This window comes from Alteromonas nitratireducens (genome assembly GCF_040812025.1).
GTDB lineage: Bacteria > Pseudomonadota > Gammaproteobacteria > Enterobacterales > Alteromonadaceae > Alteromonas > Alteromonas nitratireducens.
Map to the genome: position 1 here is coordinate 1 of NZ_JBFNPK010000012.1, position 57,671 is coordinate 57,671.

Annotated in this window: 51 protein-coding genes and 5 tRNA genes (1 of these 56 running past the window's edge); 39 read left to right on the forward strand and 17 right to left on the reverse strand. The window is 52.6% G+C overall.

The genetic code is table 11. From position 1 onward, the window contains the following. Window positions 1-154 precede the first annotated feature (154 nt). Window positions 155-493, reverse strand: a complete 339-nt coding sequence (locus tag AB1N33_RS11225; protein WP_411271644.1) for a zinc ribbon domain-containing protein YjdM — start codon at window positions 491-493, stop codon at window positions 155-157. Window positions 494-812: 319 nt separating this feature from the next. Between AB1N33_RS11225 and AB1N33_RS11230 the strand changes: the two genes are divergently transcribed. From AB1N33_RS11230 to AB1N33_RS11245, 4 genes are all read left to right on the forward strand, one after another. Next, window positions 813-1,817: a PEP-CTERM sorting domain-containing protein gene (locus AB1N33_RS11230; RefSeq protein ID WP_411271645.1), complete on the forward strand. Its 1,005-nt coding sequence runs from the start codon at window positions 813-815 to the stop codon at window positions 1,815-1,817. Between the two features lie 118 nt (window positions 1,818-1,935). Continuing rightward, on the forward strand, window positions 1,936-2,403 hold the full coding sequence (locus tag AB1N33_RS11235) for an invasion associated locus B family protein (protein ID WP_411271646.1): 468 nt from the start codon (window positions 1,936-1,938) through the stop codon (window positions 2,401-2,403). Window positions 2,404-2,553: 150 nt separating this feature from the next. Then, window positions 2,554-4,170, forward strand: a complete 1,617-nt coding sequence (locus AB1N33_RS11240) for a methyl-accepting chemotaxis protein (RefSeq protein WP_411271647.1) — start codon at window positions 2,554-2,556, stop codon at window positions 4,168-4,170. A 58-nt stretch (window positions 4,171-4,228) separates the two neighbouring features. After that, a complete protein-coding gene (locus tag AB1N33_RS11245; RefSeq protein WP_411271648.1) occupies window positions 4,229-5,158 on the forward strand; it encodes a histone deacetylase family protein in 930 nt (309 codons plus the stop codon). Here AB1N33_RS11245 and AB1N33_RS11250 read toward each other — a convergent pair. The 4 genes from AB1N33_RS11250 to tsaA all read right to left on the reverse strand — a co-directional run bounded on the left by AB1N33_RS11250 (window position 5,139) and on the right by tsaA (window position 9,513). Further along, window positions 5,139-6,077: a phospholipase A gene (locus AB1N33_RS11250; RefSeq protein WP_411271649.1), complete on the reverse strand. Its 939-nt coding sequence runs from the start codon at window positions 6,075-6,077 to the stop codon at window positions 5,139-5,141. The two genes, AB1N33_RS11245 and AB1N33_RS11250, sit on opposite strands and share 20 nt — an antisense overlap. Before the next feature lie 28 nt (window positions 6,078-6,105). Next, a complete protein-coding gene (locus AB1N33_RS11255) occupies window positions 6,106-6,945 on the reverse strand; it encodes an MBL fold metallo-hydrolase (protein WP_411271650.1) in 840 nt (279 codons plus the stop codon). 30 nt (window positions 6,946-6,975) lie between these two features. Further along, window positions 6,976-8,670 carry a proline--tRNA ligase gene (locus AB1N33_RS11260; protein WP_411271651.1) on the reverse strand — a complete coding sequence of 565 codons (1,695 nt, stop codon included), beginning with the start codon at window positions 8,668-8,670 and terminating at the stop codon, window positions 6,976-6,978. 105 nt (window positions 8,671-8,775) lie between these two features. After that, window positions 8,776-9,513 carry a tRNA (N6-threonylcarbamoyladenosine(37)-N6)-methyltransferase TrmO gene (gene tsaA / locus AB1N33_RS11265; RefSeq protein WP_411271652.1) on the reverse strand — a complete coding sequence of 246 codons (738 nt, stop codon included), beginning with the start codon at window positions 9,511-9,513 and terminating at the stop codon, window positions 8,776-8,778. 256 nt (window positions 9,514-9,769) lie between these two features. Between tsaA and AB1N33_RS11270 the strand changes: the two genes are divergently transcribed. The 4 genes from AB1N33_RS11270 to AB1N33_RS11285 are packed head-to-tail and all read left to right on the forward strand — an operon-like array spanning window position 9,770 to window position 14,233. After that, the gene (locus tag AB1N33_RS11270) at window positions 9,770-10,696 is read left to right on the forward strand and encodes an ABC transporter ATP-binding protein (protein WP_411271653.1); all 927 of its coding nucleotides are present in this window, start codon (window positions 9,770-9,772) and stop codon (window positions 10,694-10,696) included. Beyond that, window positions 10,693-11,427, forward strand: coding sequence for an ABC transporter permease subunit (locus AB1N33_RS11275; RefSeq protein ID WP_411271654.1), 735 nt, complete (start codon window positions 10,693-10,695; stop codon window positions 11,425-11,427). The genes AB1N33_RS11270 and AB1N33_RS11275 overlap by 4 nt, the downstream gene beginning before the upstream one ends. A gap of 2 nt (window positions 11,428-11,429) precedes the next feature. Further along, window positions 11,430-13,259 (forward strand): GldG family protein, encoded by a 1,830-nt coding sequence (locus AB1N33_RS11280; RefSeq protein WP_411271655.1) that lies wholly within the window; start codon window positions 11,430-11,432, stop codon window positions 13,257-13,259. Next, window positions 13,256-14,233 (forward strand): DUF4340 domain-containing protein, encoded by a 978-nt coding sequence (locus tag AB1N33_RS11285; protein WP_411271656.1) that lies wholly within the window; start codon window positions 13,256-13,258, stop codon window positions 14,231-14,233. Before AB1N33_RS11280 ends, AB1N33_RS11285 begins: the two co-directional genes overlap by 4 nt. Before the next feature lie 7 nt (window positions 14,234-14,240). Here the strand turns inward: AB1N33_RS11285 and AB1N33_RS11290 are convergent, their stop codons facing one another. Next, a complete protein-coding gene (locus tag AB1N33_RS11290) occupies window positions 14,241-14,816 on the reverse strand; it encodes a DUF1415 domain-containing protein (RefSeq protein WP_411271657.1) in 576 nt (191 codons plus the stop codon). Continuing rightward, window positions 14,813-15,667, reverse strand: coding sequence for a bifunctional methylenetetrahydrofolate dehydrogenase/methenyltetrahydrofolate cyclohydrolase FolD (gene folD, locus AB1N33_RS11295; RefSeq protein ID WP_411271658.1), 855 nt, complete (start codon window positions 15,665-15,667; stop codon window positions 14,813-14,815). The genes AB1N33_RS11290 and folD overlap by 4 nt, the downstream gene beginning before the upstream one ends. Before the next feature lie 320 nt (window positions 15,668-15,987). Between folD and AB1N33_RS11300 the strand changes: the two genes are divergently transcribed. The 11 genes from AB1N33_RS11300 (at window position 15,988) to AB1N33_RS11350 (ending at window position 25,535) form a co-directional block, all read left to right on the forward strand. Continuing rightward, window positions 15,988-16,064 (forward strand) — tRNA-Pro (locus AB1N33_RS11300). A 24-nt stretch (window positions 16,065-16,088) separates the two neighbouring features. Continuing rightward, window positions 16,089-16,165: transfer RNA gene (locus tag AB1N33_RS11305), tRNA-Arg, on the forward strand. Window positions 16,166-16,258: 93 nt separating this feature from the next. After that, window positions 16,259-16,334: transfer RNA gene (locus AB1N33_RS11310), tRNA-His, on the forward strand. Between the two features lie 7 nt (window positions 16,335-16,341). Continuing rightward, window positions 16,342-16,426, forward strand: a tRNA-Leu gene (locus AB1N33_RS11315). A 19-nt stretch (window positions 16,427-16,445) separates the two neighbouring features. After that, window positions 16,446-16,522: transfer RNA gene (locus AB1N33_RS11320), tRNA-Pro, on the forward strand. A gap of 298 nt (window positions 16,523-16,820) precedes the next feature. Further along, window positions 16,821-18,125, forward strand: a complete 1,305-nt coding sequence (gene tig / locus AB1N33_RS11325) for a trigger factor (RefSeq protein WP_411271659.1) — start codon at window positions 16,821-16,823, stop codon at window positions 18,123-18,125. A 97-nt stretch (window positions 18,126-18,222) separates the two neighbouring features. Further along, window positions 18,223-18,852 (forward strand): ATP-dependent Clp endopeptidase proteolytic subunit ClpP, encoded by a 630-nt coding sequence (gene clpP / locus AB1N33_RS11330; RefSeq protein WP_411271660.1) that lies wholly within the window; start codon window positions 18,223-18,225, stop codon window positions 18,850-18,852. A gap of 68 nt (window positions 18,853-18,920) precedes the next feature. Continuing rightward, window positions 18,921-20,195, forward strand: a complete 1,275-nt coding sequence (gene clpX / locus AB1N33_RS11335) for an ATP-dependent protease ATP-binding subunit ClpX (RefSeq protein WP_411271661.1) — start codon at window positions 18,921-18,923, stop codon at window positions 20,193-20,195. Between the two features lie 262 nt (window positions 20,196-20,457). Beyond that, the gene (lon, locus tag AB1N33_RS11340; RefSeq protein WP_411271662.1) at window positions 20,458-22,839 is read left to right on the forward strand and encodes an endopeptidase La; all 2,382 of its coding nucleotides are present in this window, start codon (window positions 20,458-20,460) and stop codon (window positions 22,837-22,839) included. A gap of 310 nt (window positions 22,840-23,149) precedes the next feature. Further along, on the forward strand, window positions 23,150-23,422 hold the full coding sequence (gene hupB / locus AB1N33_RS11345; protein ID WP_411271663.1) for a nucleoid-associated protein HU-beta: 273 nt from the start codon (window positions 23,150-23,152) through the stop codon (window positions 23,420-23,422). Between the two features lie 223 nt (window positions 23,423-23,645). Beyond that, window positions 23,646-25,535 (forward strand): SurA N-terminal domain-containing protein, encoded by a 1,890-nt coding sequence (locus tag AB1N33_RS11350; protein ID WP_411271664.1) that lies wholly within the window; start codon window positions 23,646-23,648, stop codon window positions 25,533-25,535. Window positions 25,536-25,587: 52 nt separating this feature from the next. Here the strand turns inward: AB1N33_RS11350 and AB1N33_RS11355 are convergent, their stop codons facing one another. Then, window positions 25,588-25,758, reverse strand: a complete 171-nt coding sequence (locus AB1N33_RS11355) for a hypothetical protein (protein WP_411271665.1) — start codon at window positions 25,756-25,758, stop codon at window positions 25,588-25,590. Between the two features lie 155 nt (window positions 25,759-25,913). Between AB1N33_RS11355 and dapE the strand changes: the two genes are divergently transcribed. From dapE to AB1N33_RS11375, 4 genes are all read left to right on the forward strand, one after another. Next, complete coding sequence (dapE, locus tag AB1N33_RS11360; RefSeq protein WP_411271666.1) at window positions 25,914-27,119, forward strand: succinyl-diaminopimelate desuccinylase; 1,206 nt, start codon at window positions 25,914-25,916, stop codon at window positions 27,117-27,119. Between the two features lie 101 nt (window positions 27,120-27,220). Then, window positions 27,221-27,928, forward strand: a complete 708-nt coding sequence (locus AB1N33_RS11365) for an ABC transporter ATP-binding protein (protein ID WP_411271667.1) — start codon at window positions 27,221-27,223, stop codon at window positions 27,926-27,928. After that, window positions 27,925-30,297 carry an ABC transporter permease gene (locus AB1N33_RS11370; protein ID WP_411271668.1) on the forward strand — a complete coding sequence of 791 codons (2,373 nt, stop codon included), beginning with the start codon at window positions 27,925-27,927 and terminating at the stop codon, window positions 30,295-30,297. Before AB1N33_RS11365 ends, AB1N33_RS11370 begins: the two co-directional genes overlap by 4 nt. Window positions 30,298-30,308: 11 nt before the next feature. Continuing rightward, window positions 30,309-31,523 (forward strand): efflux RND transporter periplasmic adaptor subunit, encoded by a 1,215-nt coding sequence (locus AB1N33_RS11375; RefSeq protein ID WP_411271669.1) that lies wholly within the window; start codon window positions 30,309-30,311, stop codon window positions 31,521-31,523. A gap of 12 nt (window positions 31,524-31,535) precedes the next feature. Here AB1N33_RS11375 and olsF read toward each other — a convergent pair whose 3' ends face one another. The 3 genes from olsF to rpsT form a co-directional block, all read right to left on the reverse strand. Beyond that, complete coding sequence (gene olsF, locus AB1N33_RS11380) at window positions 31,536-33,260, reverse strand: bifunctional ornithine lipid synthase OlsF (RefSeq protein WP_411271670.1); 1,725 nt, start codon at window positions 33,258-33,260, stop codon at window positions 31,536-31,538. A 98-nt stretch (window positions 33,261-33,358) separates the two neighbouring features. Beyond that, a complete protein-coding gene (locus AB1N33_RS11385) occupies window positions 33,359-34,156 on the reverse strand; it encodes a UDP-2,3-diacylglucosamine diphosphatase (protein ID WP_411271671.1) in 798 nt (265 codons plus the stop codon). Between the two features lie 159 nt (window positions 34,157-34,315). Then, window positions 34,316-34,576 carry a 30S ribosomal protein S20 gene (gene rpsT / locus AB1N33_RS11390; RefSeq protein WP_411271672.1) on the reverse strand — a complete coding sequence of 87 codons (261 nt, stop codon included), beginning with the start codon at window positions 34,574-34,576 and terminating at the stop codon, window positions 34,316-34,318. 214 nt (window positions 34,577-34,790) lie between these two features. Between rpsT and murJ the strand changes: the two genes are divergently transcribed. The 6 genes from murJ (at window position 34,791) to ispH (ending at window position 42,200) form a co-directional block, all read left to right on the forward strand. Next, window positions 34,791-36,350, forward strand: a complete 1,560-nt coding sequence (gene murJ, locus AB1N33_RS11395; RefSeq protein WP_411271673.1) for a murein biosynthesis integral membrane protein MurJ — start codon at window positions 34,791-34,793, stop codon at window positions 36,348-36,350. Window positions 36,351-36,445: 95 nt separating this feature from the next. After that, a complete protein-coding gene (gene ribF / locus AB1N33_RS11400; RefSeq protein ID WP_411271674.1) occupies window positions 36,446-37,369 on the forward strand; it encodes a bifunctional riboflavin kinase/FAD synthetase in 924 nt (307 codons plus the stop codon). A gap of 70 nt (window positions 37,370-37,439) precedes the next feature. Next, window positions 37,440-40,259: an isoleucine--tRNA ligase gene (gene ileS, locus AB1N33_RS11405; RefSeq protein ID WP_411271675.1), complete on the forward strand. Its 2,820-nt coding sequence runs from the start codon at window positions 37,440-37,442 to the stop codon at window positions 40,257-40,259. Then, entirely contained in the window at window positions 40,252-40,785 is a 534-nt protein-coding gene (gene lspA, locus AB1N33_RS11410) for a signal peptidase II (protein ID WP_411271676.1), read from the forward strand. Before ileS ends, lspA begins: the two co-directional genes overlap by 8 nt. A gap of 3 nt (window positions 40,786-40,788) precedes the next feature. After that, a complete protein-coding gene (gene fkpB, locus AB1N33_RS11415) occupies window positions 40,789-41,256 on the forward strand; it encodes an FKBP-type peptidyl-prolyl cis-trans isomerase (RefSeq protein ID WP_411271677.1) in 468 nt (155 codons plus the stop codon). Beyond that, window positions 41,256-42,200 (forward strand): 4-hydroxy-3-methylbut-2-enyl diphosphate reductase, encoded by a 945-nt coding sequence (gene ispH / locus AB1N33_RS11420; protein ID WP_411271741.1) that lies wholly within the window; start codon window positions 41,256-41,258, stop codon window positions 42,198-42,200. The genes fkpB and ispH overlap by 1 nt, the downstream gene beginning before the upstream one ends. Before the next feature lie 14 nt (window positions 42,201-42,214). Here ispH and AB1N33_RS11425 read toward each other — a convergent pair whose 3' ends face one another. Then, on the reverse strand, window positions 42,215-42,601 hold the full coding sequence (locus tag AB1N33_RS11425) for a type IV pilin protein (RefSeq protein WP_411271678.1): 387 nt from the start codon (window positions 42,599-42,601) through the stop codon (window positions 42,215-42,217). Window positions 42,602-42,752: 151 nt separating this feature from the next. On the opposite strand from AB1N33_RS11425, the gene AB1N33_RS11430 reads away from it, so the two are divergent. From AB1N33_RS11430 to AB1N33_RS11470, 9 genes are all read left to right on the forward strand, one after another. Beyond that, a complete protein-coding gene (locus AB1N33_RS11430) occupies window positions 42,753-43,277 on the forward strand; it encodes a GspH/FimT family pseudopilin (RefSeq protein WP_411271679.1) in 525 nt (174 codons plus the stop codon). Continuing rightward, window positions 43,265-43,888, forward strand: coding sequence for a prepilin cleavage protein (locus AB1N33_RS11435; protein WP_411271680.1), 624 nt, complete (start codon window positions 43,265-43,267; stop codon window positions 43,886-43,888). The genes AB1N33_RS11430 and AB1N33_RS11435 overlap by 13 nt, the downstream gene beginning before the upstream one ends. Then, window positions 43,878-45,005, forward strand: a complete 1,128-nt coding sequence (locus tag AB1N33_RS11440) for a pilus assembly PilX family protein (protein WP_411271681.1) — start codon at window positions 43,878-43,880, stop codon at window positions 45,003-45,005. The genes AB1N33_RS11435 and AB1N33_RS11440 overlap by 11 nt, the downstream gene beginning before the upstream one ends. A gap of 9 nt (window positions 45,006-45,014) precedes the next feature. Next, on the forward strand, window positions 45,015-47,069 hold the full coding sequence (locus AB1N33_RS11445) for a prepilin-type cleavage/methylation domain-containing protein (protein ID WP_411271682.1): 2,055 nt from the start codon (window positions 45,015-45,017) through the stop codon (window positions 47,067-47,069). Window positions 47,070-47,172: 103 nt separating this feature from the next. Further along, window positions 47,173-47,781 (forward strand): type IV pilus modification protein PilV, encoded by a 609-nt coding sequence (pilV, locus tag AB1N33_RS11450; RefSeq protein ID WP_411271742.1) that lies wholly within the window; start codon window positions 47,173-47,175, stop codon window positions 47,779-47,781. Continuing rightward, window positions 47,778-48,638: a PilW family protein gene (locus tag AB1N33_RS11455; RefSeq protein WP_411271683.1), complete on the forward strand. Its 861-nt coding sequence runs from the start codon at window positions 47,778-47,780 to the stop codon at window positions 48,636-48,638. The genes pilV and AB1N33_RS11455 overlap by 4 nt, the downstream gene beginning before the upstream one ends. Then, entirely contained in the window at window positions 48,635-49,198 is a 564-nt protein-coding gene (locus tag AB1N33_RS11460) for a PilX N-terminal domain-containing pilus assembly protein (RefSeq protein ID WP_411271684.1), read from the forward strand. Before AB1N33_RS11455 ends, AB1N33_RS11460 begins: the two co-directional genes overlap by 4 nt. Before the next feature lie 11 nt (window positions 49,199-49,209). Next, window positions 49,210-53,286 carry a PilC/PilY family type IV pilus protein gene (locus AB1N33_RS11465; protein ID WP_411271685.1) on the forward strand — a complete coding sequence of 1,359 codons (4,077 nt, stop codon included), beginning with the start codon at window positions 49,210-49,212 and terminating at the stop codon, window positions 53,284-53,286. A gap of 3 nt (window positions 53,287-53,289) precedes the next feature. Next, window positions 53,290-53,757, forward strand: coding sequence for a type IV pilin protein (locus tag AB1N33_RS11470; RefSeq protein ID WP_411271686.1), 468 nt, complete (start codon window positions 53,290-53,292; stop codon window positions 53,755-53,757). 25 nt (window positions 53,758-53,782) lie between these two features. On the opposite strand, the gene AB1N33_RS11475 is transcribed toward AB1N33_RS11470, so the two are convergent. The 5 genes from AB1N33_RS11475 to AB1N33_RS11495 all read right to left on the reverse strand — a co-directional run bounded on the left by AB1N33_RS11475 (window position 53,783) and on the right by AB1N33_RS11495 (window position 56,874). After that, complete coding sequence (locus tag AB1N33_RS11475) at window positions 53,783-54,085, reverse strand: hypothetical protein (RefSeq protein WP_411271687.1); 303 nt, start codon at window positions 54,083-54,085, stop codon at window positions 53,783-53,785. Further along, entirely contained in the window at window positions 54,072-55,091 is a 1,020-nt protein-coding gene (locus tag AB1N33_RS11480) for a hypothetical protein (RefSeq protein WP_411271688.1), read from the reverse strand. Before AB1N33_RS11480 ends, AB1N33_RS11475 begins: the two co-directional genes overlap by 14 nt. After that, window positions 55,072-55,656, reverse strand: coding sequence for a prepilin-type N-terminal cleavage/methylation domain-containing protein (locus AB1N33_RS11485; RefSeq protein WP_411271689.1), 585 nt, complete (start codon window positions 55,654-55,656; stop codon window positions 55,072-55,074). Before AB1N33_RS11485 ends, AB1N33_RS11480 begins: the two co-directional genes overlap by 20 nt. Next, window positions 55,650-56,180, reverse strand: a complete 531-nt coding sequence (locus AB1N33_RS11490) for a GspH/FimT family pseudopilin (protein ID WP_411271690.1) — start codon at window positions 56,178-56,180, stop codon at window positions 55,650-55,652. Before AB1N33_RS11490 ends, AB1N33_RS11485 begins: the two co-directional genes overlap by 7 nt. A 148-nt stretch (window positions 56,181-56,328) precedes the next feature. After that, window positions 56,329-56,874: a GspH/FimT family pseudopilin gene (locus AB1N33_RS11495; RefSeq protein ID WP_411271691.1), complete on the reverse strand. Its 546-nt coding sequence runs from the start codon at window positions 56,872-56,874 to the stop codon at window positions 56,329-56,331. A gap of 246 nt (window positions 56,875-57,120) precedes the next feature. On the opposite strand from AB1N33_RS11495, the gene nadE reads away from it, so the two are divergent. Then, window positions 57,121-57,671, forward strand: the 5' portion of a protein-coding gene (nadE, locus tag AB1N33_RS11500) for an NAD(+) synthase (protein WP_411271692.1). 283 nt of this gene lie beyond the right edge of the window; 551 of the gene's 834 nt are visible here — the first part of the coding sequence; it begins with the start codon at window positions 57,121-57,123; the stop codon falls past the right edge of the window.

The window sequence follows — 57,671 nt, forward strand, 5'->3', positions numbered from 1 at the left end:
CTCCCCGGAAGATAGAGTTTGAGCGAGTTTGGCGAGCTTTAACTTAAACGCTCTATTGTATTTGGACATAAAAAGACCCCCAGTAATTGGAATGTCCAACTATTGGGGGTCACTTCATAATTCCTGCCTTTTTTACGAAAATAAACCACGCTTCTTAGTTTGCCTTCTTAACCTTCTCTGACTTCAGTAACATATCGCCTGCACCATCCACCTTGCAGTCAATATCATGGTCGCCGTCGATAAAGCGCTTGATGACCGCTTTGGTACCGACTTTAAGGATCATGGAAGAGCCTTTTACTTTAAGATCTTTGGCCAGCGTGACTTTATCCCCTTCCGCCAGCGGATTACCGTTCGCATCTTGAATTACGGGTTTGTCATCATCGGCGGCATTTGGATCCCATTCGTGCGCACACTCAGGGCAAACCAGCAGGTTCCTGTCGGGATAAGCGAATTCTGAGCCACACACGGGGCAGGCAGGAAATTGTTCAGACATAATAATTACTTCACTGAAAAGCGCGCGTCACTGAAAAGTGCGCAGTATAACCTATTTTTATGCGCCATAGGGGGTGATAAAAATTATGCTTTAGGATAACGCCCGCGTGATCCTTCTCATCATGCGCCTGCGTGTCATCGGAAAAATGCACAGTCACCCCTGTCAGAGTTTTTTACACAAGCATTACATCACTGTAATGTTAAATTTCTAACTCATTGTTAATTAATGAAAAATAAAAAAAGGCGCGATTTGTGCATTGTGTGAAAACTAACCAGTTTTGTTTTTGCAGTAGTGAATTCCGATGGGACAGGAGATAACAATGAAATCTAAATTTGCGAAATTTATTGGCGCCGTAGGCCTTATGGTGTGCGCCGGTTCGGCAAGCGCTGGAGCAATTATCACGGACGGCAATATTGCCTTGGGTGTGGATGACCTTGGTCAGCTAAATGTATCGGGTGGTGTCGCTGATATCTATGGCACGGTTGGCACAGGTTTGCGGTATATTGACGATACTGGTACGCAGTACGAGTCAACGTATCACGGTTGTGTGTGTGAAGGCTGGGGGGTTGCTATTGGCGGCACGTCAGAAACCGGCTTTGCCAATAACTATAGCGGGACTGCGGGCCTGTCGTTGATCAGTTTTGTATCGTCAGCAACGACAGCAACTTCAGTCGTATCGACTGCAAGCATGCAGATTACCCACGCATTTGCCCTCGCTGCAGAAACCGACAACCTGTTCCGGGTGCTGGTTACTATCGAAAACACGTCAAATACGGATATTGCCAACCTGCTGTACCGCAGAACATTTGACTGGGATACGTCACCAACACCATTCGATGAGTATGTCACCATTGGCGGAACGGCGGCGGCCACTGCCATTACTGCAGCGACAGATGATGGATTCTGTAGTTCTAATCCGTTCTCCTCGTGCGGGACGATTGTTTCGGGCTCAAGCGGCGACTTCGAAGCCTCAGGTCCGGCGGATCACGGTGCTAACTTTGACTTTGACTTTGGTGCGCTGGCTGCCGGTGACTCGTTCCAGTTTGAAATTTTCTACGGTGGTGCAATTGGTAAGACAGCCGCGCTGGCAGCTCTGGGCGAAGTAGGTGCTGAGGCATACTCCTTTGGCTGGTCAGGAAGTGATGTCGATCAGGATGGTTATATTGATAGCACAGGAGCGCTTGCGCCGACCTACATTTTTGGTTTCGCCGGTGTTGGTGGTGTAGCACTGCCTGATCCAACCACGGATGTTGATGAGCCTGCCACGTTTGCCATGTTTGGCCTGGCTATGCTGGCACTGATGAGACTACGTCGCAGAGGCTAATCTGCTCACGCTTTTCCAAAAAATAAAATAAGCCGGCATTTGTTCGGCTTATTTTGTTTTTGGTGTTATAAAAAGTGTGTGGTCACCCAATGTGATGTTTAAAAAAGGAAAAAGAATAATGTGGCGAACGCAAATTGGAAAAGTGTGCCTGGTGGTTTTCTCTATGATGGTCGGCGTTGCTGACGTTTCAGCACAAAGTCGCGTGCAAAAGCAGGACTGGACAGTGGTCTGTGAAAATGGCTGTGTGGCCACGCAGCAACTGGAAAGCGAGACGAATCAGGTGAGATACACTGCGGTATTGAGCTCGCCTGAGAATACCGATCAGGTTATGTTGAGGGTCATTTTTCCATTGGGCGTGTATCTGCCTGCAGGGATAGCGTTTAAAGTGGGTGATTATGAACAAACCCATCCAATGACAGTATGTCTGAGAACGGGCTGCTCGGTACTCGTCCCGGTTACCGATGCGCTGGCGACGCAGATGAAAGCGAACAACACGTTGCTTATTCGCTATTTCTCTACGCAGGACAAAGCAAACGAAATTGCACTGTCAATGAAAGGAATTACCAGCACGCTGGATATGCTTTAAGCACAAAGTACACATCGTAATCACCAAAAAAGCAAAGCGTTCCGCTTTGCTTTTTTATTTTTGGGCCGCACAGTCACGCTGTCATTTCCCTGTCATATAAATGACATCTAATGGCGCCATGTTCGTCCCGTTTACCAAGAGTTATCTATTGTGAACTACACCAGCACCAGCCGAATGATCATGACCCCCGTTCTGGCCGCCTTTCTGCTTCTGGTTGTCCTGAACGCGTCCTCCATCATGAAATCGTTTTCGCTGATCAATCAGTTTGAGTCACTGGAGGCATCGCTGATCCAGGCCGAACGCGATGTAAAGGATGTGCTTAGTACCTTCAAAACACAGGTGCAGGAATGGAAAAATGTGCTGCTCAGAGGCAGTAATGCCAAGGACCGGGAAAAATACTGGCAACGTTTTAAAGACCGGGAAGCAGAGATTGATACGCAGTTTTCTGCCATGCTGAACAACCCGCTTATTGACGATGCTGTCAAAGCGAAAATTCGTCGTTTTCAGGCAGCCCATGCAATCATGGCAGACAAATACCGGGAAGGGTATCAGGCCTTTGTTGACGCCGGGTTTGACCCTGCTGTCGGGGACATGAAAGTGCGCGGCATCGATCGAGAGCCTGCCACGCTGTTATCGGAGATTGCCAGCAATATTGACCGTCAGTCAGAGCAGGCAATTGAAGAACTTAAATCAGGCACGCGCGGGCTCTTATGGCTTATTCTGACCGCCGCCGTGGCACTGTCACTGCTGGCTATCATCTACGTGGTATCGCGGTTACGCACCCAGGTGGTCAAACCGCTGAAGCAAATTGCCCGCAGCCTCCACGACCTGGCGAACAGCCGTTATGATACCCGTCTTGATTACCATAGTGACCATGAGCTGGGTGTGCTTGCTGATGCGGCTCGTCATCTCCAGAACAAACTGACAGAGGTGGTCAGTGAACTGAATGCAGCAGAGGGCGAAATGAGCAGAGCTGTAGAGAGTCTGGGGGATGTCAGCACCAGTATCAAAACGGGAGCCCAGGAGCAACGCAGTGCTTCCCAGTCTCTGGAAGCGATGACAGTGCGTTTGCGCGATATTGTGCACAGCCTGGTGGCGATTACTGATCAGGTTGCCGTCGCGACCAACCGCTCGGAGGAAAATGTTGCGTCATGCTTTACGACATTCAAGAAGGCGAACGAAGGCTTCCGTCAGCTCGCCACAACGGTAAATCATTCCAGTGAAATCGTGGTGGCACTGCAAAGCCGCAGTGCCACAATCCTGAACGTCGTCAATGTGATCAATGAAATTGCTGACCAAACCAACCTGCTGGCACTGAATGCCGCGATTGAAGCAGCCAGAGCCGGGGAACATGGTCGTGGCTTTGCCGTTGTTGCCGATGAAGTCAGGGCGCTGGCAGCTAAAACACAGCAATCAACACGCGAGATAAACGACATTCTTTCCAGCTTCGAATCGGAAGCGCGCGGCGCGGTAGCTGCCATGAAAGAAGGAAAAGCATTGTCAGACGCCAATGCAGAAGAAGCGGCAGAAGCTCTTACCATTCTGAATCAGGTCGTTAACGATATCAAAGAAACGGCGAGCGTCGTGGTGGCATTGAATGATGCTGCCGATGATCAGGAAGTGGTGCTGCGGGATGTTGAAGCCATCATTCAACAGGTGGTATCGTCGTCAGAGAAGTATCACGCCCTCTCCGAGCAAGATACCATTGCGTTGTCGATGAACCGTATGTCTGACAACGTTGAAAAAGTGGTACGGCAACTGACCTGACCGGTTACCGAATTTCGTAATACACTGGCGTGACCATGATAATCAAAGAAGAGGTAGTATGGTTCCGCTGGTGTTTCACCCTATCTACAGTCAGTTGTCTCTGCCTGCCCGACATCGTTTCCCGATCGGGAAATATCAGGGGATACGTGATGCTCTGGCAGGCCATGGCGTGGCAGATAGTTGCTTTTATACGCCTGAGCCCATTAGCCGGGACGCGTTGTTAAGCCATTATGCTGCGGATTATGTTACTGCGTTGCTGGATGGAACGCTTGATGCAAAAGCGATGCGGCGTATTGGTTTCCCCTGGTCGGAACAACTGATTGCCCGCACTCTGACCGCGGTGGGCGGAACCTGCCTTACTGCCGACCTTGCGCTTGAGCATGGTATGGCGCTGAATCTGACCGGTGGATATCATCATGCGTTTGACACGTATGGATCCGGGTTTTGTCTGTTCAATGATCTGTACCTTGCAGCCCATCGCATGCTTGCTCATCCGTCGGTTGACCGTGTATTGATTATTGACTGTGACGTGCATCAGGGGGATGGCACGGCCTGGCTTGCCCGCAATAATCCGTCGGTATTTACCTTGTCATTACACGGCGAAAAAAACTTTCCCTACCGCAAGCAGCAGTCCGATATGGATATTGGACTGGAGAAAGGGACCGGTGATGATGCGTATCTGCAGGCGCTGGATGAGGCCTTACACCTGGCCTTTATTCAGGCTCAGCCAGATGCCGTTATCTATGACGCAGGGGTCGATATTCATGAGGATGACGACCTCGGCCTGTTATCTGTAACCACAGACGGAATTTACCGGCGTGATCGTATGGTGCTGGGGGCCTGCAAGCAACACCGGCTGCCAGTCGCGGCAGTGATTGGTGGCGGATACCAGCGGGATATTCCTGCGCTGGTGAAGGTGCACCTGCAGCTTTATCGGGCTGCAGGTGTGATAACCGAAAAGAATGGCGTTACAGAAACTTCAGCCTGAAGCCCAGCCCAATCCGTTCCTGGGAACGGTTATAGTCAATCAGTGAGTCACCGTAGCCGTTGAAATACTGTAACAGCATTTCATAGCGTTCACTGATGGGGTAACTGAGGTTAAGCTGCAGGCTGCCACGGTTGCCTTTGAAACGCAGGTTGTTACGCATCAGCGCCAACAATTTCAAATCGCCAAAACGGGTGCCATAGCCAAACTCAAGTCGCCCGTAATAATCGTTAATGTCGGGGTTGTCATCGCCACTGGGATCTGACGGGAATGCCTTTTCGTCTTCCGGTATACGGTACCAGGTTTTCAGGTAGTAGAGATTCTCTTCGCTGGAGAAAAGAATAGACGCAAACACGCGGTTCCAACTGCGTGAGCGCTCGCCACTTTGTCCGTTGGACATGTGGTTAAAGCCGACCTGAAGAGTATTAAAGGTATAGCCAAGCAGTTTAATGTTGGCATTCTGCTGCCAGAAAAACTCCGGCTCATAATTTGTTTCGCGAAACGGTTTGGATACTTCACTGTTGTACAACTGCCAGAATGAGGTCAGAGTGAAGCCGAAGAACAGCCCGCTGGCAGACTCATCCGTCGTATACAGCGGTGTCTTCACGCTAATTTGAAACTTCGCCTCGGAATTATCCACATTGGTCGGCGTTAAATCCTGGTTGCCCAGCGAATTCGGGTTCGTCACGTAGGTGAACGGCAGGATATAATTCTGTCTGTACTGGGTGATAACAAACGGGTTTTTTACTGCCGTTTTTTCTGCGTTTACCCGCTCCTCAACCAGACTGACCTGCTCCTGCCCGGTACTCGTGTCGACGGGGTCGGACGCATCAGTCTCCTGTGCCGACACAGAAAAAGAGGAGGTGGCACAACCCAATATTGCGGACAGCGCAACGGCATAACGTAAATACGATCGTTTCAATGTAATGTGCTCCTGCGATTTACACAGATCAGAATGAAAGGTGTTGTCCTTCTGCGGCAGCAAAGACAGAGACGGATGATTGCATCAGGGTGACATACTGGTGACAGTGCGCCACAACATGATCGATATCATCATCGGTACGCTCTGGGTCGTGACTGTACAGTGCCAGCTGTTTAACGTTAGCTGCCATCGCCAGCTTCACCGCTTCCTCCGCAACCGAGTGACCCCAGCCCGACTTGGCAGGCATATCATCAAGCATGTATTGCGCATCATGGATGAGCAGATCAGCATCGCGCACGAAATCAACAAACTGCATAAAATCCGTTTCTTTTTTATAGGGAGGATACAGTTCGTTGTCGGTGAGATAGCCAATTTTTGCCCCATCGGCTTCGATCAGATACGCACTGCCGCTTCCCGGGTGATTCATTGTGATCCGCCGGATAACGGCGCTGTTGATCGTCCAGCTTTCTTTGTCTTCGGGCAGCACTTCCAAGCGAATAGCCGAGGACAGGGCGTCAAAGGGGACCGGAAACACGGACCCTTTCATTTGCTGCAGGATCTGGTCGTATTCGGGCAGGCTGGTCCTTCCCGGATAAATGATGATTTCACGGGATTTTTGATACGCGGGTGCAAAGAACGGAAAGCCCTGAATGTGGTCCCAGTGGTTGTGCGTGAGCAGCAGGTGGATGGGTGTTGAGGTTTTCGCCAGCTTGTTGCCGAGCAGGCGAATGCCGGTACCTGCATCAAGAATGATATCGGTACCGTCGTTTAGCACAAGGTGAACGCAGGCAGTGTTACCACCATAGCGAACGTAATCGGGGCCCGGTGTTGGAATGGACCCTCTTACGCCATAAAAGGTAACCTGCATGCGAACTCCCTTATCTCTGGCCGCGACCGGCTATAGCGCACTGATAAATGCAGACACATCCGTCAGGTTGAGCATTTGCTTCTCTCCGGTACGTCGGTTTTTGTATTCGACCTGTTGATTGTCCAGATTCCGCTCACCGATGACAATACTGTGCGGGATGCCAATCAGCTCCATATCATTGAACATCACACCCGGGCGCTCTTTTCGATCGTCGAACAGAACCTCCACGCCCATATCACTAAGTGTAGCGTATAGCTGTTCAGCCGCTTCCTTAATGCGATGTGACTTGTGCATATTCATCGGGATCAGGGCAACTTTAAATGGCGCAATGGGATCTGGCCAGATAATGCCGAATTTGTCGTGGTTTTGCTCGATGGCTGCCGCCACGATGCGAGATACACCAATACCATAACAGCCCATCGTCAGCGTCTGGTGCTTTCCGCTCTCGCTCAGCACGCCGCAGTTCATGGCTTTTGAATATTTATCACCGAGCTGGAAAATATGACCAACTTCAATACCTCGCTTGATTTCAATGGTGCCGTTGCCATCCGGTGACGGGTCACCCGCTTCAATATTGCGGATATCTTCAGATGCTGTCGCCTGAGCCCAGTTTGCATTTTTTACCCAGCTACCTGCGGCGTTGCCACCACAAACAAAGTCAGCAAGCGCTGCGGCGCTGTGATCGACGATAACCGGAATGGCACAGTCGGTTGGATTAGCAAATGTCAGTGGTGCGCCCAGTACCGCAGCGGCTTTTTCGTCACTCAGCACGTCAAGTGGGGCACGAACACCGGCCAGTTTTTCCGCCTTGATGTCATTCAGTGAATGATCTCCGCGCAGCACCAGGGCGACATAGCTGTCATTGTCGTCTGACTCGGCAGCAACCACGACCAGCTTCACTGACTGGCTCAGTGGCACCCCAAGGTGTTCACAGGCCGCGGCCAGTGAATCACCCGCACCGGTAATGATTTCTGCAGGCTGACCAGAGGGTTGTTGTGGTGCCGGTGCCACGGCCTGCGCCATCTCAATGTTGGCGGCATAATCGCTGCCTGACGAGAATGCAATCGCGTCTTCACCCGAGTCGGCAAGAACATGAAACTCATGGGATACGCTGCCACCAATAGCACCAGAGTCGGCGATAACGGCACGGTACTCAAGCCCCATGCGTGAAAAAATACGACTGTAGGCGTCATACATAGTCTGATACGTTTCAGCCAGTGAGGCGTCGTCCAGGTGGAAACTGTAGGCGTCCTTCATGGTGAACTCACGGCCGCGCATGATGCCGAAACGGGGACGGACCTCGTCACGGAATTTTGTCTGGATCTGGTACAGATTCAGTGGCAGTTGTTTGTAACTGCTCACTTCATTACGCACCAGTGCAGTGATGACTTCTTCGTGGGTCGGACCCAGCACAAAATCACGCTGGTGGCGATCTTTGATACGCAGCAACTCTGGCCCGTACTCGTCCCAGCGGCCCGACTCTTCCCACAGGTCAGCAGGCTGAACGACCGGCATCAGCACTTCGATAGCGCCAGCACGGTTCATTTCTTCGCGCACGATGTTGGCGACCTTGTTCAGCACCCGCAGGCCCGTCGGCAGCCAGGTATACAATCCGGAGGCAAGTTTGCGGATCATGCCGGCACGTAGCATCAGCTGGTGGCTGATGACCTCAGCGTCGGCGGGGGTTTCTTTTTGTGTTGATAACAGGTACTGACTGGTGCGCATCAGAACGGCTCTTCCTATTGATGAGATAGTTAATGCGCGTATTCTAGCAGCATGTTGCCGGCCTTAAAAAGGGAAATACGAGCGTGATGAAAGGGTTAGTCTGATTTAACCAGCACGGCCGGGCTCACCATCACGGATCGCAATGACATGGATGCAGCCATCCACCATGCGCCAGAGAATATCCGCATCGTACAATGCCACGTGATAGTCGCGCTCGTCAGTCTTTAGTTTGTGACGATAGGCCGGGCGCGGATCTTGCGCCAGAACGCCGGTTAACAACGAACGAAAATCTGCGTGTTTTTTGTTCCGGCGGGCCAGTTCCGCTTCGCAGTCTGGCGCAAAGATAACCGGTACCTGACCGGGGGCGATGGGGTTAGGCAGGGCGTCGGTCGCGTCCGGGATCCCGTCGGCATAGGGCAGGTAAGGTTTAATATCTATGATGGGAGTCCCGTCAAGTAAGTCTACCCCTTCAACCTCCAGCATCAGCGTTTTTCCGTCCTTAACCAGGCCGCCATTACGTACCACCGACATGCCAATCCCATTAGGGCGATGTGTGCTGCGACTTGCAAATACGCCCAGTGTTGCGTTCCCTCCCAGACGGGGCGCTTTAACCGCTGGCTTCCAGCCGCGCTCCATGGTTTCGTGGAACAAAAACAGCAGCCACAGGTGACTGAATGCATCAATGTCTTTAAAGCAGGTTGGATCGGAATACGGCGCTAAGAACGTGATCATGCCTTTCGCATTAACCAGGTTCGGCTGTCGTGGTATGGCAAACTTTTGCCTGAACGGCGTAGCGATGTGCCCGATGGGGGTCAGGGAGTATGACTCCAATGATGCTGGCATACTGATTGGTGTCCGTTAGTCGTATTGTGGCGTGTTATACCGCAGCGCGCAGACGGCGACAACCCGGCATTCTCTCTCGGTAACCGGAATTCGGCGCAATTACCCTGAAATAGGGGTGATTGAATTTTGACACTGTGTCAAAATATTGGACATTGAATTTCCTTGCCGCCACCCCTTTGTTTTCAGTGGCGGGTGTTCCTGGCTGAAAAGACGGAATAAACCATTTCCTGATGGGAATGATCGTAGTAGGACACAGATGATCTCAGTAACGAACTTAACCAAAACGTTTGGTGAGCTGCGTGCCGTTGATGCACTCAGTTTTACCATTAATCCTGGCGATATCGTCGGGTTTCTGGGCCCGAACGGGGCAGGCAAGTCAACCACAATGAAAATGCTGACCGGGTTTCTGAGCCCGGATGATGGCAATATTGTGATTGACGGGAAATCACTGGATAAGGCGCCGAAAGCGGTCAAATCACTGATTGGCTATCTGCCGGAAGGCGCACCCGCGTACGGTGACATGACGGTGTACCAGTATCTTTTATTTATTGCATCCGTTCGTGGTCTGAAGGGGCAAAACAAAAAGGACCGGCTGAAAGAGGTCGTTACCAAAGTGTCACTGGAAGAGGTACTTGACCGACGGATCGAAAACCTGTCGAAAGGATTCAAGCGGCGGGTCGGGCTGGCCCAGGCGATGATCCATGATCCCGCTATTCTGATTCTGGATGAGCCTACTGACGGACTCGACCCGAACCAGAAGCATCAGGTCCGCCAGCTTATCAAGACACTGGCGCGCGATAAGATTGTCATCATCTCTACCCATATCCTTGAGGAGGTTACAGCAGTCTGCAGTCGCGTCATGGTTATCAGCAACGGCAAACTGCATTTTGATGGCACGCCCAATGCGTTCAGACAGCGCTCCCGCTATTATCAGGCGGTGACACTGAAGCTGAGTTACGCCGCCGATATCTCCGGGCTGGCTGAACTCGACGGGGTAGCCGATATGGAAATTGACCGGGAAACCGGTCGTGTCACCCTGTTCCCGGAGGACGGTGCACTGATCATCAATGCGGTCGCCGAACATATTCGTTTACGGCAGTTGCCGGTAGACGAACTGAGTGTGGAAAATGGTCGTCTGGATGAGGTATTCCGGTCTATCACCACACAGGAGGGCGCAGCGTGAGACAGGTTCTGATTATCGCCCAGCGTGAGTTTTCCAGCTACTTTGCGACCCCTGTCGCTTACGTGTTTGTCGCCATCTTTCTGATGCTAAGCGGCGTTTTCACCTTTTTTCTTGGCGACTGGTATGAACGGGGGCAGGCTGATCTGCTGCCATTTTTTAATGTGAATCCCTGGCTTTATCTGTTTCTGGTGCCCGCCATTGCAATGCGCAGCTGGGCAGAGGAGCGAAAATCCGGCACCATTGAGCTGCTTATGACCCTGCCGGTGTCGGTATGGGAAGTGGTGGCCGGTAAGTTTCTGGCCGGCTGGGCAATGCTGGCGCTTACGCTGGCCATGACCTGCCCCTTATGGCTGACAGTCAATTACCTTGGGAGCCCGGATAACGGAATCATTCTGGCTGCCTATGTTGGCAGCTGGCTAATGTCAGGGGCCTTCCTGGCGATTGGGTTGTGCATGTCGGCCATCACCAGAAATCAGGTTATCGCGTTTATTCTGGCGATTGTGGTGTGCTTTGTGTTCGTCTTTTCCGGTTCCACACTGGTGCTTGATGCCTTTGAGCCCTGGGCGGGTAACGCCATCCTCGACGGCGTCGCCGCCCTGAGTTTTCTGACGCACTTTGAGGCGATGGCAAAAGGCGTACTGGCACTCAATGATGTTATGTACTTTTTGGTAGTGATTGTGGTCTGGCTCTATGCGAGCCTGGTTGTTATCGAGTTGAAGAAGGCAGAGTAATCATGAAAAAAGCATCCGCCCTCATCAGCCTGTTTTTGCTTGCCATTGTGTTCATTTCAGCGACACTGCTGAACAATGCACTGCTGGATAATTTTCGGGTCGATCTGACTGAGAAGAAAGTCTACTCATTGTCGCCCGGCAGCCGCGCCATTATTGCATCGCTGACAGAGCCGGTTAACGTGTATTTCTTCTTCTCAGAGGAAACGTCCAAAGGTATGACCGGGTTGCGTAATTATGCAAACCGGGTCGAAAGCCTGCTCCAAGAATACGAAAAAGCATCTGACGGTAAAATTCGTTTGCACCGCGTCGATCCGGAGCCGTTTTCAGAGGCCGAAGACCGCGCGGCCGCATTTGGTCTGACAGCGGCTAACGTCGGGACGCTTGGCGAGGCCGTGTATTTCGGCATTGCAGGCACGAATGCGCTGGATACGCAGGAAGTGCTGCCGTTTCTTGATCCGCAGAAAGAACAGTTCCTGGAATACGATATCAGTAAGCTGATCTATCAGTTAAGTAACCCACAGGACGTGACGGTGAGTATCGTCTCTGCATTGCCTCTGGCTGGCGGGCCAAATCCAATGACTGGCCAGTTTGATAACGCCATGGTGATTTACGAACAATTACGCCAGTTATTCACCGTGGAACTGGTGCAGCCCGATGCTGAAGCCCTGCCTGACAATACCGATGTACTGGTGCTGATGCATCCGCAGGGGCTCAGTGCAGAGATGCAGCGCGCGGTCGCACGGTTTGCCGTGACCAAAGGACGCATTCTGGCGTTTATTGACCCGCACTTTGAATCCGACCCGCTGCAGCAGATGCAGGGAGGACAGGCAAATCCATCCTCATGGCCATGGCTTGATGCCCATGGCATTACGGTGTCTTCTGGTGTGGTCCTTGATCCTCAACTCGGGCTGGATGTCCGCGACCCACAAGCCGGCGTGATACAACACCCGGGCATCCTCGGGCTGGGCGCAGAACAGCTGAACCGTGATACCATCACAACGGCGAATCTTGATGCACTGAACGGCGCCTCATTTGCTGCGATCACACAACAAGCTGGCAGCCCCTTGACCATGGAGGTGCTGGCAACAAGCAGCAGTAATGCCGTACTGATTGAGGCTGACAGGTACGCGCAGGACCCGTCCCCGTCGTCACTCGCTGGTGCCATCAAAGGGAATGGCGAGCAATTTGTGCTGGCTGCCCGGTTTGACGGGTTGGCAAAGCCGGTGTTCAGCGATGCGTCAGCGCAGCAGTCCACGCCATCAGAAATGACGCTGATTGTTGTCAGTGATGCGGACCTCATCACCAACCCGTACTGGGTGCAGCAAACGCCGTTTTTTGGCGATATGTTGTACACCCCGTTCGCCAACAATGGTGACTTTATTATCAACGCGGTTGAGAGTCTCGCGGGTAGCCGGGCACTCACCAGTATCCGCAGTCGCGGCACATTCTCGCGACCATTCACCCGGGTTCAGGAATTAGAAGTTGCCGCACAGGCCCGTTTCCGTGAAGAGGAAGAAAAGCTCCAGAGCGCGCTGTCCGAAATTGATATGCAACTGGCGCAACTGGAGTCGCAGCAGGCAGACGGTGCTGCACTGGCGCTCAGTAACCAACAGCAGGCGATGATTGATGAGTTTATTGACAAGCGCCTGTCGCTTCGACAGGCATTGCGTGATGTTCGCTATCAGTTGGATAAAGACATTGATGCGCTTGGCAACCAACTGAAACTCGTCAATATTGTTATTGCCCCCCTGGTCATGGTGTTTTTGCTTTTCCTGCTGAGGCGTGTGTTCAGCCGTCGCTCAGGCGCATTTAAACGGAGCCTGTCGCAATGAGAGTTCTGGTGCTTGCCGTTATAGCTGCGTGTTGTATTGCCGGCTTGGTGTTTATTAAATCACAGGACGCAACCACAGTGTTTGAGACCGGCCAGTTGCTGGCGTATGACATTGAGGGGGCGTTGCCGTCGGTGAATAGGGTGTCAGTGTCCGACGCCGATGGGCTGCGATTTGAAGCCGTGCTGAATGATGATGTCTGGATGGCATCGCATCTGGACTCCCAGGTCAGATTTCCGGTTGATAAAGACAAGCTGAGTAACCTGGTTACGGTGATTCAGCAGGCCAAGGTGCTTGAAACCAAAACAGCGGATCCTCGCTACTACCGACAGCTTGGCGTGGAGCCTGTGACCGAAGCGGATGCCACGTCTGTCGAGGTAACGCTGGCGACAGCGAACCAGACGCTGATGCTGCTCGCGGGTCAGCGCGCACAAAGCGGACGCGGACAGTTTGTAAGAATCAACAACCGGGCGCAGACACTGCTGATTGACGAAGCGCTGCCCGTACCGGGCTCGCCATACGCGTGGCTAACCCGTGATGTCCTGCCATTTGAGACGGGAGATGTCCGTCGTATCGTTGTCCGGCATGGCGATGAACAAACCATGACATTTGTGCGTGATGAAAAAAATACCTGGCTGTGGGAGGATATACCAGCAACGGGGAGTCTTCGCTACCCGGAGGTGACGGATGCGACGGTCGAGGGCATGCTCAGTCCATCTTATGAGGCAGTGTCAGTCTATCTGCCTCGGGTGTGGGAGTCGCTTGCCCTGGCTGGTGATATTACCTTTATCCTCGAGTCGGGATACGAGGTTACTGCCTATGTCAGTGAGCCGGACGAGCGCGGTAATCAACAGGTCTGGTTCTCGCTTACCGGAACTCACTGGATTAGTGACTGGGTGCTGACATTATCAGCCTATCAGGCCGGGCGGCTGTTGCCTGATGCTGATCAGCTTCTTACCAGCGATCCGGATAACTAAGTCATGTCTATTTGCGCTTTGGGGCGCTGAACGGACAGGCTCGGAGCGCATCGAGCTTGTCTTTAAAATAGTCGCCTCCCAGTGCATTGGCGGTGGCGATATTGGCGGTGTAAATGTCGTCGGGATCACCGTCGTAGTGCGCCAGGGAGCGCTCAATATCGGCCTCCCTGATTAGGTGAAAAAGCGGGTAGGGTGAGCGGTTAGTGTAGTGACTGGCTGCAGAGGCGGGTTCACCCTCAAACTGATAGTCAGGATGAAAGCTCGCCAGTTGGTAAATGCCATCATACCCAAGTGACGACATCCATTGTGTAGCCAGTGCCAGCGTGTCCAGGTAGCTGTCGAACTCATGCATTTCCTCATGCATCAGTATCAGCAGCGTGGTCGCCGTCTCATTGTCATCGTCAAGGTGTTTACATTCCGCATTCAGCACGTCGGGCAGGTCGACCATGCCGGCGTCCGTCAGCACATAACGAATACGCTCTGGCTCCCTGACATAGCGGGCAAATGGACAAAAATTGTGTTTAATGACAATGTCATCAAGCCATTGCCGGGTCGCGGCAATGGCCGGGTGGAGCGAATTCATGAATGGTACTTAACGTAGGCTTCCAGCGTATTTTCGATAAGACTTGCTACGGTCATCGGGCCGACACCACCGGGAACCGGCGTAATCCAGCCCGCACGTTCTTTGGCTTTATCAAACGCCACGTCACCAACCAGTGAGCCATCGGTTAAGCGGTTGATACCCACATCGATGACAATCGCACCGGGTTTGATCCACTCGCCCGGAATGAAATTGGCTTTGCCGACAGCAACGACCAGCAGATCGGCACGACTGACGTGGTTGCGCAAATCCTGGGTGAACTTGTGACAGGTTGTCACGGTGCAGCCCGCCAGCAGCAGTTCCAGTCCCATCGGACGCCCGACAATATTCGAGGCCCCGACAATAACCGCATCAAGCCCTTTAATTGGACGTTTGGTTGCCTCGATCATGGTCATAATCCCTTTGGGCGTGCACGGACGCAGTGCCGGTATACGCTGGGCGAGGCGGCCAATATTGTAAGGATGAAAACCGTCAACATCTTTGTGAGGATGAATGCGCTCAAGTACTTTCTCTGCGTTCAGACCAGCCGGCAGTGGCAGTTGCACCAGGATCCCGTCGATCTCTTTATCCGCGTTGAGCTCATCGACCAGTGACAGGAGGGTGTCTTCGGTTGTATCCGCGGGCAGGTCAAACGAGCGCGAAACGAAACCCACTTCTTCACAGGCTTTGCGCTTATTGGCAACGTAGACCTCCGAGGCGGCATCACTGCCAACCAGAACCACAGCAAGCCCGGGAACCCGCTTGTTCGCCTGCTTTAATGAGTCAACGTAAGCGGCAACGTCCTCTCGGACCTGCCGGGAAATGATTTTTCCGTCTATAAGGTGAGCTGTCATGCTAATCACTACTCTGTCATCTGGTTCATACCGCTACCCTGTATTGTTTCATAAAACAGGCTATAGCTGCCAGCATTCTGTTGGCTATCGCTGACGCGTCCCGTGATGAAAAAAAGCGCGGCGTAATGTTGTTACTGAAGCAGATTGTCTGTCACACTTGCACGGCACTCAGCATGCGGCTGTCAGCTTAAAAAAGCACCCTATTGGCTGCTTTGTGAGCGGTCGGACATTTGCTTTAAAAAAGTGTTTGACGAGGGTAAAACGAGGGGGTAGTATGCGCACCCCGTAACGGCGAGGAACTTAACGCGCTGTTACACTGTCGGTGAGTGGCGCAGCTTGGTAGCGCACTTGGTTTGGGTCCAAGGGGTCGCAGGTTCAAATCCTGTCTCACCGACCACTTTTTTGAGTGGAGATTCGCCGGGCGTCCGTAGCTCAGCTGGATAGAGCAACGGCCTTCTAAGCCGTGGGTCGCAGGTTCGAATCCTGCCGGACGCGCCAGTCGTTGTCGCAGGCAGTAATCACATCAAAAATGTCGTCAGCGTCAATGTAGCGTGTTACACTTACGTTGGTCTGTCGAGCCACACTTCTATGGTGGGCGTAGCTCAGTTGGTAGAGCCCCGGATTGTGATTCCGGTTGTCGTGGGTTCAAGTCCCATCGTCCACCCCATTTTCCCGCGGAAGTGGTGGAATTGGTAGACACGCTGGATTTAGGTTCCAGTGCTTCACGGCGTGAGAGTTCAAGTCTCTCCTTCCGCACCAAAAAAAAAGTCAACAAATTCGGTGAGTGGCGCAGCTTGGTAGCGCACTTGGTTTGGGTCCAAGGGGTCGCAGGTTCAAATCCTGTCTCACCGACCATTTTCTGCCTGAAACATCGTCCCATTTATTGCTATCGCATGGCCCATTAGGTTTTTTCCGCGAACTGTTTTATTACCACTCGACTCTGTGAAACCAGAGCTGTATACTACCGCGTCTTTTTTAACATGACGTGTCAGGCATGTTGTTTCGAACAAGCCAGACGACGAGTTTTATCTGGCGGCAGGTCAGCGATTTGCCGAAATGAGATAACGCTTCCCATTTATGTCGATCGGTCCTAGCCGGCCAGAGTGGGGAGATAAATACAGCGTCCGAAACGACGTAAAGTTGAGGTAGAATAATGCAAGTTTCAGTCGAGACGACCCAGGGTTTAGAACGCCGTCTTACTATCACTGTTCCAGCTGAGTCTGTTGATTCAGCGGTAAAATCACGTTTGCAGCAGCTGGCTAAAACCCAGCGTATCAATGGTTTCCGTCCAGGCAAGGTGCCAGTAAGTGTTATCAAAAAACGCTTCGGACAGGCTGTTCGTCAGGAAGTAGCTGGCGATGTGATGCAGCAAAACTTCTATCAGGCCATCGTGCAGGAAAAAATCCAGCCCGCGGGCATGCCAAAATTCGAACTGACCAAAGACGAAGACGGTGCAGATCTGGAATTCGTTGCGTCTTTCGAAGTCTATCCTGAAGTTGAAGTTAACGGCGTCAGCGACATCGAGATTGAAAAGCCGGTTGTAGAGATCAAAGACGAAGACCTCGACAACATGATGGAAACGCTTCAGAAGCAGCACGCGACTTGGAAAGAAGTAAAGCGTAAAGCGAAAAAAGACGACCGCGTTGTGATCGATTTCGTTGGCAGCATTGACGGTGAAGAGTTTGACGGCGGTAAAGCGGAAGACTTCACGCTTGAGCTGGGTCAGGGCCGTATGATCCCAGGTTTTGAAAAACCAATCGTTGGTGCAAAAGCCGGTGAAGAAGTCACCGTTGAAGTGACGTTCCCTGAAGATTATCACGCCGAAGCGCTGAAAGGGAAAGACGCCGTATTCAAAGTAAACGTGAAGAAAGTGGAAGGCCAGCAACTGCCTAAACTGGACGACGACTTTGCGAAACTGTTTGGTGTTGAAGAGGGTGGCGTTGACGCACTGCGTGAAGAAGTTCGCAAGAACATGCAGCGTGAACTGAGCCAGACTCTGAAAGCCAAGCTGAAAGAAGACGTGATTGCGAAGCTGGTCGAGAAAAACGAAATCGACCTGCCTCAGGCACTGATCGATCAGGAAATTGATGCACTGCGTGAGCAGGCGAAGCAGCGCTTTGCACAGCAGGGCGGTGGCGCAAACCTGCCAGAACTGCCGGCTGATCTGTTTGCAGACAACGCCAAGCGTCGCGTAACAATCGGTTTGTTGCTGGGTGAAATCATCAAGCAGAATGAACTGGAAGCGAGTGACGATAAAGTCAACGAGATGATCGAAACGTCTGCGTCTGCGTACGAAGATCCGCAGGAAGTCATCGAGTACTACAAGAACAATCAGGAGCTGATGCAGCAGATGCGCAACGTCGCACTGGAAGAGCAGGCAATTGAGTGGGTTCTTGATCAGGCAAAAGTGACCGAAGTCACTAAAGCGTTTGATGAGGTTATGAACAAACAGGCGTAATTTTTTATTGTCTGATTGACTTAACCAGTCACCTACTGCTTAAATGCTCGGAGCCTTCCGAGCATTTTTGTTTTAAGCGTTAGATATCAAGGTAGCTATGATTAATACCCCGATAGATCCAATGAATGCCCTGGTCCCAATGGTCGTCGAGCAGACGTCAAAAGGGGAGAGATCCTACGACATTTATTCACGATTGCTGAAAGAAAACGTCATCTTCCTGGTAGGTCAGGTCGAAGACCACATGGCGAACCTGATCGTCGCACAAATGCTGTTTCTGGAAGCAGAGAATCCAGAGAAAGATATTTTTCTGTATATCAACTCTCCGGGCGGTTCTGTGACCGCAGGTATGGCTATTTACGATACCATGAACTTTATTAAACCTGATGTCAGCACGGTATGTGTAGGTCAGGCTGCGAGCATGGGCGCGTTCCTGCTGTCCGGCGGCGCGAAAGGAAAACGCTTCTGTCTTCCGAATTCGCGCGTCATGATTCATCAGCCGCTGGGTGGTTTCCAGGGGCAGGCGTCGGATTTTGAAATCCACGCTAAAGAAATCCTGTCAATAAAAGAAAAATTAAACCGGTTGATGGCTCAGCATACGGGACAGGACTATGAAACGGTTGCGCGTGATACTGACCGTGATAACTTTTTAAGTGCAACCGAAGCGAAAGAGTACGGCCTGATCGACGAAGTCTTAACGAACCGATCTGACGCAGCGGTCACAAAGTAACAGAGTGATACCAACCGGGCCGGCGATTCTCGCTGGCAGTTTTCCGGGCAAGGCAGAGGCAAATAGCAATGAGTGATAAACACAGCAGTGACGGTGATAACAAGCTTCTTTACTGTTCGTTCTGTGGTAAGAGCCAGCACGAAGTAAGAAAGCTGATTGCAGGACCGTCCGTCTTCATCTGCGACGAATGTGTGGAGTTGTGTAACGACATTATTCGTGAAGAAATCAAAGAGATTGCACCGAAGCAGAAAAAAGACGCGCTGCCCAAGCCGCATGAAATTCATGCCCATCTTGATGATTATGTCATTGGCCAGGAGCACGCCAAAAAAGTGCTGTCTGTTGCCGTTTACAACCACTATAAACGTCTGCGCAATGGTGACGTGCACGACGGGGTGGAACTGGGCAAAAGTAACATTCTGCTGATAGGCCCTACCGGAAGCGGTAAGACCCTGCTGGCAGAGACGCTGGCGCGTTTTCTGGATGTGCCTTTCACCATGGCAGATGCGACCACACTGACTGAAGCAGGTTACGTGGGGGAAGATGTCGAGAACATCATTCAGAAACTGCTGCAGAAATGCGATTACGATGTCGAGAAAGCGCAGCGCGGAATTGTCTACATTGATGAAATTGACAAGATTTCCCGCAAGTCTGACAACCCGTCTATCACCCGCGATGTCAGCGGTGAAGGCGTTCAGCAGGCGCTGCTTAAGCTTATTGAGGGAACGGTTGCGTCGGTGCCGCCGCAGGGCGGCAGAAAGCATCCGCAGCAGGAATTCCTGCAGGTGGACACGTCAAAAATCCTGTTTATCTGTGGCGGCGCGTTCGCCGGCCTGGATAAGGTGATTGAACAGCGCGCACAGACCGGCAGCGGTATTGGCTTTGGCGCCACCGTTAAATCCAAAGAAAACCGCCCTGCTGTGAGCGAACTGTTCAGACAGGTTGAGCCGGAGGACTTGGTTAAGTACGGGCTGATCCCTGAGTTCATTGGCCGTCTGCCAGTTGTGACCAGTCTTGAAGAACTCAATGAAGAAGCGCTGATTCAGATTCTGCGTGAGCCGAAAAACGCAATTACCAAACAGTATGCTGCGCTCTTCGCGCTTGAAGATGCAGAACTGGAATTCCGTGATGACGCACTTCACGCAATTGCGAAAAAGGCGATGCAGCGTAAGACGGGTGCACGTGGTCTCCGTTCTATTGTTGAGGCCGTGCTGCTGGATACCATGTACGAATTACCGTCCATGGATAATGTCAGCAAAGTGGTTATTGACGAAACGGTCATCAAAGGCGAATCAAAGCCGATTTTGATTTACCATAACGATGAGAAAAAAGCGGCGTCGGAATAAATCTGAGCGCACAGAATAACTATGCCCCTGACTGCAAATGCAGCAGGGGCATTTTTATTTGATGCAAAGAAGAAAAGTTACGCAATCAGACCGAAATTAGGGTTGCCATCTTTGCGTAAATGAATAAAGGTAAAAGCAGAACAAAAATTCGCGATGGTACCCACTCGCGTAATAAATGCGACGACCGCACAAACCGTTTGTTGAACTTTACCATCGCACCCCCATATAAACCGACATTAGCAAGTTAAATAGAGATCCACGTATGACAGACGAGCGTGAAAATCGCCTTGAGATCCCCGTATTAGCCCTGCGGGACGTAGTAGTGTACCCGCATATGGTCATACCGTTGTTTGTTGGCAGAGAGAAATCGATCCGCTGTCTTGAGGCGGCGATGGAGAATGACAAACAGATTTTTCTGGTCGCCCAGAAAGATGCCAGCGTTGATGAACCTGAGGCGGATGACATATATACCGTAGGCACCATTGCCACCATTTTGCAGTTGCTGAAATTGCCGGACGGCACGGTAAAAGTCCTGGTAGAAGGGAATGTGCGGGGGGCTATCAGCGAGTATAGCCAGTCAGAACCGTATTTTATTGCGAGCATTGACCGCAAACACGACGAGAGCCTGCCGGAGAGTGAACAGGAAGTGCTGATCCGCTCTGCCGTATCGCAGTTTGAAGGCTACGTGAAGCTGAACAAGAAAATTCCGCCAGAGGTGCTGACCTCGCTGAACGGAATTGATGACGCAGCACGCCTGGCGGATACCATGGCCGCGCACATGCCGCTGAAGCTGACTGAAAAGCAAAAAGTACTGGAGATGGACGGTATCAACGAACGTCTTGAGTACCTGATGGCGCTGATGGAAGGCGAGATAGATTTGCTGCAGGTCGAAAAGAAAATTCGTACCCGCGTGAAAAAGCAGATGGAAAAAAGCCAGCGTGAGTATTATCTGAACGAACAAATGAAAGCCATCCAGAAAGAGCTGGGTGAGCTGGATGACGCGCCGGATGAGTTTGAAGCGCTGTCGAAAAAGATCAGCGATGCGAAAATGCCGCAGGAGGCAGAGGATAAAGCGAAATCCGAGCTGCAAAAACTTAAAATGATGTCGCCAATGTCGGCCGAGGCCACGGTGCTGCGTAGCTACATTGAATGGCTGACCAGCGTACCATGGAAAAAGCGCTCGCCGGTGAAAAAGGATCTTGCGCGTGCCGAAGCGGTACTTGATGAGGACCATTACGGACTGGAAAAGGTTAAGGAACGGATCCTTGAATACCTTGCCGTACAGCAGCGTGTGAAAAAGCTGAAAGGACCCATTCTGTGTTTGGTAGGGCCGCCCGGGGTGGGTAAGACCTCACTGGGGCAATCTATTGCAAAGGCGACCGGCCGTAAATACGTGCGCATGGCGCTTGGTGGCGTGCGTGACGAAGCTGAAATTCGCGGTCACCGCAGAACCTATATTGGCTCACTGCCGGGCAAACTGATCCAGAAAATGGCAAAAGTGGGCGTTAAAAACCCATTGTTCCTGCTCGATGAGATAGACAAGATGTCGGCAGATATGCGCGGCGACCCGGCCTCTGCACTGCTGGAGGTCCTGGATCCGGAGCAGAATAACAGCTTCAGTGACCACTATCTTGAAGTCGATTACGATTTGTCCGACGTCATGTTTGTGGCCACCTCAAACAGCATGAACATTCCGGGGCCATTGCTTGACCGTATGGAAGTGATTCGTCTTTCCGGCTATACCGAAGACGAAAAACTGAATATTGCAAAACGGCATCTCATCAGTAAACAGATTGAACGCAACGGACTGAAAGCGAACGAGCTGGAAATTACCGAGTCTGCCATCATCGGTATTATCCGCTATTACACCCGCGAGGCGGGGGTGCGAAACCTTGAGCGTGAAATCTCCAAGATTTGTCGTAAGGCCGTCAAGGATATCCTGCTTAGCAAGAGTAAAGACAAAGTGGTGGTTACCCAGGATAACCTGAAAGATTATCTCGGTGTCCAGCGCCACGACTATGGTAAAGCGGACAAAGAAAATCAGATAGGGCAGGTCACCGGTCTGGCCTGGACCCAGGTTGGTGGCGATCTGCTGACGATTGAAACCACCGCCGTGCCTGGTAAAGGAAAGATGACAACCACGGGGTCATTGGGTGATGTCATGCAGGAGTCGATTAAAGCGGCGATGACGGTGGTACGCAGTCGCGCAGAAAAACTCCGCATCAACGAAGACTTCTATGAGAAGCGTGATATCCACGTGCACGTTCCTGAGGGGGCAACGCCGAAAGACGGCCCGAGTGCGGGTATTGCCATGTGTACGGCACTGGTCTCGAGTCTGACCGGCAACCCGGTGCGCTGTGACGTTGCAATGACCGGTGAGATTACCCTGCGTGGTGAAGTACTTGCTATCGGCGGACTGAAAGAGAAGCTGCTGGCTGCACACCGTGGTGGGATTAAAACGGTGATTATTCCGCATGAAAACGAACGTGATCTTGAGGAAATTCCGGATAATGTAAAAGCCGACCTTGATATCCATCCTGTAAAATGGATTGACGATGTGCTCGATATTGCGCTTCAGGAGCCGGTTGAGAGCTTCAAGGTGGTGACAACCCGGAAAAGCAGCAAAAAAACCGCACAAAAATAGTGCAGAGAAAATGGCTGGATCACTTGATGCATAAGGGATTCAGCCTATTTTTTATTACCTTTTGAATAAAAAATAAGCAGTAAAACAAAGAAAGACTGATTTTTTTTAAATTAGGGCTTTCATGTACAAAAAGTTGTGTTACCTTTAGTGAGTACTCGCTTGAAGCCTTGTCACAAAAGGGATAGCAGCGATTCATCAATACGTTAAATATTTGTAATCACAGCTTGATGTTAATCATCATGCTTGTTATAACGTCCTAACGAAATTGTTTCGGACAACAAGATAATAACAATCGAAGGGGATCATAATCGTGAACAAGTCTCAACTCATCGACCAAATCGCTGCTGGTGCAGACATTTCTAAAGCGGCTGCTGGCCGTGCACTGGATGCTTTCACTGACGCGGTAACTAACGCTCTGAAAGACGGTGATCAAGTTGCACTGGTAGGTTTCGGTACTTTTGCAGTTCGTGAACGCTCTGCACGTAGCGGTCGCAACCCACAAACTGGTGAGACTATTCAAATTTCTGCGGCGAAAGTGCCTTCTTTCAAAGCTGGTAAAGCTCTGAAAGACGCTTGTAACTAAGCACACAAGAATAGTTAGAAAAGGCGATGGCTTGGCCATCGCCTTTTTTATTTGTGTCACAGCATCATCAACAGCACGCTAAATTGCACGAAAAGTTTCACACATCACAGTGTGCTTACGCTATAATCGCGCGTTAATTCTGACCGGCGCAGGCAGCAGTGTAACAGGCACTGGAATGGCTGCTCCGGGTTGGTGATGTAAGCAACGGAGTTGAAGTGAAATCATGCTAGAAAGAATCAGAGAAGGTTCTCAGGGCCCATGGGCAATGGCGATTATCGGCCTGATTGTCCTGAGTTTCGTGTTTGCCGGTGTGGGCAGCTACCTGACCTCTTCGGGATCAACCGCGGTCGCACAAGTAAACGGCGAGGAAATCAGTGCCCAGGAACTGGAACGTGCGTACCAGAATGAGCGCGCCAGAATGGAGTCTCAGTATGGTGAGAGTATTGCCACACTGTTTTCCAGCGAAGCCTATATGCAGGATTTTCGCCGTAATGTGCTGGAACGACTGATCGCCGATAAACTGCTGCTGCAGAAAGCCGAGGAAATGGGACTGCGCGCCAGCAATCAGCAAATCCGTGAGGCGCTGGTGTCAATGCCACAGTTTCAGTATAACGGCCAGTTCGATAATGAGCGGTTTCAGGCCGTGCTGCGTCAGAACGGTTATCAGGCAGCTGATTTTCGTAGTCTGATGCGCACGCAAATGACCCGGGGGCAGCTTTCAGCAGCACTGGGTAACTCAGAGTTTGCATTGCCTTCAGAAGTGGAACGTGCAAACGCACTGCAGCGTCAGACCCGGGATGCACGTTATATAACAATTCCTTCTGCGCCTTTCATCGAAACCGTTGAGGTGTCAGATGATGAGGTACAGGCGTATTACGATGCGAACCTGAATGCATTTGACACCGAAGAAAAGGTAAAAGTGGCTTACGTGCTGCTGGATGCCGAGAGCCTGAAGGCAGACGTCAGTGTCGCCGATGAGGATGTTGAAACGTACTATAACAACAATATCAACGCCTACCGTACAGATGAAGAGCGTCGTGTTTCACACATTCTGATTGAAGCCGGTGATGATGCTGACGCGGCAAAGGCTAAAGCGGAATCACTGCTGGCACAGATCAATGATGGGGCAGATTTTGCCGCGCTGGCAGAAGCCGAGTCTGACGACCTGTTTTCCGCAGAAAATGGCGGCGATCTGGACTTCATCACACCCGAGATGATGGATCCTGCATTTGATGAAGCGGCTTTTGCACTTGCCAGCGTAGGCGATGTGTCAGAAGTAGTGGAAACGGAATTTGGTTTTCATATCATCAAGCTGACCGATATCAAGCCTGAACAGGTTACGGCGTTTGAAGATGTGAAAGAAGAAATCCGGGATACACTGCTAAGCGAAAAAGCCCTGGATAAATTCTACGAGATGCAAAATACCATGGCGGAGCTCGCTTTTGAGATGCCCGATACACTCGAAGATGTTGCCGCGGCAATCGGTGTTCAGGTTCAGACAACACCGCTCTTCTCTCGTGCTGAGGCACCGGCTCCCTTTGATAATCCGGGTGCACTGGATGTGGCATTCTCAGACGAGCTGGTCATCGATGGTGTTAACAGTGACGTCATTGATTTAGGAAATGATACGGTTGCGGTAATGCGTGTTGCTGAGCACGAACCACAACGTACACAGTCGCTTGACGAAGTTAAAGCTTCGATTGTCAGCCGCCTGAAGTCACAGAAGGCGCAGGATGCAGCACTGACCTGGGCAGAGGAACTGGCTGCACAGATTGCGAACGGAGAGGTGGTGGATTCACTGCTGGAACAGCGTGAGCTGGCCTGGCAAACTGCTGAATCAGTGAGCCGCAATGCGTCGCAATTACCCCGCAGTATTGTGGATACGCTGTTTGTGCTGTCAGACAACGAAGGACAACGTGTTGACGTAACGAAAACGGTCAACGGCGATGTTGCGTTGGTTGAACTGCAGTCTGTACACGCGGCGCCGGCGTTAACGGACGATGAAAAAGCCCAGTTAACCCAGCAGCTGGCCGCAATGACCGGTCAACAGTCATATCAGGATTTTATTGAAGGTCTGCGTGCGCAGGCTGACATCACGATTACCATGCCCTGAACCGCTGGTTAAAGTGAGATCACAAAAGCCCGCAGTAATGCGGGCTTTTTTATTAGTGCGTCAGAAACAACATCAGCGAATAAAACGCGCCAATAACCACTGACAACACCAGAATGTACGTAAATCCTTGTTTGCCCTGTGCCAGGCTGTAGCCTTTCATCTGTAGGTAGCCAAACCACAACAGGCAGAGAATAAGCGGGATAAGCACAATGATTTTGATCACAACAGCGACTCTTACTTGTTCAGCCCATAAACACTGCTACGCTACCGCGAGTTGGTAAAAAGTACAACTGTCTCCAATTTGTCACCATTTTGTTATTTGCCCGTCATACGCAGGCGCTGTACTAAGGCCATGTCGTTTACAGTACCTGTCACTTTATGACTATTGCTTCACTCAACAATATTGTCTCACGTAGCCTGCAACATGCGCATCGCCTTATTGCCAGGCCATCGGTGACGCCCCGTGATGAAGGGTGTCAGCCTTATCTGTCCTCCTGTCTTAAGGCGTTGGGATTTGCGTGTTCGCAGCATAGCGTGAACGGTGTCAGTAATCTGATAGCCCGGTGGGGAAACGGCTCGCGGCAAATTGCGTTTAGCGGGCATACCGATGTGGTGGTTCCGGGGCCTCCCGATAAATGGCAGACGCCGCCATTTTCGCCTGTGGTGCGTAATAACCGTCTGTTTGGGCGTGGTGCTGCTGATATGAAAACGGGTATTGCTGCCATGCTGGCTGCCACCGAACGTGTGATAGACCGCGCAAACCCGGAAAACGCGACACTGTGGTGGCTGATCACGAGTGACGAGGAGGGTGAGGCTGAATATGGCTCTAAATGGATTAAACAGTGGCTCGACGAACAGGGGATCCAGCTGTCAATGTGCCTGGTGGGAGAGCCCACCGCAACGCATTGCACCGGCGATACGATAAAAATCGGGCGTCGGGGCTCCTTGTCTGCAAATATCACAGTGCGCGGTAAGCAGGGGCACGTTGCCTATCCGCATACCTGTGATAACGCCATTCACAAAGCCAGCAGGCTCGTTCAGGCGTTGCTGGACCTTGAGTGGGACAGCGGAAGCGCGGATTTTCCCGGTACCAGCCTGCAGGTTACTCACATGGATACCGGTCAGTTTACCGACAATCTGGTGCCGGGACAGACTACTATCGCTTTTAATGTCCGCTATTCACACTGCTACACTGAGGCATCACTGAAAACCCGGCTATGCGATGTCATTGAGCGCATTGCGCCAGGGTGTGATGTTACCTGGAGCCGCGCCTGCGAGGCCTATCTTAGCAAACCTGCGGTCTCAGATTGTATGATTTCTGTCGTTGAGGCTGCCATAGTAAACAGTACCGGCCGTTACCCGGTTATCAGCACATCAGGTGGCACATCTGACGGACGTTTTTTCGCATCATCTGATACCCAGGTAGTAGAGATGGGTGTACCCAACACTACTATCCACCAGGTAAATGAACATATCCATGTGTCTGATCTCATTACGCTCGAAGATATTTACGCGGATATTCTGACCACGTTGCTGGTCGATAACAGTCACAAAACAGTTGTCTCGTCGCGGGAAAAGCAATAATCCGCTTTTTCATCATAGCTTAATCTTGATCAAGTCTTAACGCGGGTCTATGGGTTAATGTATGCGCTGAGTAAACCAGTCCACGGACAAGGAGTCACCGAATGGCATCCCCTATACTTGCTGCCGAACAGTTAACGAAGACCTACATCACGGGTGACGTTGAGGTGCAGGCGCTGCGCAGTGTGGATTTTACCCTGAATAAAGGCGAGCTGGTGGTGCTGCTCGGGGCATCAGGCAGTGGTAAGTCGACGCTGCTGAATATTCTCGGCGGGCTGGATACACCGTCATCGGGCAGGGTGATCTTTGAACATCAGGATATCAGCCATGCGCCGGACCGCGAACTTACTCTTTACCGGCGCCGTCACGTTGGCTTTGTCTTTCAGTTTTATAATCTTATCCCCAGCCTGACCGCGCGTGAAAATGTGGCACTGGTCACAGAAATTGCCGACAAACCCATCCCGCCGGAAGAAGCGCTTGCTCTGGTGGGTTTAGAAGCAAGAATGGATCACTTCCCAGCACAACTGTCCGGGGGGGAGCAGCAGCGTGTGGCCATTGCACGAGCCATTGCCAAACAGCCCGCTATCTTGCTTTGTGATGAGCCAACCGGGGCGCTCGACACGCATACCGGCACGCTGGTGATGGAAGCGATTGAAAACATCAATAAAACATTAGGCACGTCTACCGCGGTCATCACGCACAATGTGGTCGTCAGTGAAATGGCACACCGGGTAGTAAGACTGGCAGACGGGCAGATAGCCGGGGTTGAGGTGAATCAGCATCGGCGTCGTGCCAGGGAACTGACCTGGTGAGGGTCAGCGCGCTGTCAAAAAAACGCTGGCGTGATTTATGGCGTCTGCGTGGTCAGGTATTTGCCGTGGCGATGGTCGTCGCATCCGGCGTTGCCACACTGGTAATGTCAATTTCCACGGTGTCATCACTTGAGAACACCACACAGGCCTATTACCAGCAGTATCACTTTGCCCAGGCATTTGCCTCGCTGACACGAGCGCCATTGCGAATAAGTGAGCAACTGTCTGCCATTGAGGGTGTCCAGGCTGTACAAACACGGATCAGCGAGTACGCTACGGTAGATGCGGTTGGTCTGAATGAGCCGGTGATGGCGCGTTTACTCTCGGTTCCTCATGACGGCCAGCCGCTGCTTAACCGTCTGGTGTTACGACAGGGGAGCTGGTTTTCTCACCGCTATGCCGATGAAGTGATTATCAGTGAGCCGTTTGCTGAAGCGCACGGTCTGGCTCCCGGCGACAGCATCAGCGTCATTATGCGTGGCAATAAACGACAGCTTCAGGTTGTCGGCATTGCGCTGTGTCCTGAATTTATCTACGCACTTGGGCCTGGAGCGTTATTGCCGGATGACAAACGGTTTGGCGTATTCTGGTTGCCTGAGGATGTGCTGGCCGCCGCCTATGATCTTACCGGTGCCTTTAATGACGTGGCCTTTTCGCTAGCCCATCACAGCGAGGCGCAGAAAGTACTCCGTGACGTTGATAGCCTGCTGGCCAAATATGGTGGCACACGCGCCTACCTGCGCAAAGATCAGCTGTCGCACTGGTTCGTCACCAATGAGATTGCGCAGCAAAAAACCATGGCGATGATTCTGCCCGGCATTTTTATTACGGTCGCCATTTTTCTGACCAGCATGGTGCTGGGGCGACTGATCGCCACCGAGCGTGCCGAAATTGGCCTGCTCAAGGCATTTGGCTACAGCAGCGGGGACATTATTCTGCACTACGTGCAAATGATGCTGATTATTGGCATTGGCGGGGTGGCACTGGGCTGTCTTATCGGTTATGGCTTTGGGTTATACAACACCAAAATGTACGCCCAGATGTTTCGCTTTCCGCTACTTATTTACGCGCTGAGTCCGCAGGTTTATGTGATGGCTCTGATTGCGGGCGTCAGTGCAGTTTTACTGGGAACGATAGGGGCCGTGAAGCGCATCAGTAAATTAACCCCGGCAAGCGCAATGCAACCGCCGTCACCTCCGGCATATCGTCCTGGCAGGCTTTTTTCACGTTACCTGATAAACCGGCTGGACCAGCCCACCCGGGTCGCACTACGCCAGATTGAGCGCTGGCCGCTGCGCTCTCTGGCAACCAGCACTGGCGTAGGATTTGCGGTCGCACTGGTGATCATGAATTTTCAGTGGCAGGATGCGCTGGATGAACTCGCGCGGGTGTATTTTCACGAGTCACAAAAGCAGTCACTGGTCATCGGGCTTTCTGAACCCCGGGCCCGCACGGGACTGTTCGACTTTTACCATCTGCCGGGTGTAATGAAAGCCGAGCCAATGCGATTTGTCAGCGTTGAATTTAGCCATGACCGCCACCAGCACCGCGGCAGTCTGACAGCGATCAGTCCCGACAGCACACTTCAGACCGCTTATGATGACTGGCAACGCAGGCCGGTCAGCGTCAGAGACGGCAGCATTATTCTTACTGCGGCGCTGGCAACAAAACTGAATGTCAGCCGTGGTGACGCCGTCACGCTGGAGTTGCTGACAGGACGCAGGCCTGTCGTCAGTGCGACAGTATCAGACATCATTGACACCTATGTCGGCATGCCGGCCTATGTAAGCCTGACGACACTGGGAAACTGGCTGCAGCAATCGCCGCAATTCGAATTCGTTAATATACTGCACGACCCGCTCCATCAGGATGCGCTATTTTCTGTGCTCAAAGAAACGCCCTATGCCGGCGCCATTACCATTAAGGCTAATGCGCTTGCCGCGTTTAATGAAACGCTGGTTGATCATCTGATGGTGCTGATTGGCATGTTTACCATACTGGCCGTGATGCTGGGAGTTGGCGTGACCTATAACAGCGCGCGTATTGCATTATCTGAGCGGGGGCGTGAACTGGCTACACTCAGGGTGCTGGGTTTTACCCGCAGTGAAATTGCCTATGTGCTGCTTGGTGAGCTTGCATTACTTACGCTGGGTGGGCTTATTGCAGGATGTGCGCTGGGTTTTGCGCTGGTGCTGGCGATTGTTCGTGCGTTCAATACGGAGCTGTTTCGTATACCGTTTTTCATTGAGCCCGCCACGTATGGCTGGGCTGTGGTGTTAATTTTTGCGGCCAGTGTGGTGTCAGCGTTGCTGGTCCGTCGCCGTATTGACAGCCTGGATCTTATCCGGGTACTAAAAACAAGGGAATAAGGAGAAGCAACATGGCAACTGTCCGGCAACGTATGGGGTTCTGGCTGCCCATTGCCGCCGTTTTTTTGCTTGGACTGACGTATGCGTTCTGGCCAAGGCCGGTGCCCGTCCATATGACAGAGATTACGGAGGGGCCGCTGCAGGTCAGCATTACCGATGAAGGAGATACCCGCATTCATGATGTGTATACGCTGTCGGCCCCCATCTCCGGACAGGTGCGTCGTATCCATCATCATGCCGGTGATGCCGTGGTGGCTGGTGAGACGATTGTGGCTGAAATCGAGCCGTCTGAGTCGGCCTTTCTCGATCCTCGAACCCGGGCGGAAACGCTGGCCAGCAAACAGGCGGCGGAATCAGCCAGACATCAGGCCGAGGAGGCCGTGAAACAGGCGCAGGCAGACTTTGACTTTGCCGACAGTGAGCTTGCCCGTATTCGTCCACTCGCCGCCAGTGGCACCGCGTCACAGCGGGAGCTGGATGATGCGGTGCGTCAGTACAAATCGGGTAAGGCCAGGCTGGCGAACAGCCAGGCGGCGCTGCAGATGCGCAACTATGAGGTCAAACGCCAGGACGCGCTGTTAGCGCCGCCTGCAGCGCCAGACTCTCCTGGCCGTTGTGGTGAGTGCATGAGTATTCGCTCTCCGATTACCGGCACCATTTTACGTGTGCTGACACGCAGTGAAGGGGTAGTCCAGGCAGGAACCCCGTTACTGGAAATTGGCGATGCAAAAGATCTTGAAGTCGTGGTTGAACTTCTGTCATCACGTGCTGTTATGGTGGAGCCCGGGATGCCTGTTCGTCTGCAAAACTGGGGCGGGGAGACGCCATTGTGGGGCAGGGTAGACCGGGTTGAGCCGGTAGGGTTTACCAAATATTCCGCCTTAGGGATTGAAGAGCAGCGCGTTAATGTGATTGTCAGTTTTACCAGTCCTTATGAGGAGTGGGAAAAGCTTGGACATGGCTATCAGCTCGATGCGTCGGTGATCTTATGGGAGGCCGACCACGTGCGCAAAGTCCCTGTGACCGCGCTGTTTCGCGAAGCCGGGAACTGGCATGTGTTCGTTGTCAGAAACGGAAAAGCGGTTCGTCAGGCGGTGTCGATTGGCAGAAAAAATGACAATGAGGCAGAGGTCACGGATGGATTACAAGCGGGAGACAGAGTGATTACCTATCCCAATGACACGCTGACCGATGGCACGGCAGTCAGCGTCTCAAATGCTACCTGAACGGTGGCGGCGCTACGCCGTTTGGCATAGCCCGGCCTCAGACAGGTAGCGTCTGCGCTTCTTTTCAGTCAGCTTGTGCATATCAACCGTAATCAGACCATCAATGCAGTCATTGAAGTCGGGGTCGACGTTAAAGTTAAGAAATGCCGCGCCGCCGGGCTCGCATACCTCGGTGTACTGCTTATAAAGCGTGGGTACGTTCACTCCCATGTTGGCCAGCAAATGCTTCAGCGTGCAAAACTCTTGTTTGTAATTGTCACCGCTAAAGGTATGCAGCACATCATTGGAGATCTGATAGGGGCGCTTTGCCCCTGCTTTGCCGTATCGGGCCGGGAAATAAGTGGAGTAAAATGCGACAATCAGATCTTTAGCAACCTGAGGGTAGCTGTCTGACAGAGAGACTGCGCCGAACAGGTATCGGTATTTGGGATAGCGCGTTAAAAAGGCCCCGATGCCAAACCACAGGTAGTCCAGGCTGCGCTTGCCCCAGTAGCGAGGCTGAACGAAACTTCGTCCCAGCTCCAGCCCCTGCTCGAACAAGGTGTGACAGGCATCCTCGTCATAGTTAAACAGCGTGGCGGAATACAGCCCGGTCGGATGGCCGGCGGCGGTAAGTTCAGCCGCGTCGGCAAAGCGATACGCGCCAACAATTTCCAGATCATGGTCATCCCACAGTACCAGGTGGAAATAGTAGGGATCATACTGGTCAATATCGCGTCGGTTATTGGTGCCTTCGCCAACCGCACGAAACGCAATTTCTCGTAGACGACCTATTTCTCGCATGACCGGCGAGCTGGACTGATAGCGATAAAGATAAATGGATTTACCATCGCCGGTATAACCCAGATGCTCACACTGTTGCCGGATAGCGGCGCTTAACGCTTTTCTGTCCTCAGGCATGGCGACCGGTGCCTGCGTCGCGAATACGCCTTTCTTGTTGTTACCTATCCGGTAAAGATGGCGTTTAAACAGTCCGACCTGGGCTTTCTGGCCCAGAGTGAGCTGTGCAAACGACGAGAAGGGGATTAACTCACCAATGCGCATCGGCAGGTGCCTGGTCCGCTGTCTGAACATTTCCTTGACCAGCAGCGCGGTGGCCAGGGGCTTGTACACCATCGATACGCCATAAAATAACGGTGAGTTTTTCGCGTCAATATAAACCGGCAGTATCGGCGATGTCGTCTGCTTTGCCAGGCGCAGAAATCCGCTGTGCCAGCGGGTATCCCTGACACCCTGAGGGCGCAGTCGAGATACCTCTCCCGCCGGGAAAATCAGTACTGCGCCATCCTGATTCAGATGTGAATGAATCGCTTCAAGGTGCTGTCGGGGCGTTCCGCCCTGCATGTTGTTCACCGGCAGTAACATATTGTGCAGCGGTGAAATCGCCATGAGCATTTCATTGGCCACCACTTTCAGATCCCGCCGGACCTCACTCACCAGCTTAATAAGGGCCAGTGCATCCAGCGACCCAATCGGATGGTTGGCGATGATCACAACCCGTCCTTCTGACGGGATCCGCTCTTTTTCTACATCACGGGTCGAATAACTGATATTGAAATACTGCAGAACCTGTTCGACAAAATCGATATCTTCGTAGTGCGGGTAGGTTTCACCAAACTCGATGATCTCCTTTTCGTGAAGCAAATGACGCAACACGAACGAGGCAGACTTAAACAGCCAGGGCTTGCTGGCAACGGCAGGGTAATGTCTGGTCAGAACGTCATCGACAGTAAACATGGCATTTCCTTTTTTTTCGCAGACAATAGCAGCGCTTTATGACGCTTTTTGCACACTTTGATTGCAGATAATTGACAATGGCATGCGGCATGCCACGGTCAGGCGGCCTTTGAGGCAGCGACCCGGTCAGGTTGTTTCTCACACAGCGTCATCCGCCTGATGTCATGGAAATAAACCAACTCCAGGGTGCCGTCCGGGGTTTCACACAATGCACTGCAGTTTTCAATCCAGTCTCCGTCATTGATATAGTGGATGCCGTCTTCCATTGTGCTTTGGGGGTGATGAATGTGTCCGCAAATAACACCATCCAGACCGAGTTCGGCCGCGCGTCGGCAACAGGCCTGACGGTAGCGGGCAATGGCCGCATTCGCGCCTTTTATGTGTTGTTTGATGTAGCCGGCCAGTGAAAAATAATCGCGTTTCTGGAGTTGTCGCAGGCGGTTATACCAGCGGTTAACAAACAGCAGCAGGTCATAGGCCTTATCTCCCATCCATGCGTGAAACCGCCCCAGCGTGACGTCGGCGTCAAACTGGTCGCCATGTAATACAAGATAGCGCTTGCCTGCGGCTGTGGTGTGGATGAGTTCGCGTTCAAATTCAATATCACCGAACGACATGCCGCTGTAGGTTTGCAAGGGAGCGTCGTGATTACCCGGCAGGTATACGATACGGGTGCCCTCATGCGACATTTTCATTAACGTGTGCATGACCTGATTATGGGCGTCCGGCCAGCGAAATTGCCGCTGCATTTCCCACATATCGACGATATCTCCAACCAGATAAAGAGCATCAACTTCAACAGTGGCTAAAAATGACAGCAGAAAATCTGCCTTACAATCTTTATTGCCTAAATGAATGTCGGACAGCCAGAGCGAACGGTATCGACGTTGTTGCATAACAGCTCCAAAGTGATGAACTTTGGACACTCAGCGTACGCCGGGGCAATGACAGAGATGTGACGGGCGGTTGACAGTTTAGTGAAAGCGCTGTGGCAACCTGATGACAGGCATAAAAAAAGCGCCATCGGCGCTTTTTTAAAGATAAGATAAAGAACCTTACAGCGCTTTGATTTGCGCAGCAAGACGGCTCTTATGACGTGCCGCTTTGTTCTTGTGAATCAAACCTTTGGTTGCCATTCTGTCAAGAATCGGCGTAGCAGCAGCGAATGCCGCCTGAGCACCTTCTTTGTCGCCTTTAGCGATAGCAGCTACTACTTTTTTGATACTTGTACGTGTCATGGAGCGACGGCTGGCATTATGCTGACGACGCTTTTCGGCTTGAATTGCACGTTTCTTAGCAGACTTAATGTTAGCCAAGGTGTAACTCCCAAAAAATAAATTCATGTCAAAATCGAGGGTGCGGATTATGCGTATCTATCGCCCAAATGTCAAACGATTTTCCACAAAAACCTTGGCCCAGACGCTTCATGCAGACCCGACCGCAGGAGGAACTAAGCATTCCGGTTTGCCTGCGCTTCCGCTATGATAGGGGCTGATTCCAGAATTTACACAATTGAAGCACAGAGGGCGTGTGTCAGGGAAGCTAATTAAATCCGGTTTGATTGTCAGCGCGATGACGCTGATTTCACGTGTTCTGGGGCTGGCAAGGGACGTGGTCGTGGCGCGCCTGATGGGAGACGGCGCCGCGGCGGATGTGTTTTTCTTTGCCAATAAAATTCCCAATTTTCTGCGCCGTTTATTCGCCGAGGGGGCGTTTGCCCAGGCGTTTATACCGGTACTGACCGAAGTTCACCATCAGGATGACAAAGCGAAGCTTAAGGCCTTTATTGCGAAAGTGTCGGGCACGCTGGGCGCTATTGTTTTCGTGGTCTCGCTGATTGGCGTGCTGGCATCGCCGGCACTGGCGGCGCTGTTTGGCGCCGGTTGGTTTGTCGACTGGCTGGCAGACAAACCGGATGGCGCGAAATTCGTCCTTGCCTCGGCCATGCTGAAAATTACCTTCCCTTACCTTGCCTTTATTTCGCTCACCGGACTGGCTGGTGCCATCCTCAATACTCTGAATAAATTTGCTGTGGCCGCATTTACGCCGGTGTTGCTCAATATCAGCATTATTTTGTTCGCTGTGTTGCTCGCGCCGCGACTGGATCAGCCCGCGTTTGCGCTTGCCTGGGGCGTCTTTGCCGGGGGCGTGGTTCAGCTGGCATTTCAGTTGCCGTTTCTGTTTCGTGCCGGGCTGCTGGTTAAGCCTCGCTGGGGCTGGCACGACCCGCAGGTAAAAAAGGTACGCACGCTCATGATCCCGGCATTGTTTGGCGTGTCGGTGGGTCAGATTAACCTGTTATTCGATACCTTTATCGCCAGCTTTCTGGTGACCGGTTCAATCAGCTGGCTGTATTACTCAGACCGGTTGCTCGAATTTCCGCTGGGCTTGTTTGGGATTGCGATTGCAACGGTGATCCTGCCATTGCTGTCGCGTAATCATGTGGCCAATGACCCTGAGGCTTTCTCGGCCAATATGGACTGGGCAGTGCGGATGGTTTGTCTGCTTGGGATCCCCGCAGCGGTTGGCCTGGCATTTATGGCTGAACCAATATTAACCGTGATTTTCCAGCGCGGGGCGTTCAGTGCCGAGACGGCGCGTATGGCATCATATTCACTGATGGCCTACAGCACGGGATTGCTAAGTTTTATGCTGGTTAAAGTCCTGGCTCCGGGATTTTACTCGCGCCAGGATACCCGCACACCGGTCAAATTTGGTATCTGGTGTATGATTGCCAACATGGTGTTTAACCTGGTACTGGCACTGCCGTTCGGGTATGTCGGGCTGGCCATTGCAACCAGTATGTCGGCCACAATGAACGCCGTTTTACTGTATTACACGTTACATCGTCAGGGCGTGTTTGCGCTGTCACCCACGACCGTCCTGTTTGTGATAAGAATTGTGCTTGCCAGTGCGCTAATGGCCGCGATTATTCTGTTCAGAGACAAAGGCTCAGCATTTTACGCGTTATCAATCAGTCAGCAGATAATGGATGTGGCTGCGACGATTGGCCTTGCCGTATCGGGCTTTTTGCTGGTCTGCCTGATACTGGGGATAAGACCGCGTCATCTTTCGTCTGCAGCACAGTAAAACTCGGCGCAGGAGGAATTGGTATTCGGCCGTGAGTCGTTTATAATCGCCGGCTTTATCAGTCAATAACTAAGACCAGAAGGCAGTAACTGACAGTGGAGCTTGTCCGCGGACTTCATAACCTGCGCCCTCATCACAAGGGCTGTGTGCTTACCATCGGTAAATTCGACGGTGTGCACCGCGGTCATCAGGCCGTGCTCGAGAGCCTCAGGGCAAAAGCGGCGGCCCTGTCGTTACCAGCCAGTGTCATGGTGTTCGAGCCTCATCCGGAAGAAGTTTTTTCGCCAGCGACAGCGCCTGCGCGGCTGAGTCCGCTGCGCGAAAAGTATCTGCTGTTGAAACAGCAGGGCATTGACAGGCTGATTGCCGTGCAGTTTAACCGGGCGTTTGCCAGCCAGTCGCCAGAAGCGTTCATCGCTTCCCTGTTGGTTAAACAACTTGGTGTCAGATTTCTTGTGGTAGGGGATGATTTCCGGTTTGGTAAAGGCCGGGAAGGCGATTTTGCGATGCTTGAGGCAGCTGGCAGACAGTGGGGATTTGACGTGGTCAGCACCCAGAGTTTTTGCATCGATCATCATCGCATCAGCTCGACCGCGGTGCGCGATGTGTTGGACAGCGGCGAGTTTAACCGGGCTACAGAAATGCTAGGCCGACCGTTTTCAATTCGGGGGCGCGTGGTTCACGGAGAAAAGAAAGGCCGTACGATCGGCTTTCCCACCGCAAACGTACTGTTAAAACGCTGCCGCTCTCCGATACACGGGGTCTTCGCGGTGACCGTTGAAATAGCGGGGGCACACTACAAGGGCGTGGCAAACGTCGGCTCACGACCAACGGTGAATGGACAGCGTAACCAGCTTGAAGTGCATCTTTTTGACTTCTCCGGTGATTTGTACGGTCGCTCAATTGATGTGTATCCGGTTGAGAAATTAAGAGATGAAAAGAAATTCGCTTCGTTTGAAGCGTTAAAAGAACAGATAGCACGTGACGCCGACAAGGCACGTCAGGTGCTACAGGCGTAACGAACACAGCAGTCAGCCGGCAACCTTGCCGGCTTTTGTGCGTAAACAGGCAGATGGACAAAACAGATATATGAGTGATTACAAAGCCACACTGAACCTCCCTGAAACCGATTTCCCGATGCGGGGAAATCTGGCGCAGCGCGAGCCGCAGATGCTGAAAAGCTGGCAGGAAAAGACGCTCTATCGTCGGATCCGCGAGGCAAAAGCAGGAAAAAAACCATTTATCCTGCATGACGGCCCTCCGTATGCGAACGGCGATATTCACATTGGTCATGCGGTCAATAAAATCCTGAAAGATATCATTGTAAAGTCAAAAACCCTGTCTGACTTTGACGCGCCTTATGTTCCGGGTTGGGACTGCCACGGCCTGCCAATCGAGCTGATGGTGGAGAAGAAAGTTGGCAAGCCCGGTAAAAAAGTGACCGCGGCCGAGTTCCGCCAGAAATGCCGTGACTATGCGCAAAAGCAAATTGACGGACAGATGGCTGATTTTAAACGTCTGGGCGTGTTTGGCGAATGGGATAAGCCTTATAAAACGATGGATTTCAGCAGCGAAGCAGACATCATTCGGGCGCTGGGTAAAATTGTCGATTCAGGACACCTCGAAAAAGGCTTTAAGCCGGTTCACTGGTGTACCGACTGTGGTTCGGCGCTGGCGGAAGCCGAAGTCGAATACAAAGACAAAGTGTCACCTGCCATTGATGTGAAATTCCCGGTTTCCGACAGCGATGCTATCGCGGCGGCCTTCGGTGTCAGCGCGGCTGATTTGGACGCGCACAAGGCGGGTGTCGTTATCTGGACGACAACCCCATGGACGCTGCCTGCAAACCGCGCTATCAGTCTGCATCCGGAACTGACCTACGCACTGATTGAACTGACTGACAAAAACGAATGGGTTGTCATCGCGCAGGATCTCGTAGAAAGCTGCATGCAGCGTTACGGCGTTACACAGTATCGTGAAGTGGCGACCTGCATTGGGGCATCACTGGAAAACCTGCAGGTGCAGCATCCGTTTTTGGATATCACCGTTCCGCTTATCCTGGGTGAGCATGTCACCACAGAATCCGGAACAGGCTGTGTACATACTGCACCTGCACACGGTGTGGATGACTTTAATGTTGGTAAGCAGTACGGCATTGAAGTCTACAATCCGGTCGGCAATAACGGTGTCTATTTGGATAATGTGCCTCTGTTTGCCGGTCAGTTTGTGTTTAAGGCCAACGACGCGATTATCGATACCGTTGCTGAGCACGGTAACCTGCTGTTGAACGTGAAATACGAGCACAGCTACCCCCATTGCTGGCGACACAAAACCCCGATCATTTTCCGTGCGACACCACAGTGGTTCATCAGTATGGATAAAAATGGTCTGCGTGATGCGTCGCTGGAACAAATCAAAAAAACGCAGTGGATCCCGGAGTGGGGGGAAAACCGCATCGAGAAGATGGTAGAAGGCCGGCCTGACTGGTGTATCTCTCGTCAGCGCACCTGGGGTGTTCCTATTCCCTTGTACGTCCACAAGCAAACCGGCGAACTGCACCCTCAGACCTCGTCACTGATCGAGAAGGTGGCGCAAGAGGTTGAAAAGACCGGCATCCAGGCATGGTGGGATCTTGACGATGCTGCGCTGCTGGGAAGTGATACCGATGCCTACGACAAGGTCACTGACACGCTCGACGTCTGGTTTGACTCAGGTGTCACGCACTACTTTGTGGTTGACCGTCGTGATGACATTCCTGCTTCTGCAGATTTGTACCTGGAAGGTTCTGATCAGCACCGTGGCTGGTTCATGTCGTCACTGATGACCTCAACTGCCATGCATGGCCATGCGCCGTATAAACAGGTACTGACGCACGGTTTTACGGTGGATGCACACGGTAAGAAGATGTCCAAGTCACTGGGTAATGTGGTCGCGCCACAGGAAGTTACTAATAAGCTCGGCGCGGATATCCTGCGTCTGTGGGTGGCCTCTACCGATTATCGTGGCGAAATTGCCGTCTCGGATGAAATCCTCAAGCGTGCTGCCGATGCCTACCGCCGCTTGCGCAATACCGCACGTTTCCTGCTGGCCAACCTCAACGGGTTTACGCCGGACAATGCTGTGGCAGATGCTGACATGGTCGCGCTGGACCGCTGGATTGTCGGACGTGCCAGGGCGTTACAGAACGAATTGATTGACGCCTATGAGAAGTATGATCTGCTGGTGGTAACACAAAAGCTGATGCACTTCTGCTCGGTTGAGCTGGGCGCGTTTTACCTGGATGTCATTAAAGACCGTCAGTACACCGCGAAGGCGGACAGTGTGGCGCGTCGCTCTTGTCAGACAGCCTTGTACCATATCGTTGAGGCGCTGGTCCGCTGGATGGCTCCGATCACCAGCTTTACCGCGCAGGAAGTCTGGCAGGCGCTGCCAGGCGAGCGCAGCGAGTTTGTGTTTACCGAAAGCTGGTACACCGGGTTTGACGGCTTCAGCGCAGACGAGACATTCGGTGACGATTTCTGGCATGCCGTTCTGGACGTGAAAGACGCCGTTAACCAGGCGATGGAGCAGAGCCGGAAAGAAGGTAAGCTGGGTGGTTCACTGGAGGCCGCGATTTCACTTTACGCTTCAGACAGCCTGTATGCCACCCTGGCTCAGCTGGAAGATGAACTGCGCTTTGTACTGATTACCTCTGCTGTGTCACTGCATAAAGCTGATGAGGCGCCGGCTGACGCGCTTGAGACCGAACTCGAAGGCTTACAGCTGCGGGTTGAGAAAAGCCAAGGCAGCAAGTGTGTACGTTGCTGGCATCACCGCGAAGACGTAGGCAGCGACAGTACCCATCCGGAACTGTGTCAGCGCTGTATTACTAATGTCGACGGACAGGGCGAGACACGTCATTATGCTTAAGTTGTTTACCCAGACCGGACTGCGTTTTTTATGGCTGAGTGCCCTGGTGTTCGGTCTTGATCAATGGAGTAAGTATGCAGTGGCAGACAGTCTGTCACTGTATCAGTCAGTTCAGGTTATGCCGCTGTTTAACCTGACTTACGTACATAATTACGGTGCAGCGTTTAGCTTTCTGCATGGTGCAGGGGGCTGGCAGCGCTGGTTTTTCACTGCCATTGCAGTGGTAATCAGTGTGCTGATTGTGTGGTGGCTGCGTCAGAGTGAGCGCCAGCAGGTGCGTTTACCGGTGGCGTTTGCGTTCATTCTTGGCGGTGCGCTGGGCAATGTGTATGACCGTGTAGTACATGGCTATGTGATTGATTTTCTGGATTTTTACGTGGGGGATTGGCACTGGCCCGCCTTCAATGTTGCAGACAGCGCCATTTTCGTGGGTGCCGCGCTGCTGATACTCGATATGCTGATGGGGAATTCGCAGGAAGAATCACCTGACACAGCGTCTTCTGCTGACAATGAGAGAGGAAACTAAGGCATGACAGATAATCTGGTGATTGGCGCCAAGTGCGAAGTGATCCTGCATTTTGACCTGAAACTGGAAGACGGCTCTGCCGCAGACAGCACGCGGGTAAACAACAAACCAGCAAAGCTGGTGATGGGCGACGGCAGTCTGACGCCGAACTTTGAGGCGTGTTTGCTCGGGCTGAAAAAAGGCGATAAAAAAGCTTTTACGCTGCCAGCCGAAGATGCGTTTGGCAGACCCGACCCGAACAACATTCATTATATGGACCGCAGCCGCTTTGGTGCTGATATGGCCATCGAAGAAGGCATGATTCTGGCGTTTGCCCAACCAGACGGTACTGAAGTGCCTGGCATCATTCGCAGTGTGGCAGGCGACTCGGTTACCGTTGACTTTAATCATCCACTAGCTGGCCACACGGTGATTTTTGATGTTGAGATCATTGACGTGCGGCCAGGGAAGACGACAGAGGGCAACGAATGATGCAAATCCATCTGGCCAACCCGCGCGGTTTTTGTGCAGGCGTTGATCGCGCCATTACCATTGTTGAGCGCGCACTGGAAATGTTTAAGCCGCCCATCTATGTGCGTCACGAAGTAGTACACAATAAGTTTGTGGTTGACGGACTCAAAGCCCGTGGTGCGGTATTCGTTGACGAGCTTAATGAAGTGCCCGACGACAGTATTGTCATTTTTTCCGCGCACGGGGTGTCGCAAGCTGTCAGAAAAGAAGCCGATGCCCGCGGTCTGAAAGTGTTTGATGCCACGTGTCCGTTGGTCACCAAGGTCCATATGGAAGTGACCCGTGCCAGCAAAACCGGTACGGAATGCATCCTTATTGGTCACGCAGGTCATCCGGAAGTGGAAGGCACCATGGGCCAGTATGATAACCCGAAAGGGGGTATTTACCTGGTTGAGTCTGAGGGTGATGTCGATTCCCTGGTCGTGAAAAATCCGGAAAATCTGTATTACTGCAGTCAGACGACCCTGTCTGTCGACGATACCGCTGATGTGATTGACGCGTTGCGTGCGCGTTTCCCCGCCATTCAGGGGCCCCGTAAAGACGATATTTGTTACGCTACCCAAAACCGTCAGGATGCCGTTCGTTCACTGGCTCAGGACTGTGAAGTGCTGCTGGTGGTTGGTGCACAGAACAGCTCTAACTCTAATCGGCTGCGTGAACTGGCGGAAAAAGTCGGCGCACGTGCTTATCTGATTGCCGATGCAAACTGCATTCAGGAAGCGTGGCTGGAGGGTGTCGAACATGTTGGTGTCACTGCCGGCGCGTCGGCACCGGAGATTCTGGTTAAAGGGGTGGTCAACCGGCTGACCGAATGGGGAGCTGTTAAGGCCAGCGAGCGACCGGGTCGTGAAGAAAATATCGAGTTTGCCGTACCCAAAGAACTGCGTGTTCAGCAAATCAGCTGAACACGTAGCTGTTCCTACCAACATGCCGCCGGCGTGCGCGCCATAGACTGATTAAGGGTCATCTCAGTGCACGCGGTGTCTTTCGTCTGATCGCCTTTTGCGGTTGCTACCAGGGTATAGGTTGTTGCAGTCACATCCCGGACCGAATACGTATACTGGTCTGAGGCGGGCATACCCAGGTCGTCCGCAGCAGCATAACTGGCATTATTCAGGCGATAGTTTTCCTGCTGAAGTTTTAGCTGCAGTAATACCTTTTGTGCATCCTGTCTGCGCGACTCTCTGACATTGTCTGTAAACGACGGAATAGCCAGCGCCGCTAGGATGCCGACGATAACCAGCACAATCATGAGTTCAACCAGCGTGAGACCGCGCTGGCACGGTTGTGTTTTTATCTTCCTCATACCTAATCATCACCACTAATACGTTGGATAACCGCTGACTCCGCTACTATATAGTACAGGGGAGTGTCCTGGTTACTTATAGAATGTCATAAGTGTAGCAGCCGCACTCCATTCTTTACGTGTTTTGAATAATGTATTGGTATTGAACAACATGCGGTCAAAAAACAGCGGTTTTACGCTTATCGAAGGGCTTGTCACGGTATCGATTATCGCCGTGCTGGTTGCTATCGGCGGGCCTGCGGTGTTGCGTGCGCAAAGTTCGGTTGTCGCCGCCGGTGCAGTGGAAGGCAGCTTTTTTACGCTGCAAAAAGCCAAGTCTGACGCTATCAGAAGCGCGACCAACATCCTGGTTGATTTTAACACCGGCGACAACTGGTGTATGGGGATAACCGATCAGCCAGACTGCGATTGTACGACAGCCAATTCCTGCACCGTTGATGGTGTTGAGTCAGTGCTTAGCGGAGCTGACTTTCCCGGCATGACGCTGGATGAAACGACATTCGCAGACAATCAGATCAGTTTCGACCGCGTGCGCGGGCTCCCGGTCGCAGGCGGTGGCTCGTTTGACATGTCTGATTCCGATCGTGAGGTGCGTATCTCAATGAATGTAATTGGGCGCATTACCGTGTGCACTGTCAGTGGCGAACTGAGGAATTATTCTCCATGCGTTCCATAAAACAGCAATCAGGGCTGTCCATTTTCGAATTACTGATAGGCCTGGCACTTGGTACTGTAGCGTTAACCGGTCTGGCGTCGTTAACCGGCTTTGGTATTGGTATGAACGCCAATATGGTGAGGTCATCGACCCTGAACGAAGAAACCTACTCGGTGGTGCAACTGATGCATAGGGATCTCCGTCGGGCCGGTTTTTCTGGTGACACAATAGCGATGGTAACGGATCCCGAAGCTAATCCATCGCCCTTTGCCGATTCCATTGTGACCAGTGCCTATCCGGATGAAGCCCCGAACAGCTGCATTTTATTCACCTACGACGCAGATGGTGACGGTGACCTGGATAATGGTACTGAGGAATTTGGCTATCGCCTGCGCAGTGGCCGGCTGGAGATGCGACAGGGTGGCCTGGACTGCACTCAGGAAGACTGGGTAGCTATTACCGATACCGATAAAAGCACCATACGTCAGCTGACATTCACGCTTGATCAGGATGTTACGGCAGGTGTTCCGGTCACCTATGCGACCATCGCAATTGTGTCTGAGAGTTCGGCGAACGACGCCATTTCCCGTCGCTACACGAAAACATTTCTGGTAGAAAATCATGATGGTTAATACGCGTACCTCACTGCAAAATCAATCAGGGCTGGCCACATTGACGGCTGTTCTGATGCTGTTGATCGTGATCACGCTGGTTACCGTGTTTACCGGCAGGATCAAGTCCTTTGAGCATCAGATCATGCTTAACGAGCAAAACCAGCTCATGGCGTTTAGTGCCGCGCAGGCCGGCCTAGAGCGGGGGCTCAGCCAGTTAGGTGAGGAGCCATCCTGGGATGGCACCGCCTTTACCAACACACTGCCTAACATGACGCAATTTACCGTCAGCGCGGTGGAGCAGGATATCGAGCGTGAGAGTGCGAGTCTGCGTCTGTTTACGTTTACCTCTGTGGGGACCTCTGCCGACGGTCTCGGCACGTCCACGCAAACCATTCAGGCGATTCAGTACTCGGTACTGGCCAATCCGCCGGATGTGCCACTTATTGTTGCAGGCGGTCTCGGTGTGAGCGGTAACTTTGAAGTTGCCGCGAACCCGAACGGCGGCGGAGAGGGGGTACCGCTGTCAATCTGGACCGATCTGAATGTGGATTTGACCAGTGGCAGCGGGAGTACCTGTGGCCTGCAGGAATTCAGCGATGGAAACTGTAGTACCGATACCTACTCGGAAAAAGGCTTCAAAGACTCGGATATCCTCGACAATGACCCGGCGTTCCCGACTGATTTGATGGAATATCTGTTTAATGTGCCGGAAGCTGAGTGGCCGTCACTGCGGGCGGATGCAGATGAAAGACTGGCGAATTGCTCGTCACTGGATGCCGCGAGCAGTGGACTGATTTGGGTGGATGGTGACTGTTCGCTAAATGCCAACGTGATTGTTGGCAGCGTGTCTGATCCGGTGATTCTGGTAGTTACTGATGGCGATCTCACCATGAATGGTGGTGCTGAAATAAACGGCATGCTGTTCTCATTCAGAAAGCCGGGCACCGTCACCGACTTTGAACTCAATATGATAGGGGGTGCGCGGGTAAATGGCGTTGTCGCATCCAATCATGAGGTAGGGCACTCAGGTGGTACCTACAATTCTGTTTACGACGCCGATATCCTCGCCGAGCTGGAGCAAAACGATGCATTCCAGCGGGTTGCCGTTGTACCCGGTAGCTGGCGGGACTTTTAGGAGGTAGCGATGCGCGGTTTTACTCTGGTTGAAGTTCTGGTAGCGGCATTCATCATTATGCTGAGTGTCACTGGGTTTGTTGCATTGCAGTCTGAATATATGAAGTCAGACGCGAAGCTGAATTTGCGCACGGTCGCGTTGCAACTGGCAGATGAAAAAGTGGATGACCTTCGGCAGTTCACCACACTGACGGCAGAAGCCGGTGAGTTTGCGTATAACGACATTGCCGATGATGCCGGTGGCGAGATTGCCGCGGGTGTGGTAACGGTTGAGCTCAAGCAGGGGGATGCGGTGAGTTACGACTTTACCCGTAACTGGACGGTCACCAACCAGTATCTGGTGGATACCGATGCCGATGGTACGGGTGATACCTGGCTGAATGAAGGTGACGCCGGCCTGCCGGTGCCCGCGCCGACCGTGCCGGGAAGAAAGCTGGTTGAGATTACCGTAAGTTGGCAGGATCAAAACGGCGATAACACCAGTGTGACGGTGAACAGCAGCCTGGCCCCAGTCCTGATTTCACGTAGCTTCGTGGCTAACAACGAAACGGCGAATGCCAAAACCCAGCCACAGGTAAAATACACGCCGGGCGTGGCGCCGGATGTTATTGCGTACGATCTGGGTAACGGTGAAACCATCGAAACCAGTAAGCCGGTTCCTGATATTGATAATAAAGGCAACAACAACATCGTCGAATTTGAAACTGTGCGTTATGTTGATTTGCCCGAGGAAGCCGACAAGCTTGAGCAGGAGGACTTTTTGACGGTGAACTGCTCCTGCGCACTGGCTGGCAGCGGGACCGGCTATACGCCTGCACGCACGGTGTATAACGGCAAAGAGCTGGTGGTGGAAAAGGGTGAGGCGATCACCAAGACCATCGGCGAAGCCGTAGGCACCGGGCAACCTGAGATTTGTAATCAGTGTTGTCGTGATCACCATGATACTACGGCAATGGTGAGTGAAGAGAAGTACTACCGTAAGGAATACGGTGTCGCACACCGTCATTATCAGCGCCAGCCTGATGGTACGTTTGTACCGGCCAGCAGCACCGGCGACTTATATGATGAGGTCTGCCGGTTCAAACGGGTAGATGGTTATTATGAACTTTATCCTGACTGGCAGATGATTGATATTATCGAATTCCGGGATAACTACCTGCTCGATGCAGACCGGCTCGCAAGCTATACCACGTATACCGAAGACGTAGTGGAAGCGCAGGTCGCAGGGCGTACCGCGCCCACCAAGCCTGCTGACCGGAATATCACTGTGCCACCAGGCGGATACCAGCTTATTTCACGCGGCATTTATCTGGATTACATGACGGATGAGCATCGCGCCGCGGTGAGAGCAATGATTGCTGACGGCCGCGAAGACTGGAAAGCCTTTGTGCCGTTTTACGATATTAACCTGACACTGCTGTCTGGCTGGCGTTCCAGTAATACCGATGCTGCCACGGTGACCAGTGAAGCGATCAAAACCATTCTTGACCCCGATAATGACTTTTACGGCACCTACAGCCGCGGCCGGGTAGAAGCGTTGTTTGACGGTGAAGCTAACATCACGACGTATGCCACCCGCTACAATTCGGGTATTACCGGTAGTGGCCCGATTTCTCCGGCAGACTTTTACTACGCGCTGTTTGATAACACACTGAAAGTGACTGTGGACAGTAAATCGTCGGCAGAAAAATTCTACGCGCTGGTTGCCAATATCAATTGTTTGATTACTATCGGTGGAGTGACGGAACCGTGTGAAACGAATAATGATAAAAAGTCCTCGTTCGTCGATCTGACAGCACTGACCATCACCAAAGATCCAAACCAGTTCCTGTGCACAGTAACCGTGCCTAAAGGCAAATCGACACCGTTCTTCAGTTGCAACAACGTGTCTGAAAACTGGAGAGGCACCCTGCGGTTTGGTCTGCCTGTCACGGGCGCACTGGTCAACTTTAAAGTGCGGATGCCGGATGGTTCAATTGTCGATACCAATGAAATTTCTCTGAGCAGCGGGCTGGATGCGACATCCACCGAAGAATATGAGCTGATCATTGAAGTAACCAAATAAGTCTGTTGACGGGCCAGGCAGGCCCGCTGATAAGATAGACGCCGGCTTAGTGTGATACAGAGCGCGTAATTGCGAGGGAACGCATACAGTGAAAACAGGCAGCATGATAGGTGTACAGCGTGGTGTTGGGCTGATTGAAGTTCTGATCACGTTGTTTATTCTGGCTGTTGGTCTGCTCGGCGTGGCGGCGCTGCAGTTTACCGGCTCGTTTGCGAACAAAGATGCGGTAAACCGCACGCAGGCAGAGCTGGTCGCCGCGCAGGTAGCTGAGCGTCTGCGCACAGCAGCGCGTCCGCCTGCCGTTGGTGATGGACTGGTTGCGCATAATCGTTATTTCACTGCCGATAACTACAATTTTGCCGAACTCAGTTGTACCGGCTCTAGCTCGCCCTATCTGTGTTATTGCCTCGAACGCCCGGCCGACATTCCCAATTGCGAGGCCGGTACCTGCAATGAAGAGGAAATGGCCAGCTATGACGGCTGGGCATTATCCTGTTCAGCGGTGCAAACCAACCCCAACATCCGTCTGAATGTCGCCTGCGATGACGCCATTGCCGGTGATGGCGATACCTGCAGTGCCGGCTCGCGCATTGACATCAGGCTGAGCTGGCCGATTAACTCCAGTGCTAACCAGAAATATACCCTGAATGCGCGCTGCAACGAGGGCAGTGCAGAAACCGTTGCCTGCGTGTACAAGGACATCACACTATGAGACGCCACCTTCAGCATCATGGTGCCAGGGGCTTTTCGCTGGTTGAGCTGATGATTACGCTGCTGTTGGGCGCCATTATCACCGGTGCCGTTATTCAGGTGCTGGTCAGCAGCCAGGTAACCAACAAACTGAATCAGGCCATCGCCCAGGTGCAGGAGTCCGGTCGCTTTATTATGACCCGACTGAGTCGCGAGCTCCTCGAGGTCGGCCGTTATGACAATGTTGCTGCACAGATAGATGGTAGTGTGGACACGGTGTCTGAAGCCGCGTACGTGGTAAATCATCCGGTGGTGCTCATCGGTGATATGGCCACGTCGCTGACGCTTGGCAGCACTCAGGCGGGCAGCGGTGGCAACGATAGCCTGGTGGTCAGTATGCTGGCCAGTGAAGACTGTACCGGCAATCGTCATGGCTATGCGGCGGGGGACGAGTTTCATGTTGTGAACCGTTACTTTGTGAGTGACAGCGAGCTGAAATGTACCGGGTATGACGGACGTGTGTTGCGTGGTCTGAAGGTGGCCGGTGTGGCGCCATCGACAGTCACCCTGCTGGATAATGTTGAGAGTTTTCAGGTTCAGTATGGTGTCACCAGTGACATTGATACCTCAAACGGACAGGCTGTGCGTTACGTAACGGCCGATGAACTTGGCGTCTTACGGGCCAACAACCAGCAGGTAGTGGCTTTGCGCTGGGGGGTGCTGATTAAGAGCTATGAGAGTCAGTTGCAGACCACCTCGCCGCGTTTTGCGGTACTGAACGAAGCGCCGGTAACCCTGGATAATCTGCATTACTACCAGGTGTTCACCAAAACACTGGCGCTACGCAATATGAAGAATTTTGTCAGGAGTTCACAATGAAACAGCAGGGACTGGTAATGGTACTGGCGCTATTGATTTTGCTGACACTGACCATTCTTGGCGTCAGTGCAGTATCGAGCAGCCTGACACAGTCAAAGATGGCGATGTCGATGCAGGAGTCTGGTATGGCGTTTGACGCGGCAGAGGCAGCAATTGCCGGGGTGTTTTTTGAGTCGGAAGATGAAGTGTTACTGGCCGACGATACCAAGACTGATCCGCTGTCTGAGGCCCGCCAGGGCAATACCTTCGATCCGCAGGCAGACACGATGAGTTGTTTTGATGATGCTGAGTGGACTACCCGCCATATGACGACCGGCGGTCTTGCGGTTGGAACCCGGCATGTGGCGGACGGACAATATCAGAGTGCCCCGGGAACGCACAGCTGGTCACGCACGGCGTTTGTTCGTGAGCAGGCCTGCCGGGGGTCGAGCAATGTGATTGGTGGCAGTAATATCAACTGTCACGTTTTCATCATCAGAGGGTGCGGCAAAGTCGACGGTAAGCCGGTCACAGTCGCTAACTCATTGTCAGCTGCGGTGCTTGCACCCGCATCGCAGTGAAGGAGTGCGGTATGAAACGGCTCACCAGTACAGTTTTTTCTTTTCTTCTTTTTTCCTGTATCGGCTGGTCTGCCTGGGGAGATGACCTTGATATTTATCTGGGGACATCCTCAACAGCCGTAACCTATAACCCCAATGTGTTGTTTATTATGGATACGTCCGGGTCGATGGCCAACACGGATGACACCACAGAGTCGCGCATGCTGAGGGTGAAAAATGCACTGAAGGAAGCGTTGTCCCAGGCAACGAATATTAATGCCGGTCTGATGCGCTTTTCTGATTACGGTGGTCCGGTGCTGTTTCCCATCCGTGGGCTCGATGAGCCGATTAGCCCGGAACTGATTACCTCAACGTCATCCGGTAATGACGATGCGTATGAGATCAGCAGTAGTGTGAATACGTCGTCATCGGATATCGTGCTGAGCAGTGGCACCAGCACGGTGTTGTCCGGGCTGCGTTTCACCGGGCTGAATATTCCGCAGGGCGCCACCATCACCAGCGCGTACATTCGCTTTACGTCCTCGGGCTACAACATTGCCGCGACGGACTTTCTGCTGCGCGGTGAGCTGACCGGTGACTCCACGGCGTTTTCATCCACCAGTACGAACCTGTCCTCCAGAACGCCCACGCTGACGCAGGTGGACTGGGTAACGGATAATGGTTTCCCCGGAACCGATGAGGTTATTACCACGCCTGATATCAGCCCGATTATCCAGGAAATTGTCGATCAGGACGCCTGGTGCGGAGGGCAAAGCCTGAGCGTGCTGATGGAAGGGCGCAGCAGCGATGCGGCCAGTAATCGTAAAGTGCGCAGTTATGACCGCGGCCGCAGTGGCTCACCGCAGCTGGTTGTGACCTATGATGAATCGACCGCGACAGGCTGCATTGCCGGTGAAGCGGTTTATCAGGTGGGCTCAAGTCGTGACAACGTGGAAGAGCGTGGAAATGGTTACGACTCTACCGGCTCGGAACTGACATTCAACGACGACTATAACGACTATGTGGGTATTCGCTTTCGAGATGTGAATATTCCGCAAAACGCCGACATTACCGAAGCTTATCTTGAGTTCACTGCCTATGACACCGACCGCTGGTGGGATGCGTCTATGACGATACGGGCGGTAGCTACCGATGACGCCGATGATTTTCACCCGCACCGACGGTATATGGTCAGAGATCTGCCGAAAACGGCGGGGCTGACCTGGTCAATGCCCGACTTTTATCGTAACTCTGATTATCGCTCGCCAGACATAACCTCACTGGTTAATGCTATTGTGACCCGGCCAGGCTGGAGTCCAGGCAATGATATGGCTTTTGTGTTCAGTAATTTCAGCGGTGTACGTGGCGTATATTCTTACAACGGCACGCCCTCAAAAGCGCCGAGGCTGGTCGTGAAATTTAAAGGGAATGCCACGCCAGGCGTGTCGGCAACGGTGCGTGAACACCTTATCAGTAAAGTCGATGAGCTTAATGCCAGCGGACTGACACCGATTGTGGATACACTGTACGAGGCCACTCATTATTACGGTGGACTGGATGTGGATTACGGGCTGAGACGAGGCAATGGCTACGTATCGAGCTCAGTACGCCGGAATACCCGTGTCAGTCATCGCGGCTCGTATGTCGGTGCCGACCCGGTGCGCCCATACGGCTGTACCGAGGACAACCTGTCCAGTCGCGACTGTGAAAATGAATATATACCGGATGGTGCCACGTATATTTCTCCGGTCACCGATTTGCAGTGTCAGACCAACAACCACATTGTGCTGTTGTCCGACGGTGAGGCGAACAACAATCACAGTGTCGGGAAAATTGAAGCGCTGCTGGGCGAAACCTGTGACGGCAGCAGCGGCGAAAAATGCGGGATTGAGCTGGTCAGGAATCTGAGCAAAAAAGAAACCTCAGTGATTGAGCGACGCCTGATCACGCATACTATTGGCTTTGCTGCCAACACGACCGCAAATAACTTTTTGAATCAGCTGGCAGTGCAAAGTGGCGGTGGCTTCTATCAGGCAGAGAACAGTACCGAACTGCTGGAAGCCTTCCAGACCATTCTGCGCTCTGTCAAAGACATCAATGCCACCTTTGTATCGCCGGGCGTTGCGGTGAACCAGCTTAACCGTCTGACACATAAAGACGATTTGTATTTTGCCTTGTTTAAGCCTGCGGAAGGCGCAATCTGGCCGGGCAACCTGAAAAAATACAAACTCGATGGTGATGTTGTGCGAGACCAGAACGGCCTTAATGCGGTAGACAGTGTGACCGGATTCTTTGCAGAAGGCTCACGCAGTTATTGGTCAACCTTTGCGGATGGTAATCAGGTGGGTGATGGCGGTGCGGCAAGTATGCTGAATGCGGCCCGCAACCTGTATGTGTTTGATGGGCCCGGGACCATTGTGTCGACCAGTAATCAGCTGCACGAGAGTAACTCGCTGATCACGACCGCTGATTTAGGCATTGATGCGCTGGCGGATGCCGATGCCCTGCGCACGTCTATTCTGAAATGGGCAAGAGGCGTTGATATTAAAGATGTTGACGGCGACGGTAACATTGATGATGTGCGCTATCAGATGGGTGATCCCATCCACTCTCAGCCTGTGATCGTGAACTATGGTCTCACCGATTCGGCCATTTTTGTTGCCACCAATCACGGTATGCTGCATTCGTTTGATGCGGAAACCGGGGAAGAAAACTTTGCCATCATGCCGCGTGACCTGCTCGGTAATCTTCACGATTTCTATCAGGATATTTCCAGCTTTAATCACATCTATGGCCTGGATGGGGACATGGTTCTGCGTTACGTTGGCGAGAAAACCTACTTGTACCTCGGCATGCGTCGCGGTGGTCGCAACTACTACGTGTTTGACGTTACCAGTAAGACCAGTCCGAAGTTGCTTTTCTCCATTAACGGTGGCGAAACCGGGCTGGAAAAGCTGGGCCAGAGCTGGTCGCGTCCGACCATCACCAAAGTCCGTATGGGCGGCACCACGAAAAATGTGATGATTGTGGGTGGTGGCTATGATGATGATCAGGATACCAAAGCAGTACGCAGTCCTGATGGGGTAGGTAATGCCGTTTATATGTTTGATGCTGACACCGGTGATTTATTGTGGTCAGCAAGCAATGCAGACGCTGATCTCAATCTGGAGAATATGGTCTACAGCATACCCGGCCGTATCTCAGTCATTGACCGTGACAACGACGGATTTGCCGACCATATGTATGTGGCTGACATGGGCGGCCAGTTATTCCGCATGGATATCTACAATGGCGAAAGTGGCAGCGATTTTGTCAAAGGGGCCAGACTGGCAGACTTTGGCGGTGATACCGCAGACAATAACCGGCGCTTCTTCTACGGCCCTGATGTTGCAGAGGTCGCGCTGGGTGACGAGGCCTTCTACGGTGTTGCACTGGGCAGTGGCTGGCGCGCTTCACCGCTGGACACCGTTGTCGATGACCGTTTCTATATGCTCAAGGATAAAGGTGTATTTAAGCGTGATGAGAGCGGATTGTATACCTTCGAAACCGGTACCACGGAGTCGTCGATGTATGACGCGACCAATCACTTGCTGACCACAGGGACCGACGCCGAACGAGGATTGGAAATGGCGATGCTGGCAGACAAAGCCGGCTGGTTTATTCGCCTGACAACCGACGGTGAAAAGGTGCTGTCATCTCCCCTTATCATTGACTACAAAATCTTTTTCACCACGTACATTCCTGCGTCAAGCAGCACCAGTGCCTGTGCACCACCGACCGGCAACAGTCGTGCTTATCTGGTGAATATGTTTAACGGCAACAGTGTCGATGACAATAATATTAATGGCCGGCTGGATGCCGGAGACCGGTTCGCCGAACTCAAGCAGACGGGCATCGCGCCTGAGACCAAAATTCTTATTGAGGAAATTGTCTCTCCGGTCGTGTGTCTGGGTACTGAGTGCGTCTCTGCGGTGATTAAAACCGATGAGGATGGCGAGGAAGAAGCCTGCGACTCTGCATTTGCCTGCCTCGCCGAAGATATCTATGGTAAATTTGAACGGGTGCAGCGCGGTAGCTGGACCACTGAAACTGAACGTGAAGGAATGTAAGCTATGTCAGGCTCAACGCGCACTCAGCAAGGCTTTTCATTAATCGAACTGATGATTGTGGTGGCGATTATCGGCATCATTACGGCGATTGCTTATCCGTCATATCAGTCTGTCATTGCTGACGGTTACCGTGGCAACGCCCAGGCTGATCTGCTGGCACTGGCGTCGGCGATGGAGCGCCATCACAGCGGCACGTTCAGTTACAAAGGGGCTGCGGAAGGCGGCGGAGATACCGGTAGTCCGTCGGTTTTTGCCAGTTATTCCCCAGCGTCTGAGCCGGTGGCCAATAAGCGCTACAACCTGACCATTGAATCGGCCAGTGCTACCGCTTACGCGCTTAAGGCTACCCCCGTATCAGGCAGCAGTCAGGATGGCACCGGCGATCTTTATTATTTCAGTGATGGCCGCAAAGCCTGGGATTCGAACGCTGACGGTACATTAAGTGCCGGTGAATATTGCTGGACCTGTTAGCGAGGCTGCGAACAAGCCTCCCTGGCTAGTCAGCATCGCGGCAGATAAGAACCTCATCCCACTGTCCGGCAAGGGGTGATGCGCCAAACGGCAGGGTGTCATCTGTTGTGGGGTGGAAGCGAGACATCATCAGCGAGTCTCGTTGCCAGTCGGCCATTTGGTTTTGCAGACGTTTATCCTGCTCTTCTGAATTTATCTCAAGGCGATGTGTGGTAGCTTCAATGGTCGCTGTTAAGTGCACCAGTGCCGCTACCGCCGACGCCATTAATGCACAGGCCAGCATGGCGTCAATCAGAGCAAAGCCTTTAGCTGTGTTAATCAAAGTCATGCCAGCTTCCGGGGATCAGGGTGATCGCGCGCAGTGCGGGAGTTTGCTGAAGGCGGCTAAGCACGTCGGGGCGATAAATCAGGTTGAGGCGACTGCTGGCATCCAGTTGGGTCAGCGATACCAGTGTCCCGGTGAGACTGGCCGTATCGGCCATGATGACAGTGTATCGGCGGGCTGAGTCACGCTGCAGCATCAGTACCATGCCAACTATTTTGCTGCCCTCAGGCAGGGTCAGCCTTCCGTTTTGGATTATCAACAGTACCGGTGCTGACGCAGAGCCTAACGTCTGGCCTGGTGACAGTCGGCAATGTGCCTCAATCCATAATACCGGGACGCTGTCGGTGTCTGCTGAGTCGCAGCCGGTGATCAGACTGATCGTTGGGAACATTGCTGCAGATAACACGGGCGCTGGCTGACCAAACAACCAATCGATCATGTCTTCGGGAAAGGTGGCTGGTGAGGTAATGGTGTCAGGCAGACACGAGTGAAGGGCGTCACTGTCGCAACGGGACAGGCGTATGCCAGCGATCTTGTGCGCAGACCACACTGCCGGCACGCCATCCGCATATACCTGTACTGTGAGGCCTGCAGGTAGCGGCGTTGATGATATCAGGGCGGCAGGAGGGCGACGTAGCAGGATGGGGTAGCGTACCGCCTGCTGCGACACAACCAGGCTGTCTGCGTCGCCATAACGCAATGAGACAGCATAACTCTCAAGCGGTACACCGGCGTCTGTGATATGCGTCGACTGAAGAATTTCACTGCCCGTCTCGTCAGCCAGTCGCGATGTATCCTCTGTCGTGCGCAAGCGCGCCACAATATCGTTAAGCTTTTTTCCCGCCGAATGAGACTGGCGCTCATAATGGATCTGATAGCGTTGGGTATGTTGCAGTAATGTCAGCGCACTGGCGCAGGACAGAGCAATTGCCAGGGTGGCAGTTAACAGCATGACAACCGGCGTCAGCACGGTCATGCCACGTGGAAAGTTAGTGGTTGGGGAGCGCAACGGTCAGTACTCGCTGTTGTCGGATAGCCGGCGTTTGTTTGTGATGCAGTGCCAGCGAAATTTCTGCAACGTTCGGGCTCAGCGGTGACACTCTTACCGAAAAGGTATCAACGGTCATCTCAGACGTATCGGTTATGTCCTGCCAACCCTTCTGGTCACACAGGTGCCCGTTTACGCGCTGTTCCAGCGCACCATCCCTAAGTCGAAAACCCGTCTGCTCTGCGGGTGAATCAAGCGTTAGCTCCCCATCTTTATTCTTATCATATGCCAGCAGCACGCAACTGGCGTCGGGCTCGCCCGTATAGGCATCAATATGCCACTGTGACAAAAATGGGTTGGCAGAATCGGTCAGGGACAGTGGTCGGAACCAGTAACCGGAGCGACGAATTTCCTTCGAAACAGAGAAGGCGAGTAATGCACTCACTTCTTCTACCGCCCGTCGCTGTTCAAGCTGCATGACCCGGATAATAAGACGGCTGCTGACTGTCGCTGCAGCGGACACCACAAGTCCACCTAAAGCCAGGGCTATCAGTAGCTCTGTCAGCGAAAAACCGTGTTTCAGCATGCCGGGATGCCTGCCAGCGCACGATCAGTGCTGCAGTGTCGAATACGTCCGAGTGGACTAATAATGACTTTGCCCGAGAGACTGTCGGAGGTAAATGTAAGTGTGCCGGCGGCATCAAACGCATGGCTGCCCGGTCCGCTGAACTGAATCGGGTACTCAGCGGTAAAGCGGCCTGACACCAGCGATGCATGACTGCTGCCATAGGCAACATGGCGGGCAGAGGAAAAAGCGCAGTCGCCGCGATGACAGTCACATGTCGGGGTGTCGGAAACCGCCAGACACCAGTTGGCACCGGGCGACAGTGTCACATAGGCGTTTGTCTGGGTGGTAAGCGCATAATTCCTGGCCGTACGCAGCACTGAGATGGCTTTGTCTAAGTCGGCGCGCAGTGACAGTTTTTCCCGCCAGACACCAAAAGCCGGGACTCCTTTTGTTGCGAGGAGCGCAACCAGTGCCACGACCAACAGACACTCTGTCAGTGTGATGCCGTGTTGTGTGGCAAAAGGTGTTTTGACGACTGTCATCGGGACTTCCTGCAAACGTGTGATGGGCACAGCGTAGCGCAGGAGCACATGGATGAATGCTGATCTCAGGGCGCGTTTTGCCGAAGCACCGCCTGTGTGGAGCCGGACTACAAGGGGCTTGAGGACGTCGGTGCGGATATGTGCTGTGTTAGCTGCAGGACAGGCTGGTGCCGCTGGTGTCCTCTTTTATCCCATCGCCGTCGCTGTCTTTCGCGGTGACAATGCGGCCATACAGCGAAATAAGTACCGCAGACGCGTCGCTGGCGCTGCCGCTTTGCGGACATAGGGTAATCACCGCACTGCGGCCTACGCCACCGTTATCCTGAAAGGTAAGGCTGCCAGTAAGGCCGCTGATCGTATTTGATTTACTGATGGGATCGGCGGTGGCAATCAAGGGTTCACCGTCGTCTCTGTTGCCGTTTCCATTCACATCGGCAAACACCATTTTCGCCAGACGCCACGAACTGGAGCAGGTGCTGTAATTAGCGGTGGGGCACAGGACGACGTCCTGTTGGTCGTTAATGGCACTGAAGCGCGCGTGCTGCGCTATCGCACTCAGGTTGTTAATGTCACTGGTGATTTTGTTAGACGCAAGGATGCTCTGCACATTGGGTGCCACTACCGTTAACAGAATGGCACTGATTGCCAGTGTAATCAGCATTTCCAGCAATGTCAGTCCGCGTTGCCTAACCATGACGTTCTTTTCCTTACTCCATGACCCGCAGGATAAACCATATCCGGTCATCTTGGGTATAGGAAAATGGTGATAAGCATCGCCGGCAATACAGGGCTGGAGTCCGGTTGCCTGATAATGCAGGGAGCGGATGACACTGACGGCGGTTATCACGTACACTTATGCATAACGGGTATTGCCAGTGCCCGGCAAATTGAGCTTCAAATAGCGCTTTCAGGACGCCCTATTTAACAGTGGACAAGAGTAATGCAAAAACAAGCAGTCATTGAAGAAATGAAGGTGTTGCCGGAAATCGACGTCAACTATGAGGTTGCGCGTCGGGTTTCCTTTATTAAGCAGCAACTGAAACAGTCAGGTCTTAACGCGTTGGTACTGGGGATTAGCGGGGGGATTGATTCCTGTACACTGGGCCGGTTGGCGCAGCTTGCCGTTGACGAGTTAAATGCAGAACACCATGAAGCCTTTCGGTTCATTGCTGTGCGTCTGCCTTATAAGATCCAGGCGGATGAAGCCGATGCGCAGCAGTCTATCGACTTTATCAGACCCTCTGCAGCTGTCACCGTTAATGTCCAGCCTGGCGCAGATGCTATTCACGCTGAGACGACCGCTGCGCTTGCTGATGTGGGCTTGCTGCCTGCGGACGAAGCTAAGCAGGACTTTGTAAAGGGTAACGTGAAAGCGCGTACCCGGATGGTTATTCAGTATGAAATTGCCGGTCTGGTTGACGGGCTGGTACTGGGAACTGACCATTCGGCGGAAAATATTACCGGCTTTTACACTAAATATGGGGATGGTGC

Excerpts from the sequence above, each read along its gene's own strand:
- AB1N33_RS11440 (WP_411271681.1), top strand. The coding sequence starts at position 43,878 with ATGATGGTTAATACGCGTACCTCACTGCAAAATCAATCAGGGCTGGCC.
- AB1N33_RS11460 (WP_411271684.1), top strand. The coding sequence starts at position 48,635 with ATGAAACAGCAGGGACTGGTAATGGTACTGGCGCTATTGATTTTGCTG.
- AB1N33_RS11285 (WP_411271656.1), top strand. The coding sequence starts at position 13,256 with ATGAGAGTTCTGGTGCTTGCCGTTATAGCTGCGTGTTGTATTGCCGGC.
- clpP (WP_411271660.1), top strand. The coding sequence starts at position 18,223 with ATGATTAATACCCCGATAGATCCAATGAATGCCCTGGTCCCAATGGTC.
- pilV (WP_411271742.1), top strand. The coding sequence starts at position 47,173 with ATGATAGGTGTACAGCGTGGTGTTGGGCTGATTGAAGTTCTGATCACG.
- tsaA (WP_411271652.1), bottom strand. The coding sequence starts at position 9,513 with ATGCCAGCATCATTGGAGTCATACTCCCTGACCCCCATCGGGCACATC.
- folD (WP_411271658.1), bottom strand. The coding sequence starts at position 15,667 with ATGACAGCTCACCTTATAGACGGAAAAATCATTTCCCGGCAGGTCCGA.
- dapE (WP_411271666.1), top strand. The coding sequence starts at position 25,914 with ATGACTATTGCTTCACTCAACAATATTGTCTCACGTAGCCTGCAACAT.
- clpX (WP_411271661.1), top strand. The coding sequence starts at position 18,921 with ATGAGTGATAAACACAGCAGTGACGGTGATAACAAGCTTCTTTACTGT.
- AB1N33_RS11350 (WP_411271664.1), top strand. The coding sequence starts at position 23,646 with ATGCTAGAAAGAATCAGAGAAGGTTCTCAGGGCCCATGGGCAATGGCG.
- AB1N33_RS11475 (WP_411271687.1), bottom strand. The coding sequence starts at position 54,085 with ATGACTTTGATTAACACAGCTAAAGGCTTTGCTCTGATTGACGCCATG.
- AB1N33_RS11485 (WP_411271689.1), bottom strand. The coding sequence starts at position 55,656 with ATGCTGAAACACGGTTTTTCGCTGACAGAGCTACTGATAGCCCTGGCT.
- AB1N33_RS11425 (WP_411271678.1), bottom strand. The coding sequence starts at position 42,601 with ATGAGGAAGATAAAAACACAACCGTGCCAGCGCGGTCTCACGCTGGTT.
- fkpB (WP_411271677.1), top strand. The coding sequence starts at position 40,789 with ATGACAGATAATCTGGTGATTGGCGCCAAGTGCGAAGTGATCCTGCAT.
- olsF (WP_411271670.1), bottom strand. The coding sequence starts at position 33,260 with ATGTTTACTGTCGATGACGTTCTGACCAGACATTACCCTGCCGTTGCC.
- ileS (WP_411271675.1), top strand. The coding sequence starts at position 37,440 with ATGAGTGATTACAAAGCCACACTGAACCTCCCTGAAACCGATTTCCCG.
- AB1N33_RS11365 (WP_411271667.1), top strand. The coding sequence starts at position 27,221 with ATGGCATCCCCTATACTTGCTGCCGAACAGTTAACGAAGACCTACATC.
- AB1N33_RS11385 (WP_411271671.1), bottom strand. The coding sequence starts at position 34,156 with ATGCAACAACGTCGATACCGTTCGCTCTGGCTGTCCGACATTCATTTA.
- AB1N33_RS11490 (WP_411271690.1), bottom strand. The coding sequence starts at position 56,180 with ATGACAGTCGTCAAAACACCTTTTGCCACACAACACGGCATCACACTG.
- AB1N33_RS11465 (WP_411271685.1), top strand. The coding sequence starts at position 49,210 with ATGAAACGGCTCACCAGTACAGTTTTTTCTTTTCTTCTTTTTTCCTGT.
- AB1N33_RS11455 (WP_411271683.1), top strand. The coding sequence starts at position 47,778 with ATGAGACGCCACCTTCAGCATCATGGTGCCAGGGGCTTTTCGCTGGTT.
- AB1N33_RS11255 (WP_411271650.1), bottom strand. The coding sequence starts at position 6,945 with ATGCAGGTTACCTTTTATGGCGTAAGAGGGTCCATTCCAACACCGGGC.
- ispH (WP_411271741.1), top strand. The coding sequence starts at position 41,256 with ATGCAAATCCATCTGGCCAACCCGCGCGGTTTTTGTGCAGGCGTTGAT.
- AB1N33_RS11280 (WP_411271655.1), top strand. The coding sequence starts at position 11,430 with ATGAAAAAAGCATCCGCCCTCATCAGCCTGTTTTTGCTTGCCATTGTG.
- AB1N33_RS11245 (WP_411271648.1), top strand. The coding sequence starts at position 4,229 with ATGGTTCCGCTGGTGTTTCACCCTATCTACAGTCAGTTGTCTCTGCCT.
- AB1N33_RS11495 (WP_411271691.1), bottom strand. The coding sequence starts at position 56,874 with ATGGTTAGGCAACGCGGACTGACATTGCTGGAAATGCTGATTACACTG.
- AB1N33_RS11225 (WP_411271644.1), bottom strand. The coding sequence starts at position 493 with ATGTCTGAACAATTTCCTGCCTGCCCCGTGTGTGGCTCAGAATTCGCT.
- AB1N33_RS11430 (WP_411271679.1), top strand. The coding sequence starts at position 42,753 with ATGCGGTCAAAAAACAGCGGTTTTACGCTTATCGAAGGGCTTGTCACG.
- AB1N33_RS11230 (WP_411271645.1), top strand. The coding sequence starts at position 813 with ATGAAATCTAAATTTGCGAAATTTATTGGCGCCGTAGGCCTTATGGTG.
- AB1N33_RS11375 (WP_411271669.1), top strand. The coding sequence starts at position 30,309 with ATGGCAACTGTCCGGCAACGTATGGGGTTCTGGCTGCCCATTGCCGCC.
- AB1N33_RS11470 (WP_411271686.1), top strand. The coding sequence starts at position 53,290 with ATGTCAGGCTCAACGCGCACTCAGCAAGGCTTTTCATTAATCGAACTG.
- AB1N33_RS11260 (WP_411271651.1), bottom strand. The coding sequence starts at position 8,670 with ATGCGCACCAGTCAGTACCTGTTATCAACACAAAAAGAAACCCCCGCC.
- lon (WP_411271662.1), top strand. The coding sequence starts at position 20,458 with ATGACAGACGAGCGTGAAAATCGCCTTGAGATCCCCGTATTAGCCCTG.
- tig (WP_411271659.1), top strand. The coding sequence starts at position 16,821 with ATGCAAGTTTCAGTCGAGACGACCCAGGGTTTAGAACGCCGTCTTACT.
- AB1N33_RS11445 (WP_411271682.1), top strand. The coding sequence starts at position 45,015 with ATGCGCGGTTTTACTCTGGTTGAAGTTCTGGTAGCGGCATTCATCATT.
- AB1N33_RS11235 (WP_411271646.1), top strand. The coding sequence starts at position 1,936 with ATGTGGCGAACGCAAATTGGAAAAGTGTGCCTGGTGGTTTTCTCTATG.
- AB1N33_RS11435 (WP_411271680.1), top strand. The coding sequence starts at position 43,265 with ATGCGTTCCATAAAACAGCAATCAGGGCTGTCCATTTTCGAATTACTG.
- AB1N33_RS11290 (WP_411271657.1), bottom strand. The coding sequence starts at position 14,816 with ATGAATTCGCTCCACCCGGCCATTGCCGCGACCCGGCAATGGCTTGAT.
- lspA (WP_411271676.1), top strand. The coding sequence starts at position 40,252 with ATGCTTAAGTTGTTTACCCAGACCGGACTGCGTTTTTTATGGCTGAGT.
- AB1N33_RS11270 (WP_411271653.1), top strand. The coding sequence starts at position 9,770 with ATGATCTCAGTAACGAACTTAACCAAAACGTTTGGTGAGCTGCGTGCC.